Genomic DNA, 57,671 nt, shown 5'->3' with positions numbered 1-57,671 from the left:
GAACTTTTCAAAGCCACGTAAGTAACGTGGCATTGATATAAGTACTGTATAAATACCGACAGGGCGGTATCTGCTCTATCCTTGATTAACTGCGGGGCGAGCGACGGCCGTCACGGTGCTCTGTTTTTGGCTTTTTCGGCCGGTAAGGTTTGCTGTTTGGGTTACTGTCAGCCAATTGCTGCACCGGCTCAAACCCGGCTACCACCTGCCGTGGAATTTGCTGTTTGGTTAAACGCTCAATGCCGGCCAGTTCTTTTGATTCATCAGCACATACTAACGATATTGCCTGACCCGATTTACCAGCACGGCCGGTGCGGCCAATACGGTGCACGTAATCTTCAGCAACATGCGGTAAATCAAAATTGACCACTTGCGGCAGCATATCGATGTCCAGGCCCCGGGCGGCGATATCGGTCGCCACCAGCACGCGGATAGTGCCGGCTTTAAACTCGGCCAGTGCTTTGGTGCGGGCGTTCTGGCTTTTATTACCATGAATAGCCAAAGCGCTGATGCCGGCTTTTTCCAGCTGTAAACTCAGTTTATTGGCACCGTGCTTGGTACGGGTAAATACCAGTACCTGCTGCCAGTTATGTTGTTTGGCCAGCGCAATTAACGCGGCGGCTTTCTGGTTTTTATCTACCGGATAGACCCACTGCTCTATTTTTTCAACGGTGCTGTTAGGTGGTGTTACCGTGACTTCTACAGGGTTGTGCAACAAGCCTTTAGCCAGGGTACGGATTTCGTTGGAAAAGGTAGCCGAGAACAACAAGTTCTGCCGTTTGGCCGGTAACAGTGCCAGAATTTTTTTAATGTCGCGGATAAAGCCCATATCCAGCATGCGGTCGGCTTCATCCAGCACCAATACTTCTAACTGGGTAAAACGCATGGCGTTTTGCTGATATAAGTCCAGTAACCGGCCTGGCGTGGCGATCAGAATGTCCACGCCTTTGCGCAGAGCCATCAGCTGTGGGTTAATGCTAACGCCACCAAATACTACGGCTGAGCGCAGTGGCAGGTATTTACCATACACTTTTACACTTTCGGCAATTTGCGCTGCCAGTTCACGGGTGGGCGTTAAAATAAGCGCCCGTACCTGGTTGGCCTGCACTTTGCGGCCCTGGCTACTGCCCTCGCTTAACATGTGTAATAGCGGCAGGGTGAAGCCTGCGGTTTTGCCGGTGCCGGTCTGGGCCGCGGCCATTAAGTCCTTGCCTGATAATACGGCCGGAATAGCGTGCTGTTGAATGGGTGACGGTGAGGTGTAGCCTTTGTCGCTAATGGCTTTTAGAATATCGTTCGACAGGTTTAAATCGGTAAATTGCATGCGTTATCCCGCAATAAAGGCTGCGAGAAAAATCTGCCGCAGCTGCAGTGGCCCTCGTTTTGAAGGGCGTGCAGCTTACAGGATCTGTGCGCTATTAGCCAATAGTGATGCTGGCAACAGCGAAATCCGGGCTAAAATAGCGTATAAATAAACCCTGCTAAGGCCGATTGCTGGCTTACCACCACCAGCGCGCCCAGTAAGGCCAGCACCAGAACAACCGGTAACAACCATATTTTTTTACGAACCCGCAAAAAAGCCCATAAATCAGTTAAAAATTCCTGCATTAAAATGGATCCTCTAAATCTTTCGCGGTTGGTACCTTATCGGGCGCTAACCAGTAGCTGTCACCAGTGGGTTTATGCTGGTATTGCAACTTACTGAAGAGCCGCAGCACCAGGCCAAGCGGCAATAACATCACATAAAAAACCAGGCCCAGCAGCAACCGTGTGTTTATCCAGGCCATCACTGCGGCAAATGCCATCCACCCGCGGTACGGATAATACAGTCCGGTTGGCCAGCACCACGCCATGATTAGCAGCATGGCCGACAACACCAGCGGCCATAGGGGCAGTGTCGCCACGCTAAAATAACCAAATAACCAGGGCAGCAACAGCGAAAACACTAACGGCAGGGCAATAGCCATTTGCCAGCCAAAAGTACGTAAGCCGCTACGGTCGGTTTTTAGCAGTAACTGCATAATGCATCCTTAGTGGGCAACGGGTTAATCATTTGCAAAACTGCGCAATCTGGCTGCCGCCAATTGTGCCGGATCCTGCTCAGCCTTACTGAGCACACAGTTGCCCAGCACCAGATAATCCATGTCCGTTGCCAGAAAGCCCTTTAACGCTTCAGCCGGACTACACACCGGTGGCTCGCCCCGGACATTAAACGAGGTATTAATCAGTATTGGCGTCCCCGTCAATTCGTGAAAGGTTTGCAGTAAGTGATGAAACCGCGGATTAGCCGATTTGCTCACCGTTTGCACCCTGGCACTGTAATCAATATGCGTTATCGCCGGCAGGCTTGAGCGCTGCTCTGCCAGTTTAGCTAAACCCCGGGTTTCTGGCGGCAGACTGATACATAATTCGGGGTTCACCTTCGCCACCAGCAACATATAGGGGCTTTGTGAACTGAGATCAAAATACTCGCTGGCGTGTTCAGTTAATACGGCCGGGGCAAATGGCCGGAACGATTCACGTTGTTTAATTTTTAAATTAAGAATGCTTTGCATGGCAGCACTTCTGGCGTCGCCCAGAATAGAACGGTTACCCAGAGCCCGGGGACCAAATTCCATCCGCCCCTGAAACCAGCCCACCACCTGGCCGGCAGCCAGTAAACCGGCGGTGGTGTGATATAACATGTTATCGCTTAATTGCTGGTAAGGGATCTGCTGCTTGTCCAGTAAGCTGCATATTTCATCATCACTGTAAGCCGGCCCTAAATAGCTACCCTGCATCTGATCGTGCTGCTCATCTGCCGCTCTGGGTTGCTGAAAATACTGATGCCAGACCAGCATGGCCGCCCCTATGGCACCGCCGGCGTCCCCCGCTGCTGGCTGTACCCAAAGTTCCTTAAACGGGCCTTCCCGCAACAGGCGGCCATTAGCGACACAATTAAGGGCCACGCCGCCAGCCAGACATAACTTACTGGCCCCGGTCAGCTTATGAGCATGGCGGGCAATTTTCAGTACAATTTCTTCGGTAACCTGCTGCACCGAGCAGGCTAAATCCAGATACAACTGGCTGGGCGTCGCATCCGGAGCTAACGGCGGCATGCCAAATAACTGTTCGAACTTGCGGTTTACCATCCTTGAACCCGCCGGATAGCTAAAATAGGCCATATTAAGCGCAAAGCTGCCGTCAGATTTAACGCTAACCAGTTCGCGATAAATGGTCTGAACAAAGCGCGGCTCGCCATACGGCGCCAGCCCCATCAGCTTATATTCACCCGAATTCACTTTAAAACCGCAATAATAGGTAAAAGCAGAATAGAGTAAACCCAGCGAATGTGGGAACTGCAGTTCAAACAAGGGTGTCAGGGTATTATCTTTACCCTGCCATATTGTTGAAGTAGCCCATTCGCCGACGCCATCGAGACAGATTACAGCAGCCTCCTGATAAGGGCTGGGATAAAACGCTGAGGCGGCATGCGCCTGATGATGCTGACTAAACAATAACTGCGGCAACGCCTTTTTTTTATCCAGCCCTGCCAGGGTGCGAAGCTCGCGGCGCAGCACGGTTTTTAAATACAATTTTTCTTTCAGCCATACCGGCATGGCACTAAGAAAAGAGCGAAAACCCCGCGGTACATGGGCCAGATAGGTTTCCAGCAAACGCTCGAACTTTAACAGCGGTTTATCGTAAAACACCACGGTGCTTAAATCAGTCACCGCAATGCCGGCTTCAGTTAAACAATAACTTATGGCATCGACAGGAAACGCCGCGTCGTGTTTTATCCGGCTGAAACGCTCCTGCTGCGCCGCGGCCACAATAACCCCGTCGGCCAGCAAACAGGCGGCGCTGTCATGATAAAAACAGGAAATACCCAGAATATATTGCATAAGCCGGCTACTGCCGCACCATCCATTATAAAACCCTTATCTAAAGTAACCTTAATTGACAACGGGCGGTAGTTCAAATGCGCCAAAACTTGCTGCCCCCGAAAACATCGGGTACCGTCATGGTTATTCTGCCGTTTATACCGAATATCATGCCGACTACTCTTGCTTCAGCAGCCACCGTAACCCGCCGCAGTAACGTGCTGTTTTACAGTATCGCGTTGGCGATCCCACTGCTGCTGATCCTGGCAGCAGAATTACTGCTGCGCCAGAGCAGCCTGTACCAGCGTTATCCGTTAACCGTGCCGGTGGCGACGATGCCAGGTTACCTGCAAGCCAACCCGGCGTTGATTAACCGCTACTTTGCTACGCCGGAGCTGGCGCCGCAGGTTAGCCCCGATACCCAGTATTTTCTCTCTGACAAACCCGCTGGCCTGCAGCGGATCATTTTTATTGGTGGTTCTTCGGCCGCAGGCTTTCCCTACGGCCGCTGGGGCGCGCCGGCGGCCATGTTGCAACAGCGCTTAAAAAGGTTGTACCCGGAGCAGCATATTGAAGTAATCAATCTGGCGATGGCGGCGATAAACTCCTACACCCTGCTCGATATCAGCGACGAAGTCATTGCTCTTAAGCCCGATCTGGTGCTGGTATATGCCGGTCATAATGAGTTTTTAGGGGTATTGGGCGTGGGCTCTGCCTTTGCCGGTGAGTATAGCCACGGCACTAAACTGCTGTATTTAACGCTGCGAAAGCTGGCGTTGTTTCAGGCATTGCAGCGTCTTAGTGCCTGGCTAAGTGCGCCCCCAGCCTTTACGGCAGAGCGAACCATGATGGCGCAAATTGCCCGTCATACTGAAATAGCGAAAGACAGCGCCTTGTTTAATGCCGGCATTAACCAGTTCAGCGCCAATATGCGCCTGCTACTAAGCCAGTATCAGACAGCTGGCATTCCGGTACTGCTCAGTACTATTGCCAGTAACGAAGCCGATCAGCCGCCTTTTGTCTCAGCCAAGCCGGCTCATCCAGATCCGACAATCCAGCAATTGCAGCAGGCCCTGATTACCGAACCCCATATTGCCAGCTGGCACTTTCAGTTGGCGGGGCTGTATCGGCAACAAGGCGATACACAGCAGGCCCTGATCCATTATCAGTTGGCACGCGAGCATGATTTACTGCGCTTTAGGGCGCCACAGGCCATTAACGCCACGCTAGCCAGGCTCAGTAGCGATTTTAAGCTGCCGCTGGTTGATGGGGAGGCCATGCTACGCCAGCAAAGCGCTGATAGCATTATTGGTAAACCATTGATGCTGGAGCATTTGCACCCCAATCAGCTGGGCTATTTCTGGCTGGCTGAAGCGTTTTTACCAGCGGTGCAGCAGCAACTTGGCCTTAACACTACCGACAACATCGTTACCCCGTCCCAGGCGCTGGCCGATATGCCCTTAACAGAAGTAGACCTGGCCCTGGCACAGTTTAAGGTGCGCCAGCTGACCGCTGATTATCCGTTTGTCTCTTCGCGGCAACCGGTCAACTTTGCGCCAAGTAGCAACCCCTTTATTGCGCTGGCACGCGAGCGCAGCAATGGCTTAAGCTGGCTTGAGGCCAGCCAGCGTTTAGTGACCTTGTATCAGCAGCAAGGCCGGATTAGCGATGCCGCCAAAGTTGCGGCGTTATTATCTGATGCGTTGCCTACCGAGAGTCATATGGCTTTTGTGGCAGGACAACTGTATTTCGATAGCCAGCAATTCGCGCTGGCCGGTTATTATCAGCGTAAAGCCGTTACCAGTGCGCCGGACAATATCAACTACCGCTTAATGCTGGCCCGCACTTACTACTACCAGCAACAGCTGGCACGGGCCTTAACTGAAGTTGAACACATATTAAGGCGGGAGCCAGGCCACCCCGTGGCGCAGCGCCAGCAACAGCAATTACGTCAACAACTGACAGCAGGAGACTAAGCCGGATGCGAATTTGGATATTTCGGGCCATTGCCCTGGCATTACCGCTGCTGGTTGTCGTACTGGCAGAACTGGCGTTACGGGCAACCGGCGCTGGTGATAACTGGCCTTTGTTTAAACCAAACCCGGCCAATCCGGCTTATCTGGTAACTGAAACCGATATTGTTAAACGTTATTTTGCCAATAATACTCAGCTGCCAACCGTTAAAATGGAACCGGGGTTTCTGCTGGCAGACCAGCCTGATAACGCCATCAGGCTGGTGGTGCAAGGTGGCTCTACCGCGGCGGGTTATCCTTATGGCGGCGGAGCCTCGCTGGCTACCATGCTGGAGCAGCGGTTAAGTCGCACCTTTCCCGGACAACGGGTCGAGGTGGTGAATACTGCGCTCGCAGCCGTTAACAGTTACACCTTGCTGGATCTGGCTGATGAAATTATTGCCATTAAACCGGATGCCGTACTCATTTATTCCGGCCACAACGAATATCTGGGGTTACTCGGTGTGGGTTCGCACTATCTGGCCAGCCAAAGCCCTGCCGCTACCCGGCTGATTATCAGCTTGCGTAAATTACATAGTTTTCAGTTAATGGAGCAGTTGTATCAGCAGCTGAACCAGCCGCTGCAGGGCGCCGATGAAAGCAGCCGCACTTTTATGGCCCGGGTAGCACGCGAGAAAAATATTGTTTTAGATTCAGCCCAGTACCAGGCCGGGCTTCAGCAGTTTGATGCCAATATCAGCCGGTTGCTGGCTAAGTATCAGCGCGCTGGCATACCGGTGTATATCAGCACGCTGGTCAGTAATGTAGCCGACCAACCACCGTTTAACAGCAAACCGATCCCGGCAATGGCAGCACCACTGCTGCAACAATTGGCAAAGGCCAATACCGAGACGGGTGCAGCAAACAGCACCGATGCCGCTTTGCTTGCCACGCTCACCTTACAGGCAGCTGCCGAGCACTCAGCCGATTTTCACTATCAACTGGGTCAACATTACCAGCGGTGTGGTCAGCCTGAGCAAGCGAAATCACAGTTTCTGCTGGCCAAAGATCACGATTTACTGCGTTTTCGGGCACCCGAAGCCATTAACCAGAAAATTCGCGAGCTGGCAAGCCGCTACAATGCGACTCTGGTTGACAGCGAAGCGGCGTTTATCGCTAACTCGCCAGCGGGCCTGTTAGGAAACAACCTGCTGCTGGAGCATTTGCATCCTAACGTGCAGGGTTATTTTTTGCTGGCAGACAGTTTTTATAAAGCGCTGGGGCGCAATCAGGCACTGGGCAGTTGGCAGAAGCCGGTCCCCCCAGAAATTGCCTGGCAGGAGCGACCCATTACCCCAGCCGAAGAGTACGCGGGCTATTTACGTATTTTACAGCTTAAAGCCGATTATCCGTTTAGCCCGGAGCCGCAACAGGTGCAGTTCCCGCCTGCACAAACGGTGCAGCAGCAGTGGGGACAGGCGTATGTAGAGGGCAACCTGGACTGGTTAAGCCTGCAAAACCGCAATGCGCAGTATTATCACCAACAGGGCGATGGCGATATGTTGCTAAAAATCTTAAAAATAATTGCTGATGCGCTGCCACATGACGCTAATGCCAATTTGCAGGCGGCGCAAATACTGCTAAAAGCCGGTAGGACTGGCGAAGCAAAGGGCTATTTACAGCGTGCGTTATTAACCCCTGCACCGGTTACTGAGCCGCAGCAGGCCACCAGGCAACAGGCAAAGCAGCTGCTCAGCACTTTGGCACACTAAAGCAGGGCACACTAACAATTTAGCAGCAGGGCGCACTGACAGCTTAGTCTGCCCCTAAAGCCAGTTACTGACTGTCATCGCCGGCCTCAGCCTTGTTTGCTGCTGCCATGGCCACGCACTCAAAGCCATAGCCCCGCAGTTTATCGGCAAAGCTCGCAGCCTGCTGCTGACAATAGCCCGCTTCGTTACTGGCTTGCCACAGCACAGCGGTCGTCCCCTCTTTGGTGTATTGCACTTCACAGGGCAGCTCGCCACCCTCTGGGTAGTTCACCTCAATAACCCGTACTGCCTCACCCAGTTGGCAATGCATACTTTGCCCTTGCTCCTGCGCCAGCAACTGCTGGCTACTTAATAACAGTACCGATCCAACAATACTCACTAACACCTGCTTCATTCAGCGTCTCCTTTTACAGTAAAACCTGCATTAGTATAGACCAGCTTTCTTAAGCGGTTGGCGCTACGCAGCGTTTCGTTTTACTAACAGACATAAAAAAAGCTGCAGACCGGCTGCAGCTTTTTATCATTCTTAACGGCTTATTGCTTGGTCACCGTTAGCTCTGGTGTTTCGGTTAACGTGGCATCTAACAAGAAGTTATATACCGCGTTTTCGGCAAAGTTCATATTCAGGTTGTCATTACTGCCCTGAATACGCAGTGGTGTGCCCTCGGTTACTGTGGCACCAGCTGGGCCTGCGCCCATATTTACTGTGGCCCAGTCGCTGGAGGCTACTTTAAACTCGTAGCTGCCTGCCGTAATGCTGATATCCACGCTGTACAGGTTGGCGCCAAGATACTCAAAGGCATCGGCCTCGCCCCAGCCGTTCATACCACCTCGCAGGAACACAGTAGTGGAACCGTACGGTACATACTCGCTTACCGTCAGAGTAGGCGCCGCAGCATTTACCGCGTTTAGGGTAAACACATAAGCAGAAGTACCTGGTATGTCTATCCGCAGGTTGTCATTACTTGGTTCAATAACAATAGGCGTATCAACCACAACCTGGTTACCCGCAGCCCCTGCACCCAGATTTACTGCAGACCAGTCAGCTGATGCAACTTTAAACTCATAGCTACCTGCGTCGATATTCAATGTTGCGCTGTAAATACCCGCACCAGCATAGTTAAAGGCATCATCCTCACCCCAGCCATTCATACCGCCGCGAACAAACACGGTTGTCGCCTGGTATGGCGGAATATCCGGCGCACCTAAGGTAGCATCGGCCGCTAAGCCAGGGCCTTGCTCACCCTGCTGGGCTTTGACAAATACCGCCATGCTATAGGCTGGCACGGTAAAGGTGCCTTCATCAGTACCGGCAGTAAAGCTGGCCATGGTTACCATGCTATCAGCAGACGCTTGTTGCAGCGGATGTAAGTCAAAACCAGCGGCAGTAGGCACGGTATGTGACTGCTCCTGCGCCGTGCCGTTAATCATTACCACTAACGCATCGTGCATCGGGTCCAAATCGGTCAGGCCGCTGCCATCGTCAATCGACATGACAATCACACCCTGGGTCTGGTTGCTGCCAATATTATGAAAGCCCACCCGGTCGATGACATCCTGGCCGGTGGTTAAACGAAATAGCGGGCTGCCACTTCGAATAGCCAGAAACTCAGCAAACACATCAGACGCAAACATAATATCGGTGCTGCTTGCTCTGGCATTCGGGTTCAGGAATAAAGTCGCAATGCTATCCCAGCTATCACGGTTCTTCTCGGCCAGTGGTAAGCCTACTGCCCAGTTGTTGGTTTGCATGGTGAAATCAACATAGTTAAACCAGTCACCTGAGTCATAGCTGTCGCGGTCCATCGATTTTGAACGCAGGAAGTCACCACCCATTTGCAGGAACGGAATACCCTGACTCATTAACGGAATGGCAATAGCCATGTTCTGCGCCCGTACCCGCTCAGTCACCGTTAATGGCTGAGGTAACCGGCTTTGCAGAATATCCCACAGCGTTTCGTTATCGTGCTTAGAGACATAGTTGATAATATCTGCCGGATCTTCAGCGTAGCCTGCTGCCTGGCCGTTCCAGTTAGCACTGGAAGCCGGGCCGGTAATATCACGATAGTTTTTCAGCACATAATCTTTTAGGGTGCCGGCCAGGCTGATGCGGATAATATCCTGCTCGGCCAGGTTGCCATCGTCATTAACACCACTGAAAATAGCGGCACTACGCACACCCTCGCGGATCCGGTCATTAAAGGTACCCACTTCAGTACCGGCCATATCCTGCTGCTTAGCCTGGGTAAATAAGCGGTTATCTGCTACTTCACCAAAGTTCCAGCCCTCACCGTAGAAATAGGCCTTAGCATCAATAGCTCTTACTGCCTCACGGGCCGCTAACAGGTTGTCTTTCGGGTGATGATCCATAATGTCAAAGCGGAAATCATTAAAGCCAAAGTCACGGGCTAAAATAACCAGCGAATCTTTAATAAACTTGTCGAACATTTTGTGTTCGGTCGCGGTATTTTCACAACAGGTAGAGCGTTCAATCGTGCCGCTGACTTCGTTGTAACGGTGGTAGTAGCCCGGTACCAGTTTATCGAATACCGAGTTATCAAACAGGCCTGAACTGCTGGTATGGTTATATACCACGTCCAGCGCCACCCTAAGGCCAATATCGTTTAACGCTTTAACCATGGCACGCACTTCTTTAATACGTACCGCACCTTCCGGATTGGACGCATAACTGCCTTCTACCGCAATAAAGTGATGTGGATCATAGCCCCAGTTAAAGCCGTCAATCCGACGGATAGACTCAACCAGTGCCTGCGCATCATCACTGTAGGGCAGATAACCTTCCAGCAGAGATTGCAGCGTCGCGCTGTCACTTTCCACGCCACAGACCGGCGCATCGGCATTTAACGCACACAGCTGTGCTACGGTATCGGTTAAGTTAATCCGACGGTTTGCACGCTCTTCAATATTGGCCTGATCATTTAATGGCAATACATGAAAGTGGGTTAAGCCGTTATCAACCAGTTTTTTCAGATGACTTACCGGCGCAGAGTCCATTTCGGTAAACGCCAGGTATTTACCCCGGTTGGCCGCTGAGGTGCTGGCATCACGGATACTGAAGTCACGAACATGACCTTCGTAAATGACGCTATCTTCCGGGTTCGCGACCACCGGCACAGTGCGATCGCTCCAACCCTCTGGGGCTAGATCGTCATCGTCCAGATTAACAAACTGGCTGTAACGGCCATTGGTCGATAAGCTAACCGAATAGGGATCGGTACTTTCAATGGTTTCCACCGCCCGGGTTAACGGATGATAGACCGTGACTTCATAGCGGTAGAATTTGCGGTCCAGCGCTGTAGCTGCGCCAGAATAAGACCAGACGCCGGTTTGCGCATCCAGGCTCATCGGGTGGCTGGCGGCCACGGTTTTATCGCTGTTATACACTTTTAAGGTCATGCTGCGAGCTGTCGGGCCCCATACGGCAGCGCTAATATTACCATCCGCATACTGCACGCCTAAGTTGGCATTCAGGGCACTGCTTTCGCCACTGGCGTACAAGGCGTCCAGCACTTTGGCTACTTGCACATAACTGGCGGCAACCAGTTCACCTTCGCTGTTGTAAGCAGCCAGCGCCAACTGGTTTTTCGCCATTGTTTTCGCTTCATCTGCCGTAAAATCAACACTAAACGCAGCAGCGTTGGCCATATGCGGCACCAACGCTTTTTGCGCATCGCTCAGTTCTACCGGCGTTAGTTCAATGCTACTGCCTTCCAGCTCGTCATTATTGTTGACTTCCAGCTCAGCATCCGCTGAATAAAACAGCTTTACCACCGGCGCCGTGTCAGCTGCCGCGGCGTTCCAGATAAAGGTATTGGTATCAAGCCAGTGGCCTGATGCGCCCTGAATACTGACACCCAATGATAAGATCGGGAATTCAAACACACCGTTTACGCCTGAGAATACCCAGTTCATCCGGGCAAAATCGGGGTCATCCTGCGACAATGGCATTTTCATGTCCGGGCCAGGATCTTTGCCGGAATCTTCAGTGCCGATATGAATAATAAAGTTACCACAGGCTTCAGCGGTACCGGCGTAGCCAGGCTTTAAGTCAAGGATCCAGTAAGCGCCGTAATTCGGGTCAACCCCATCGTGAATCAGGCCATTGGACCAGGCAGACGCGACTGATGAAGCGGCATAGGCGTCGCAGGCTTCGTTGTTCCAGGTATGCAGCCGATAACCATCGTAGGCATCATCCTGCGGTCGGTTGTAAAACAACACGGCCTGGTTTTCGCCGGCAAACACTACCGGGTCGGGCGCATTTGGATCGCGACCACTGACGCAGCTTTCATTGCTGGCATCAGGAAAGGTACCGGTCGGGCAGGAAAGCGGTGGTGGGTCGATACAGGCACTGCCACCAGCATTCGGTATTTGCGGTACGTTACAGGTTAGCAGCTCTTGGCCTGGCTCGGTCGAATCACCGCAGCCGGCCAACACACTTAAGGTCACCGCCAGCGCGCTCAGTCTGAGCATTTTTTTTACATTGAAAGGCATTGGATTAAACCTTTTTATATTACGCATTATTCAGTTACTCCAGATTATTCTGTTACTCGTCAGTGCCGGGCAGGCCAGCGCCATGACGTTATGCCGGGTTAAAACGAGTACACGGCGCCGACAAAGTACTGGCGACCAAAAAACTGCAAGGTGCCGGTTTGTGCTTTATCACCAAAATAACTTTTAGTGGGCTCGTCGGTCAGGTTATTTACCTGGAACAACAACTTCAGATTGTCGTTAAACTCGTAACCAAATTGCATATCAACCACTAACTCACTGTCGAAGTTAGTTATTTGTTCATCTATCCCCACCTGGCTCGACACGAAAGGTGAGCGATAACGGGCGTTTACACGCGCTTCCACTCCTTCATGCTCCCAGAATAAGGTGCCGTTAAAAACATTTTTAGATAAGCCTTCAAAGGTAGTGGTAATCGCTTCACCGCCCAGGTCATTGATCAGCTCTATCTCACTTTCGGTGTAGGAGTAACTGCCGCTTACCCCCAGGCCTGACCAAAAATCAGGCAGAAAATCAAAGACATGGGTGTAGGCCAGCTCAAGACCGCGGATATAGCCGCCGCGATCATTGTTAACCGCAGTGGAAAACGCGCCATTGAAGGTGGTCCGTGGTACCCCATCTTCGTTAACAATCACGTCAGGCACATCAAAACCGGCGCCGGCGAAATCAAACTCTTGAATGGTAAAGTCATTGATAAAGTTTTTAATGTCTTTGTAAAACAAGGCTGCAACCACAGCACCGCTGCTAAAATAGTATTCGTAAGACAAATCGAATTGGTTAGCTTCAAAAGGCCGCAGGAACGGACTGTTCGAGCTGGAACCATTAATTTCGCCATCATCGCTGATATCGATTGAGGTATTGGACGCCAGGCGGTTAATTGGCGGCCGTGAAATCACTTTCGCAGCAGCAAAGCGCAGATAGGTCTTGTCTGTCAGATTTAAATTTAAATTGATGCTAGGCAGGTAATGCGTGTACTTTTCACCCAGAATGCTTTGCGCATACTGATTATTCACCAGGCCGGCATCATCGGTAATGTTTTGCGCACCACGCAGCACGTCACCGCCTACGTCTGTCAGGTCAGTGGCCGACTGATCGGTCGTCACCCGCCGCACACCAACATTACCCGTTAAAGGTAAATCGAAAATTTCGGTATCCAGGTTCGCCATTAAGTACGCGGCCAGTACATCTTCATATACATCACCACTTTGCAGTACCGACCAGCTGGTATCGACGTTTGAGGTTGGATCGCGGTTAACTACACCAACATTGCCTGCGCCCCAGGTTTGTACCGGCTGTGGCACCCCTTCCGGAAACCAGGCATTAAGCGCTTTATCCAGATCTATCGCTAAATAGCTGGGGTAGGTGGCAAAATCGCCGCTAAAATCGACCACGTCGACCATATCTGCCGTTAAGCGCAGTGGCGGCTGCGAATTTAAGAAGCCACCATCGCTGCCATATTCAAATACTGAGCGATCGTTGCTGTAAGTCCGCTCGGAATAGCGCACGCCCACTTCTACCGATCTGACGACCGGCAAATCGAGGTCATAACTCAAGTCCAGTTTTACCGCGTTCACTTCGTCACTGTTAACAAACGGATAAATACCGTATTTGCTCACCATTACCCGGTCGATATCAGAGAAGGCATCTGCCTGATTAAAGCCGACACTGGGTAAATTCATGCCGTTCAGTAAATATGAAATTGACACATTGGTATCAAACTGTGGCGTCGCGGCTGAGGCATCTTCTGCTACCAATGCCCACAGCAGGCCGTTTCTGAAATCGCTGCTGGCAGTGGAGTGCGACACATCAAACACCAGCTTGGTGCGATCGTTCACATCCCAGTTCGCGGCAACTCCGAAACTCTTCACTTCGTCGTAATCGCGGTTATCATCATTGACAATTTCTACCCGGGTGAAGCTTTGGGAAGTGCGGTTAAAGGTACCGCCAATCACTGAGCGATTGTTTAACACCGGGTTACCGACAGCGGCAGCGTCACCGCCAAATTTCACCCGAAAGCCGCGGGCAAACGACTCTTTATCAAACTGAGAAATAAACGCATCGGCTTTTAAACTAAAAGCATCATGCGGCTGCCATTCCAGTGACCCCAGGTAGCCGTTGCGGGTTTCTTCACCGCCCAGGTGCTGGATCTCAAAACCTTCACTGATAAACTCGTTTTGCTCATCTCCGGCCACATCTTTCTGGCCGTTATACGCCAGGCCAACAAACTGGGTGGCGACACTGGGCTGGTATAGCCTGGCGTAACCTAATGCCAGACCCAGGGTGTTATCTAAAAACTTGCCCTGGTAAGAAAAACTAAAGCGATGACCGGTATCCTGACCATCTGGCACTTCATCGGCGCGGTCATTGAACATACCGCGCAGGTTAACGTTAAAACTATGGTCTTTTTCATTCAGTAATACGCTGGCGGTTTTCAGCTCAACCGTACCGGCCACGCCGCCTTCAATTAATGACGCTTTGGGTGATTTATACACCGCCGCTGAGTTAATTAACTCGGATGGATATTGGTCAAACTCGATATTGCGTTTGCCGCTGGTAGAAACCTGCTCGCGGCCGTTTAAGGTAGAAAAAACGAAACCGCCTGACATACCCCGAATATTAATTTCTGCTGCCTGACCACCGGTACGCACCGCGGAAATACCAGGCAAGCGGGTAAGGGCATCGGCGATTGACACATCGGGCAAAGCCCCTAAGTCATCGGCCGAAATGGTTTCCGACACCACATCGCCAAAGCGTTTGCTATCAAGCGATCGAAACAGGCTGCTGGCAAAGCCACGTACCTGTATTACCTCAACCTGCTGCTCTTCTGCAGCATTGTCTTCTGCCGGCGGTTGTTGCTGAGCTACCGCCAACGAACTTAGCCCTGCTGCACTGACAGCAAGGCTAAGCAGACTAAGCTTAAACTTATTCATACTTTCGTCCCCGTTTTGTTATTATTGTTAGTTGCGCTTTCCATGCTACTAAGGCCATGCGACCGGGCACGAAATAATGCAGCCATCATTGTTGTAGCTTAGTTATTAACCTATTTGGGGCAACTGGCAATATGAATACGTATTCACAAGCGCTAAAATAGCGCAAGCTTCAGCTGGCAGTAACCAAACTGGTGCAAGGAACTGCCAGACTTTTCATTTTGGTTAACTCAGGCTATGTTTCGTGGCAAATGTCACGTAGCATACGTTAAGAGGTAAGAGATGCCTGCCACCCCTTCTGTAATAAAGGATGCTGTCCGGTGAAAAAATCCGCTAAAAGTTCGGTCATGGTGTACCGACTGGAACGTTTACTGGAGGTATTATATTCCAGTAGCGCCAGTTGCTTTTTTCAGCGCAGCAAAGCGTTTTTTGCCAGCTATCGCCAGCAACAAACGGAACTGAAACAAGCCGAACAACGTTGGCAGCAACTGCAGCAAGATCCCAAAGCGAATCAGACTCAGCGCCAGCAAGCCCGCAAGCAATACAGTGAATTACAGTATCAGGACGAAAAAGGCCGCTTGATGCGCTGGGCAGACTTGCAGCTGCTGGCTGAGCAGTTACTGCAGTTGTCGGAAGGCGACAACAACAGCGAAACCCTGGCCTTTAGTGCCCGCTTACTCGGCTGTCTGCAAATTATGGTGCCAACAGCCAAACGCCAGCGTGAACTGGTGCAGTTTGCTTATAAACCCCTTTACCGGGCGGTGCTGAGCCTGCGTCTGTTAGACCATTTGTTAGCACAGCAATCACTGGACGATCCTGCGCTGGTTAGCCATTATCAGCTACGCAACCGCCAGGCCCCCGATGATTGCCCGTACCGGCAAAACGTACAGTTACCTATTGTGATGGCGGTATTGTTGCAGGACATTGGTTTATTGCATCCCGAGGCACTGGGCATTGTGCAGGGCGAACTGGCTCAATTTGATTCTGGCCGGCCGTTAAGTCTGACAGACCGGGAGAGACTGCTTAAAATCAGTGGCGATGCCAGCATGGCCCTACTGCAACAGGGTTTTGGCATAGCCCCGTACATTGGCAACGACAGAACAGAGCGCGATAACTATTTTGCAGCCCAGCAGCAACGCTTGCAGTGGCTTAGCCAGTTGCTGCAGTTAAACCCGGGCGATAAAACGCTGTTTGGCAGCTTATTAAAGGTGCCGCAAGTGTATACGTCAATCGTATTACCTGGCCGGCAACGCTTTAATTACGCCCTGCTACCGAAGGCGGCGTTACTAATGCGGGAAGGGGCAAGGCGTAATGAATATAGCGGCCTGCTGGTTGATCAGTTACTGAGAATAACCGGCTTATTCCCCCAGGGTTATGGTGTGGTGTTTACGCCATTGGGGCCCGATCAGCAACCGCAGGACCGCTACGAATTTGCTATCGTTAACGGCCTGTACCCGCAAAAGCCAGAGCATCCGAATTGCCGGGTGGTCAGCCGCCAGCAACAGTATCGCAATACTGGTATCGACATCAGCCTGCAAACCGATTACAACCTGTATTTTAAAACTGCCCGTGAACGGCTGGAGGTACTACCCGAGCACCGTTTAAAAGCTCTGCTCAACGCCCTTTATCAGGATGGCGAAGAACGTTACCTGCGTAAACTGCTGCCCCGCTGCTGGCAGCCGGAGCAGTTTTTTCACGAGCCAGCGCACCAGAATTTATGGCAGAACGCCACGTTGAGACAGAACTAGCGCTGGCAAGCCTGGATTGCTTGTCGGCTAGTTGCCGTCAAATGACGTAATATCGAGGGTAACGTCGCAATTCAGTAGTTTAGAGATGGGGCAGTTGAGCTTTGCCTCTACCGCCGCCTTTTCAAAGTCGCTGCCATGCATACCCGGCACTTTGGCATCTAACTTAATCTCCGACTTAGTAATGGTAAAACCATCGCCGTCTTTTACCAGGGTAATTTCAACCTTAGACTCCAGGGTACCTTTGCTAAAGCCCTTATCAGCTAAACCGAACGCCAGCGCCATGGTAAAACATGACGCATGTGCCGCAGCAATTTGCTCCTCCGGGTTGGTACCGGTTTTATTATCAAACCGGGTATTAAAACCATAAGGTTGATCTTTTAACGCCCCTGATTGGGTAGAAACATGCCCTTTGCCGTCTTTGCCTAAGCCTTCATATTTTGCCGTTGCCCAATTAATAATAGCCATATAGTGCTCCTCATTGCTTCATTAGTGCTTATAACCATAGGCAAGAAGCAAACTTTATTCCAGCTTGTCCTGAGTAAGCTGGCACGGCGGCTATATGGTGGGACCGTGCTCTGGTTGTATAAAGTGTTCACGTTGTAAGGTAAAAGTTACCGGACACTCCTTTCAACGCTCACTGACAAAGCATAATTTATTTAACATGCGTTCTATATTTAGTCACAAGAGTGTTCTATCTTTTTAAAGTGGCAATATCGCCCCGCACCACTTAACGATGAAACGGACCCTCATATGAAACGATTATTATGGCTTAGCGCAGTAATGGTGTTAGGCACCATGACCGCCGATGCTCAAGGCAAACCTGCGGCGGCTGAATGGCAAGTGATCCCGGTAGATGCGCAAATGGACATTATCGATGAGCAGGGCATCAGCAAAACGATTCGTCCCAGCTGTGCTTTTGACACCGTGCAAAACCCCATTAACGGCGAACCCCTGGATAACGCGTTTCACTTTTACTTTAAGCAAGGCAAAAGTAAAAACCTGTTAGTTTATTTCAACGGCGGTGGTGCGTGCTGGAACGACGCCACCTGTGTGGGGTCTTTGGCTCTGGCAGGTGTACCCGGAGCGCGCCCGGCCTATAACCCGTCAATACTGGCCGAAAATTCGCCGTTAAATGCGGGCGGTGTTTTTGACGATAGCGAAAAAGATAACCCGTTTAAAGACTGGAGTAAGGTTTTTATTCCTTATTGCACCGGGGATATTCATATTGGGTCGAGTGATATTGTCTATGCCGATGTAGACGGCTCGATCACCGGCTATCCCGGCGCGCCGGTCACCGTTAAACACCGCGGGTTCGACAATTTTATGGCCGTTAGAGCATGGTTGACACAACATTTCGATGATAAAAAGCAGAAAAAAGTGAAAAAGCTATTGGTTACAGGCTCAAGCGCCGGTGGTTATGGCGCAACCTTACATTTCCCTTATTTACAGGCCGCTTTTCCTAAAGCAGATAGCGCGTTGTTTGCCGATGCGTCTTCAGCGGTGGTTACCCAGGGTTTTATTGATAGTGTGTTTGATTTTGACCAAGTGTGGAATGTGGAAGCCAGCCTGCCATTGCTGTTTAGCGAAGGGTTAACCACCTATTCTGCGCTGGGGTTTAATGCTGAAATTTTCACAAGATTAAGCGAAGCCTACCCAACAAGCCGGTTCGCGCAATACACGACCCAACTCGATTGGGTGCAAGTACAGTTTTTAAAAATTATGGACCAAAACGATCTGGGTAATACCAATCCTTTCACGTGGGGGATAAACGAATATGACTATCTGTATTTCGCCGAGTGGAATGCCAGAATGGAAGCCTCGTTAAGCTTTTTATCCGAGACAACAAACAACTATCAGTACTATATTGGTAGCGGAAATATCCACACAATTCTGACAGATGATTTTGCCACCCTAGAGGTACCACATCCGTTTTACCAAGAGCAAAGCGCCGCCAATTTGAAATTTACCAAATGGTTAGAACGTTTTACTAAAAAGGGTAAATTTAAACCACACAGCGTTAAGTATTCAGACTAAGTTTCAAAAGGCCAGCCTGGTTAACGTTTCAGGAACACTTTAAACCCCCAGGCTGGCAATGTCAGCGAGGTATCAGCGGCAAATTCAACATTGCTGTTAATGAAATACTCTCGGTAAATACCATGATGCAGGTGGGCTTTAAAGCTTACCTGCTGTGGTTTATCTGAAAAGTTAAATATCGCGAACACCTTGCTGTTGTCATCCTGGCGTACAAAACTTAGTACTTGTGCAGGCTTGCTGTTGTGTACCGGGATCATCCGGGCACCCCAGGTTGAATTCCATAGCGCAGACTGCGATTTTTTGAGCTGAATCAGCTTTTCATATAGCCCGCCATTGGCATGTTCACGCCAGACAATAGGGTCTTTCTCAAAGAATTCCAGTCGTTTTTCGTTGCCGGCTTCCTGGCCGTTGTATAGCATCGGTATACCTTCACTGACAAAAGACAATACCGTGACTGCCGGCAGTGCTTCACCGAACATTTCAAACTCGGTGCCTTCCCAGGCGTTCTGATCATGGTTGCTGGTACCCAGTAAGCGCATAACCTGCTGTGGAAAGTATTTCTCGTTCCACGAATAGTAGACATATAACTTATTGACGTCGGCGTGGCCGGTGACGGCGGCATGTACTGCCTGATGCCAGGTCCAGCCATAGGTGGCGTCAAAGGCCTTAGCATGAAAATCACGGCCTTCAAACTCCGCCAGCATAAACACCGGCTTTATCTGCTCAAGCTCGGTGCGGACATTTTCCCAAAAATCCAGCGGTACAAAGCCGGCAACATCTGCCCGGAAACCATCAAAGCCAATGTCTTCAACCCAGTACTTCATTGCCGCAGTCATATACTGGCGCAGCGCCGGTTTGCGGTAATCCAGCTCGATAATATCGCTCCAGTCCCACCAGGGCGTTGGCCGGAAATCTCCCTTCCAATCGCGGATATACCAGTCAGGATGCTGCTGCACTAGATTACTGTCCCACGCCGTATGATTGGCCACCCAATCCAGAATAACGTACATACCTTGCTGATGTGCGGCGTTTATAAAGGCCTTAATATCTTGCTTAGTGCCAAACTCCGGGTTGACGCCGTAGTAGTCTTTTATCGAATACGGGCTACCCAGGCTACCTTTGCGGTTTACTTCGCCAATTGGCTGAATGGGCATCAGCCACAGAATATCCACCCCCAGCGCTTTCAGCCTTGGCAGTTGCTGCTGCGCGGCGACGAAGGTGCCTTCAGGGGTAAACTGGCGGGTATTTATCTGATAAATTACCGCATCTTTACTCCACTGCGGGTGACTGAGCTTTACATAGGGCTCGGGTTGGTAGCGTTGGCGTGAACTGTCCGTCATGGTAACCCCCTGGCTGCCGGCAGCGGCGTTATCGGATACGTTAATGTCAGACATATTGCCAGCACAGCCGCTAAGCAGTAATCCAGCAAGGATCCATAAGCCGTTGCAGTATTGTAAGGTATTCATTGCATAATTCCTCTATGGTTAGCTTCGGCTAATCATGGTTTCAATGTAGGTATCATGGTCAGGTAGTTTACCGAGCGGCTCTTGCTTAATCGCCTGAATACTGACCAGCATCTCCCGCAGTTTTTCGGCACTGAAATTATTGGCAATCGGATGATAATCTTTTGGCTCGATGCCCTGGCCTAGCATCACCTGCAACCAGGAGCTTTCCAGAAACAAATCGTTTTGATCCCTGAACAACTGGCCATTATCGGCGAAAATGGCCATTTTCTGACGTAAACTGTCCGGAATGGCTAGCTGCTGCATATCGCGCCAGAACTGGCTGTCGCTGCGCTCGTTAACGTGGTAGTGCAAAATCAGAAAGTCGCGGATTTGGGTATATTCCAACTCGGATTGCCGGTTGTATTCATCAATGGCGCTCTGGCAAATGCCATTGTGTGGGAACAGCTGAATAAGCCGCACCACGGCTGACTGGATCAGGTGAATACTGGTCGACTCCAATGGTTCTAAAAAGCCACTACTTAACCCCACCGCCACTACATTGCGTTGCCACTGCTGACGACGCCGGCCGGTTTTAAAACGCAAAAACTTAGGCTCGGCCAGCGCTTTGCGATCCAAATTTGCCATCAGTAAATCGCTGGCCTGCTCGTCAGTATAATGGGCGCTGCTATACACCAGACCATTGCCATTTCGATGTTGCAACGGAATACGCCACTGCCAGCCGGCACTGTGGGCAATAGCGCGGGTGTATGGCACGGTTTTTTCAAACCGCTCAGACGGAACCGCTACCGCACGATCGCACGGTAAAAAATGGCTCCAGTCATCATAGCCGGCATTCAGTTTGTCCTGAATAAGCAAACCGCGAAAACCAGAGCAATCAATAAATAAATCGCCGCTAAGCTCACGGCCATCTTCCAGCACCAGGCATTTAATATCACCGTTGGTGTGCTGAAATACCTGCTGTACTTTACCTTCATGGCGCACCACGCCCATCTGCTCGCTAAGTTTACGCAGGAAACGGGCATACAGGCCGGCATCGAAATGATAGGCATAGGGTAATTCCAGAATACTGTCTTTGGCATTAATGGGCGCAAACTTGCCGGCCATGGCACACAAGTAGTTTAAGTCGTACTGCCATAAATCGGTTTTATCGCCCTGCTGCCGGGCCCGCAGCCATAAATGATGAAAATGACAAAAGGCCAGGCTTTTACCCGGTGCGCCAAAGGTATGAAAATACCCCTCGCCCGGTACCCGCCAGTTGTCAAATTTAATCGCCAGTTTAATGGTAGCTTTGGTTTCCCGTAAAAACTCGGCTTCGTTAATGCCCATCACATTATTAAACAAGCGAATAGGCGGAATGGTAGCTTCACCCACGCCCACCGTGCCAATATCTTCAGATTCCACCAGCTCAATATCAATAGCGCCAGCCAGTACTTTTTTTAACAATGCAGCAGTCATCCAGCCAGCAGTGCCGCCGCCTAATACCACTACTTTTTTAACAGCGTTGTTCATAATATCCTACTCAAAAAAAACCCGGCCCTTAAACCAGGCCGGGCTTTTACCAGGGAGAACCTGCTCTGCCAGTGGCCCGGCTTGCTACTTACTATAGCAGGCCGGCCTGGCAGAATTATCTGAACTTACGTTTTAAAGCTTTGGTATCAGAACTTATAGTTCAGACCTAACATATAGTTAGTACCGAAGCTCTGGTACTCAGTAACTTGACGTATGTCCGCGCCATTGGTTTTTAAGGTTGGTTCGTCGGTAATGTTCTGCACCTGGAAGGTTAAGCGCAGTCCATCCAGCGCATCAATGTTTGATTCACTGAAGTCATAACCAATCTGGGCATCCCATAGCTCAGCACCAATATCTTCTACCGTGGCCAGTGACAAACTTAAGCCACGGGTTTCACTTAAGAACGCATCACGCTTAGTGCCGGAAATTCGGAACTCAAAGCCTTTGTACTCGTAGTAGGCAGTCAGGGTATAGATTTCTTCTGATAAACCCGGTACCCGGCCACCGTCATCCAGTTTGCCATCCATAAAGGTCGCGCTGGCTACCACACCAAAACCATCTAAGGCTTCGTGGACAATTTCAAACGGTACGCTGGCCTGGAATTCGTAACCACGAACAAAACCCTGTAAACCATCAGTTACCTGAGATAGGCCACCAACAAACAAGGCAGGAGGCTGATTACCCGTCGCGTCTGATGATTGGTGGAAACCCGGGATGTAAACGTCCGAGAAATCGGCAATGACGGTTTCATTACGGTGCCAGTTTTTCAGATCTTTAAAGAAGAAGCTGGCGGCAAAGAAGCCATTGTCGTGGTAATAGTTCTCGTAAGCTAAATCAAACTGGTTTGCTTCCAGTGGTTTCAGCTGAGTATTACCGGCATTACCGCCCCATGGGCTGTTAGCCGGATCATCACTTAAAATATTACCATCATTGAACTGGAAGGTAACCTGAGCGTTGGGTCGAAGGTTATCCATCCGCGGCCGGCTGATCACTTTAGACATGGCAGTACGGACATACTGGCGATCTGCCACTTCAACACTCAGGTTTAAGGTTGGCAGAATATCGGTGTAATCATCGCTGTCACTTACCGGCGTTGCCACGGTAAAGCCCTGCGCATTGCTGGTAGTACTGAAGCCTTCACCACTTTGCTTGGCATTAATCACTTGCACGCCAAAGTTACCTTGCACCATCATACCAGCCACTTCGGTGTTCATATCAAACTTGGCAAATAAGGTGGTTAGCTCTTCATCAATTTTATAAGTATCACCAAACCGGCCGTTTTCTAACAGCGCCGCATCGGTTTCAATATAATAACCGCTGTTGTATAAGCCTAAGCTGTCATAAGCGGTAACGCCTTCAATACCAACAAAGCTTAAATCGGCCACACCCAATGGGTTTGGAATAGCCACGTCACCCGGCCAGCTTGGTGCGGTTAAAAAGGCACCGTTGTTAATTTTGCTCTTCGCGCGTTCCTGATAGGCGATACCGGTTTCAACACCAGTAATAATGCCCCAGTTTACAAAGCCATTAAACTGCAACCGCAGGCTGTCCAGGGTTTCTTCGAAGACTGGCTGGTTTACAAAGCCATCTTGCGCCGTATCAGGTCCAAAACCTGGAACACCCTGGAAACGTGAAATAGGGTTTAACGCGCCGCCCCAAGCTTGTGGCCCGGCTAAACGCATCAGGCTGGCATCGGTATAATCTACTGATGGCAGGGTTGGGTGGTCGCTGTAGACAACGCCAGTAGACGTTAAATTCCATGACCGGGCAGCCAGTGGCCGACCTGCAATGCCTGCACGACCTACACCAGAGTAGCTTTCTACATCGGTAATGGTTTTCTCTACTTTACCGCTGGATACATCCAGCTGGGCAGTCCAGTCATCGCTTAGCTCATATTCCAGGTTTAAGCCAAAGGTCATTAAATCGGCTTCCTGGCTGCGAGCATCGTTGCGCACGACCGAGTGAAAACCGTCATAGTAACCAGAAGTTACCAGGCCGTTCTCAACACCGGTAATGGTGTAATCGCCCGTACCCCATTCAGCGCCACCTTCTTCCAGGCCACGACGCACGTCGTTTTCAGTGAAATCGATATACAGGGCATCAAATTTTAAGGTGAGTTTGTCAGTCGGCATATATTCAACAATGGCCGCGAACGAGTCGCGCTCCAGCATCGCTGAACGGGTAAATGAGTCGTGGCCGCCTGAAACCACTGTGCCTTCCGGCACGGTAACTGTATCGGTAGCGCGGCGTGGATTAACAAAGCTGCCATCCGGGTTGCGGGCCAGGTTTACGGTGGCGAAACCCCAACCACGGAACTGCTCTTCCTGGCGCGGTGTTTCCATTGATGAAACCACCAGCGCTACACCAACGGTATCGTCTAAAAACTTGTCAACAAAGTTTATTGAGAAGCGGTGGCCACTATTGTCAAAATCAGGGTTGCCTGATGATTTACCGTTTTGCTCAAAGTTAGCATTAAAGGTCAGGGTAGATTCGGCAGTTAATGGCCGCACGGTTTGCAAGTCGATAGTGCCACCGATGCCCTGTGCCAGAACAGTCGCGTCCGGGGTTTTATATACCACGGCGGTAGAAACAATTTCTGATGGGTACAAGTCGTACTCTACGCCACGGTTATCGCCCATACCTAACAGTTCACGACCGTTTAATGAGGTACCCACGTAGTTTTCGTTGAAGCCCCGCACCGACAAACCGCTGGTACGGCCATTACGACGTTCACCGGCCAGGCCAGGTAAACGGGCCAGCGACTCAGCAATACTGGTGTCGGGCAGCTTACCAATGTCTTCTGCTGACAACACTTCGACCACTGAGCTTTCGCTCATTTTAATCGCCTGTGCTTTTTGCAGGCTACCGCGATAGCCTGTTACCGCAATAACTTCTATCCCTTCTTCTTTCGCTTGCTCGCTGGCATCAGACGTTTGTTGCGCTACTGCCGCAGAGCTGGCGCCGGCTGCAATCAGCGCGACAGTCAGCAAATTTAGCTTAAAATTTTTCATTACCCTTATCCCCGATGAGATTATTATTGTTCAGCAGCAAAGCCTTCCCGACTGATTACAGGCGGTGAAAACTTACTAACCAACTTTTACTATGGTCATTTATTAAACTTATTCGGGCCTAAGCTCAATATGAATACGTATTCATAAGGAACTTATTGCACAACAGCAGAGCAAAGTGGTCAGCGAGCGCACAAATACGGTGCAAGCCTTGTACATAAAGCCACCAGCGCAAACATGACAAACTCAGTTTGTTGTCAGTTAGGTTAGTAAACAGTCCTTCAGACACGCTTTTCCCGCCGTGCATTTCTGGCTATTTTCGCTGCATACGTATGCAGCATGTTTAACTATGGTCCAACGTTGATTTATGCTTGCACCAATTAATGGCAGCTACGGGCAAAGCCGGGGATTTTGCTTTGCTGCCAACTTGGAGCATTGCAAAATGACGATCGTACACCATGGTTTGATACGGTACCGCCTACGACATGAGCTTAGCAGTGGCCAGCGCTATTGTCAGTTATCGCTGTTAAAACAGCAGATTTGCCGGCAATTGCCGCAAGTTCCCAGGTTAAACGACGCTGCCGGGATACTGAATATCAGTAGCCGGTCATTGCAGCGATTTTTGCAAAGTAACAATACCTGCTTTCGGCAGCTGGTAAACGAGTGCCGGCACCAGTTAGCACAACAGTACCTGCAGGAAAATACACTTAATATTCAACAAATTGCTACCCAGCTCGGTTTTGAAGAACAAAGTAGTTTTCAAAAAGCATTTAAAAGCTGGCAAGGTTGCTCGCCCGGTGTTTATCGGCAGCGTAGCAGCACCACAATAAGCCGTTCTTATCCGGGGAATACCCTGGCCAGCCGACAGGTGATGTATGGAACCAATTAAGCAGCTGGCAGCGTTAGCCGGCCTGCAAGACCGTTATATTCATGCTCAGGGCCATACTGAACATATTGCCCTGGACGATCAGCAAACCATTCTGACGGCAATGGGCTACGATTTAACTACGCCCGAAGCAATAGCGCGCCACATTCGTGAGCTGCAACACAAACCCTGGGCTGAAGTGGTCGCACCGGTTCAGGTGATCACGGCGCAGCCCCCCCTTACCGTGCGGGTACAACAGCCCGTAGCCAGTGCCTGTAGTCGCTGGCAATGGCAATTGGTAACCGAGCAGCAGCAGGAGTACTCCGGCCAGCTGCAGGTTGCCACCAGCGATATTATTGAGCGGCAGCACGTAAACAATACCGAGTATCTGGCATTTAATCTGTTAATAAACGTGGAGTTGCAGCCAGGTTATCATCAGTTAACGCTGACAACAGAGGCCAGCGCGTCCGCACCTGAACAACATTATCAGCAACAACTTATTGTCAGTCCCAGTCGCTGTTTTCAGTTACAGGACCAGGCAGTACTGCATAACACCATGGGCCCGGCCATTCAGCTGTATGCCCTGCGCTCCAGCCGCAACTGGGGTATCGGTGATTTTGTTGACTTAAAAAACCTGGTGGCACCCTTAGCGGAACTGGGCAACGACTTTATTGGCTTGAACCCGCTGCATGCCTTGTATCCTGGCCTGCCCCAGGACTGCAGCCCCTACAGCCCTAATAGCCGGTTGTGGTTAAATACCTTGTATGTGGCACTGGAACATAGTCCCGAATTTGCAGAATGCCAGGCTGCTACAAAGCTTTATGCCAGCCAGCAATTCCAGACCCGTTTACAGCGGTGCCGTGCAGCAGCAGACGTCGACTACCATGCGGTTAGCGGTTTAAAAGCAGAAATTGCCAGTTTGCTTTACCAGCATTTTAAGCAACATCATCTGAGCAGCAATAGCGAACGGGCCCAACAGTTTCAGCAGTTTATAGCACAAAGTGATAGCAGCCTGCTGGATCTGGCGCGCTACCAGGTATTGCAGACCGTGCTGTTTAAACGCGATATGCAGATGGCCTGCTGGCAAAACTTCCCGCCAGAATATCAGCAACCGCACAGCGATACGGTACAGCAATTTGCCGAAGAACACCGCGATGCCATTGACCAGCAACTGTATTTACAATGGTTGGCGCAGCAACAACTGGCTGACGTAAAAAAGCAATGTCAGCAGCAGGGCATGGCCATTGGCCTTTACTGTGACGTGGCCGTAGGCGCTAACAGCAATAGTGCAGAGAGCTGGGGGGCACCGGAAGACTTTCTGATGCAGCTGAGCGTAGGCGCACCACCCGATATTATGGCACCCAAAGGCCAGAACTGGGGCTTGCTGGCGTACAATCCGGATACGCTGCGTCAGAAGGCGTATCAGCCCTTTATTCAGCTGATCCGCGCCAATATGCGCTACGCCGGGGCATTGCGCCTGGACCATGTTATGGCGCTACTGCGGCTATGGTGTTGCCCGCCCGGTGCTGACGCCACGGCAGGTGGCTATATCAGCATGCCAGCCAATGAACTGTTTGCCATTATGGCGCTGGAAAGTCAGCGTAACCATTGTGTGGTCATTGGCGAAGACTTAGGCACAGTACCGGTTGAAATCAGCGCGTTAATGGCAACTTATCAGGTCATGTCTTACCGGGTATTTATGCTGGAGCAAAAGGCCGGCAGTTATCAGCATCGCGAACAAACCTATCCGGCATTGTCACTGGCAACGGTAACCACCCACGATATGCCAACCCTGGTCGGCTACTGGCACGAACACGACTTGGCGCTGCGCCATAAGTTAGATTTATTCCCCAGCGCAGAAATCGCTGCCAATCTGGAGCAATTGCGCAAAGATGAAAAGCAGTTGCTCTGTCAGCAGCTGCAGCTGGAGCAAGGTAATGTGCAGCAGTTAGTGACCAACAGCCACCTGTACCTGGCTGCCACGCCTGCCCGCTTAATGGCCTATCAGCTGGAAGATCTTATGCTGGTGGCTACGCCGGTTAATATACCGGGCACCAGCACAGAATACCAGAACTGGCGGCGAAAACTGCCGCTTGAGTTTGAGCAGGCACTGCAACAAAGCGATGTGCGCCAGCTGATCATAGCGATGGCAGAGCAGCGCCGTTTACGCTAATCGCAAACAGACTTTTAAGTAATAAAAAACAGCAGCTTTTTCGCTGCTGTTTTTTATTACTTACCTTGCGATCACTTTAAATCCATTTTTTACATATATTTTTCATAAAGTCATTTACCTGCCTATTTGTTTCAGTTATAAACACAACCGCGTTTTAGCAGCAACAATTAATTTAATAAAATAGGATGTTTTATGCTGTTCAAAAAAAGTATGTTTGCAATGGCGTTATTAGGTTGTACTGCAGTACAGGCTGACACCGCACCAAGTTACCGCTATGTTCAGGGCTCGGTAGAGCATATTTCTCAATCGGGTGACGAGAATTTCTCAGATACTGGCTTTGGCGTAAAAGGTGCCTGGCAGTTTAATAACAACTGGTTTATTGCCACAGAATGGCAGCGCTACACCGATAGCGAGTCTTATACTGTAGTTTATAGTAATGCACGATTAGAGGTGTCAGACAGCCTTAGCTTAGATCGCTATTACCTTGGTGGCGGATACATTATGCCAATCAGTGATCAAACCAATATTAGCATTGCAGGTTACTTTGGTGGCTACCGATTGGGCGCAAAAAGCACTTTCAGGTTTTTTGAAGATAACCAACTTTCTGAAAGTGAACGTTATTCTGAAAACAGCACCGATAATTCGTTAAAAGCCGAAGTTAAGTTGCGCTCGAATGTTACTACATCAGTGGAACTGTCTGGTAGCGCCTATTATGAATACCTGAATGCCGACCTTGAACATAAATCTCAGTATGGCTTAGGTGCTGGCGCGCAGTATAATTTTACTCCCAGGTTTGCGCTGACAACTGATTTAAGTTTTGGCAAATTTCTGGATGAAAGTACCTCACAGTTCAGCGTGGGTGCGCGGTACCACTTCTAAATTATTAGCAGGTAGCATGCCTGGCTTCACAGCAGCCAACCAGCAATGGGTTGGCTGTTTTATGTTGGTTGCTGTTTAACGCTTATCTGGCTCTATTTAAAGAACTTAATACTAAGCGGATATTCCCATACCTCGTTCTGGTTTGCTTTAACTGCACCAATAATGATGAAAATGATATTAACAATAATCAACGCAAACAGCAGGAAAAAGCCAATAATGACAAACATCAGAAAAATACTGACCACCAGATAAATTAACAGGCTCAGGATCCAGTTAACGATATTTTTGCCATGCGCATCTACCTCGGCAAACTGTTCTTTATTGGTTACCCACATCACAATGGGCAAAATAATACCGGCACCGGGAATAATAATTCCGGCAAATTGCGCTAAATGCATCAGTAAACAATACGCTTTTAAATCGACGCCCCACGGCCGGTTAACGGGTTGATTTTCCATAACGGATCTTTTCCTTTTTTATTATACTGTTCATCTTTTAAGCAGCCAGTGCTGGCCTACAGTCAGGCTTTTACTTGCTGGTTACTACGGGTTAGCCAATAAACGCATACTGCCAGCACGATATACCGCGGCAGCGTGGTTAATGCAGCAGCCATAAGCTGCTGCGACGGTCCTAGCAGCAAATATACTTGAAAACATAGTAGCGGTGCCAGCAATAGCAGATAAAACAGCGTATCTGGTTTTTTCTGGACCAGCCTACTGGCTAATATTACCACTATAAAAGCGGCAGCTAAGGGCAAAGCAATGGTAAACAAATCAATCAGGGTAAGTGCCAGCTGCGGTGAAAATGTCATTAGTGGCTTTAATACTGAACCGGGTATCGCCACTGCAGCACCAATCCCTATTATCGCTATTGAAGCCCAGGCCAATAACACACCTAATATCAGCGGGAATACCCGACGTTTAAAAAAATACACTTATTAAATTCCTCTGTACATTAAAAAAGCCTGGCCAGGCATATGACTGATGCAGGCAGCTATTACTCGACATATACGGCAACAGCTTGTGCTGTTTGATAAAATTTAGTCACGTTATTATTGTAGCTCTGGGTGCCACTGGTCGTTGGAACCCGGTCAGTTTCTACCTCTTCTTCGAGCAGGATTAAAATAATGCCATTCGCGCCAAGTGCCGCCGCTTCGGTTTTCATAGCCGCTAACACTTCTTCTGTTTTATTTTTGTTCGCTGTTGTTGATGACGCACCACTGGTCGCAGTTACTGTCGCTATCTGAGTAAACTGTAATGGAGGTTCGCTATACACCACAACTTCTGCAGGCGAGATTGCTGCGCGGGCCTGACCGGTTAATGTGTGGGAAGAGTTTGAAGCACAACTTGTTAGTAACACGCATAGTGATACAAATACCGATAATTTAAGCATATCGTAGTCTCCGGTGGTGATGTTTCGTAAGTGCAGCCCAGCCATTGATATCATTCACACCTTAATTTATGTAAATGATATTATAGGTTTTGTAAAAGAATATTGAATTTACCCAATAAGCTTAGGTTATACAACTTTTTTGGGGGAAATTTTGGTACGCTTTTACAGAGTTTGATCTTAAAACCATGCCTGAGTGTTTTAACTAAGCATGGCCTTTTGAGGATTGATATTTTCAGGGCGCTTAAATGACATAACCCAGTACATGCAAATAGAGACTAATTTGACTTAAAATCCTGATTTAGCACATCAAGCTCTTTGAGTCTTTTTTCAAGCTTATCCACTCTGGCTAGTGCGGTAATACCAAAAACTAAACCAGTAATTCCCATCGACATACCGATAATTCCAAATATGAATCCCAGACTGTCCATTTTGCGCACTCCGTTACAGTTAACTCATAAGGCAACTATATTTCTAACGACTTACCATTTAAATCCAGCAACAAAATCTGGACCGGATCTTTCATGGTTCAACTAATGCTGCAAGCAGTGGCCGTTGCTGGCAGGCCTTGTTACGGTTTATTGGGTTTAACACGTAACTTCCCAGACACGAACTGTGCCCGCGAAGCTGAATTGACTGGCTTACTTTCAGCCTTACACCAGCTAAGTAGCTCGTCAATATCAACATTTACCCTTTTAACTATTTTACCGGTAGCGCGAATGTCCGTTAGTGCTGCATTTGCATTTTTCTTCCATTCGTCATAACTATCATCTAAATCAGCACGATCATCAGCGATTCTCTTTAACCGCTTCCAGCTGTCAGGTTGGAACCAGGCAATGCCGATTACAATTTGATTGTCTTGCACTGATACCTCCTAGCAGGGGAGCCTTAACACCCTAACCAGCCGTGGCGTCAGCAGTCTGCTGTATTTGATTGTTAAAGGTTTTTTTCTCTGACTCTTCCGTTAATAACCACTTAATTGCATCAGGAAACCTTTTCGACCAATCCAGCTCACAGTGTCGTCCCTGATCATCTTTAACCAATCTGAGGTTAGATACATTGCCGCTATATGCAACTTGTAGCATTGAGAATAATGTCTCAATTCTTGAGTAATCACCATACTCTATTTTACCTATATCAAAGTATATTTTTGATGTTGTTAGCTTTTTGTTTTTAATTGCTTTAAATAATACATTGCTACCGGTTGCATCTTTAATATCTAGCGCAGGAGAAAACGAAGCTACAAATTTAAACACATCACTATGTTCAATAGCGGCGTATAAAGCCATTAAGCCGCCTAATGAACTACCGGCCAACCCTGAATTTTCAGGCTCTGTTCTAAAGTGTTTATCTACATGAGGTTTTAACGTATTTTTAATGAAATCTATTGTTATAGCCCCCTTGCCTTGCACTACTTCTCCGTCTCCGTTCACAAAATTCCAGGGATTGTATTCAATACTCCTATCAGAACCATTCGGAATAGCCACAACAATGATTTCGGTAAAGTTTTCATTATGCTCCAGATTAGATAGCAATTCGTCAACCTTCCACTCGTCACTATACGATGTTGCAGCATCAAATATATTTTGGCCATCCAACATATAGAGAACCGGATATTTTTTGTCTTTAAGGGTTTTGTAAGATTCAGGAAGGTATATGGCAATATCGGCTTTCCTGTCATATTGAGGGACATAAAAGTCTTTTAAATAGCGAACATTTTCAGTGGCACTGGATTGTGCCTCTTGCAAGATTGCATCCGTTTTCCAAGCGGGTATCTCTGAAAATAGTGTTGTTGTATTCTTATCCAGCTTTTTGTAATACGTGCATAAACTCTTTCCTTCAACTGATGCGGGCATATGTTGCCAATCTTGTTCCTTTACAAAGGTAAAAAACAACTCATCATCGGTCACTGCCAAATCAGCTATTAATTTTCCTTCAACTAATTGAAGTTGCGTCGCATTTGCGCCTGAAAGTAACCAATCATTGAAATTACCTACAATATGTACGCTTTCTGATGGTTGATAATTTTGTGGCGGCGTAACGATTAATTTTAATTTATGTGTAGCGCCAATTGATGGGAAAACAAATGAAGCCACAACAACAAAAGCCACTAATAATACTAATTTTATTTTCATTTATCCCTCTTTGAACGTAAAAGTAGATTAACGCTTACGGCAGCAGCGAGGATCGAGTCCGCCGGCAGTGCTTGTTAAAACTGGCAAACCATGTAATGACCCCAGTCAGGGTGACACTCACTGGCAAGACAACAATCGTCATTTTTTCATAGGGAGGCAATCCATGGTTGGTGTGGCAACTTTGTTCTTACCCATAAAAAGTAGACGCTGGATATGCGCAATTGCGCTCAAACTCAGCGGGGCTGACTCACCATAACTCTTTCACTAACGATATCTTCCCTTCAGTAAAACCGAATAAAATGAGCAATGGTTCTTTCTGTCGCCAAGTTCCGTCTTTCTGTATCACTCCGTGGGCGTATTCAACAGCGGCATGATTTTTCCCGAGAATTGTTTTCAAAACTCGCTGTTCATTTTCATTACTATTTTTATAAGCACCGCGCTCCAGGTTTCTAATAAAAGCGTTACGCCATGAGTCTTTGTCAAAACTAGCTTCATATTCCACGTGTATATATTTGACATCAGCATGCATCAAGGACAAAAAATAATCGATATCTTTGATGCTCCCCCCTTTGAGGCTGACTTTGTCCAGGGCTTTAAAATAATGGTTAATTTGGTCCATCTGACAACCGGAGTCACAATCGTTTGCGAGGACTTTATTTGAAAGACACAGCCATATTACTAGTAAAATAAGTGTATAAATCTTCATTACGATACCCTGTTGAACATGCCTGACGCACGCCTAAACGGCGAGCAACTTGTTGCGGGTTGAGCGCCCAACGGGCGCGTTTTTGATGGCGATCATTAGGCATTAACAATGAATTCGTAGTCTGCTTGACCATTTTTACCAGACTTAAAAAAGCCTTTCCCAGATATACCTGATAAGCCACTTTTCCCAGAATTTGGTACGATTTCAAAATTGCTGGTCGCAACTCCGGCTTCAAATTTGCCGTTATGTTGAATAACAAAACTACCCGATTTACCGTTAACTGAACCTGATACCGTTTCAAAGCCAACAAATAAGGCCGAGCCACCTGTTTGATAAGACATAAGATATTGCAGCTGACTTGAACCCTGTATCTCACCACTATAGGTTTGAGTGATCTTGGCATGGCTCTGTTTAGTGCCATCATCATCTTCTAAATAAGGTGATTCATCCCACCCGGTAATCTGAAATGTGCCATTCAATTTAGTTGTCATCACGTTTCCTTTGTTTGATGGATCAACGGTTCAGAGCAAAATCATAACAAAATTCAGCTATGCTCCATCAATGCATGCAGTCTTTCTGCTTAATTCTCTGGTAATCTGGCTTAATCATATTGGTTTCTATTTGTAAAATAGCCTTTTAGATATAGTGCAATACAGCAATTAATCTTGCCAACAGTAATGCTAAATTGACAACCTCGGGTAAAATTTGCAAAGAAAAAATTAAGCCCGTTGTTGCCTGGATGCTGACAATACCACCTTACTTTTTCTAAATATAATTAAGGCGAAGACGATTTCCAAAACAGCGCCAGCAAAAGCCCCGGCAATAAACGGTAAGCCTAATACCGGACACACTACGCCTGCAGCCATCAGTAAGGCGCCAAGTAACCAGTATTCTTTAAGCGCATATAAAGTATGAAAAGCAAAATAACGAGCACCAATAGCAAGTAGCATAATTGGAAAAAATAATTCTATTTTAATTTGAGCTACGTATAACGCGATTAGCAGGCCGCCAAAAAGCACGGGAAGCGTCTCTAAAGCAAGGTGCCTTAATGCATTTTCCGATGATAGCTTGCCTGATGCTGATAACAGCTTTGAGAATACAATAGATAAAGGCATGATAAACATGCCGCCAATGAACAGCGCATACATGGCAGCAACATTAGGCATGGTGATACCCACTACACCTGCGATAAGCCACACTAAACCTGATGCTAAAACACCTGTTGCGCCACCTGCGAATGCAGAATTCATGTCGTTTTGTGATTCTGTAAAGTCCATTGCATGTCCTTTTATATGGCTGTATCACGGCAAAACAGCTGCGTGAATGGCGTTGGCTAACTATATTTATTCATTGAAGTTACACGTTCAACCTTGTTTTACTAGGTGCAGTTGTACATAACTAGTTAAATATAAATAACCTTATATGTAAATAACCAGCGCCACAACAAAAAGGGGCTGCAATTGCAGCCCCTTTGTTATCGGTCGTATAGTAAAAGATAAAGTAACAGGTAAAGCAAAAGCTACCGTTACGGTGCCTTCGCAGGCTCGGCGTTTTTAACAAACTCGTCCAGCCACTGCTGGGTTTCCCACAGCATATGCAGTACGGATTCGCGGGCGCGGTAACCATGCGATTCCAGCGGCAGCATTACCAGGCGGGTAGTACCGCCATGGCCTTTAACGGCTTGATACAAGCGCTCGCTTTGCATCGGGAAGGTGCCGGAGTTGTTATCGTCGGTACCGTGGATCATTAGTAACGGGGTTTTTAGTTTATCGGCATGAAAAAACGGTGACATCGCCAGATACAGATCGGGGTCGTCCCACAGTGTGCGCTGCTCACGCTGAAAACCAAAAGGCGTTAAGCTGCGGTTGTAGGCACCGCTTCTGGCAATACCGGCTTTAAATAAGTTGGTATGGGCGAGTAAATTCGCCGTCATAAAGGCACCATAGGAATGGCCGCCAATGGCTACCCGCTGTGGGTCGGTTACACCGCGGCTTACCCCGGCGCCAATTGCAGCTTCTGCATTTAACACCAGCTGGGCAATAAAGTTATCGTTAGGCTCAGTTTCACCTTCACCGACAATTGGCATAGTAGCATTGTCCAGCACGGCATAACCCTGCGTAGCCAGAAATTGCGGCGTCCAATAGCTTATGCGATTAAAGCGATACGGCGAGTCTGATACCTGGCCCGCAGCGGCAGCATTTCGAAACTCGCGCGGATAAGCCCATATTACCGTTGGCAGTGGGCCATCGCGCTTGGGCTTATAATCTGCAGGTAAAATAAGGTTAGCCGACATGGGAACACCGTCAGCACGCTGGTAGTTAATCAGCTCGCGGCTAATGCCCAGCGTATGCGGCATAGGGTGCGGCGTATCAGTTAACGCCGTTAGCTTGCCACTTTGTAAATCGCGCAGGTAAAAATCAGCAGGCTCGGTAGGTGCTTCACGCTGAGTGAGCAGTTTGTCGCCCGGCAGCAGCGTGATCGGGTATTCATAATACGGTGCTTCTGAACGCCATAGCCGTTCGGTGTCGCCGCTTGCCAGCTCATATTTATCTATAAATGGCCGGTTGCCCTGCTCTGACGCGCCAACCGCGGTCAGGTACATATGGCCATTTTCTAACCTTAGCAGGCGCTGACCATTGTCGGCGGTGGTCATTAATGGCCGGCCCGGATCGGCATAGCGGTCTTCGGTAGAGCGCTGCCACAGCAACTTAGGTGCGCTGCTGCCATCAGGGCTGATTAACCAGACTTTTTCCTGGCGTTCCTGCCACCAGCCTTCGTACACCAGTGCAGTATTTGCGTCGGCAGCCAGTAAGTCGCGAAAACGAAACGCCATATCCAGTAGTTTTACCGGCTCTGCGCTAAAGGGTGCAGCCAGCTGCCATAACTGATCGCGAACCTCGGCTTCGTTAGCCGGATCGCCGCCATCAGCCGCTTGTGCCCAGTGCAATGTTGCCGGCGCATCGGCCCGCCAGCTGACACGGCGCGGTCCAGTCTCTACCGCATCAAATGCAATGGGCAGGTTATCTGCCACCGGTTGTTCTGCTACGGTGTAACTGACCTCGCCACGCGCGTTCCACACTTCGATGTTAGTGGCAAAACGGTAGATGGGTACCGCGTAAGAAAAGGGAGGCACTATCCGGGTTACGAGCAAATGCTGATTATCCGGCGACAGGCTAAAGCGACGAATTAACGCTGGCTTACCAATTTGGGTAACCTTGTTACTCAGGCTTATTTTTACCAGCTGGCTGGTAAAGTAATGGCTGAACAGCGCTTCGTCATGACTATCTTTTAGTAAATCCTGATAGGTGCGCGCCGGTGCCGTGCGGCCCCGGGCTTCGGTTACTACCGGCCCCGCCGGCACTTTAGCGGCAACTGGTGCCGCCGGCCGTTTTGGGTCTACCGCCAGCAGATACATGGCATCACTGCTTGCTGCCCATTCCAGCTGGGCCCCCTGCACGGCGTTTGGCTGTAACTTACCCCACCGTTTGGCCGTGGCGTCTTTGGTGTCAATTCGCCATAAGCTGCTGGCATTCTCTTCTAACTGCACCACCGCGACATAGCGACTGTCTGGCGACCATTCTGCACTGATCACTTTTAAGTTTTCAGGTAAGTCTTTAATCTCACGGCTGTTACCAGTAGCAATATCAATAAGGGTAACGCCGGCAATATAGCGCGGCTGGCTGGGGCCATTATTAGCCGGGTTTATTCGCACGCCGGCCAGCCGATGCTGAGGGGCAGCTAAGTCGGCCAAACTGGGCAGGGCAGGAAACTGCAGGCTAAGCAGGGTGCTTCCGTCCGGGCTTAAGCTGGCACTGGGGGTAGGCGCCGCATCGACTATGGCAGTAATGTCGGCTACCGGCTCACGATAGCCAGTACTGACAGCCGTCGCCAGCAGACCAAAAGAGAGCAGGCTTAGCCATAAACTGGCTACCAGCAGCAATGTTTTTTGCATAGTTTCATCCTTCTATTTGCAAGCGTTTAGGTTTAGCATAGACGCTTTACAGCCGCAGCAGTTAAGCGACCACCTCCCATTTTTGTAAGCTAAGGCTCATTACCCAATATTCAAAAACACTCTAATAATTGGCTGCTGTGTAACCCTTTTTGTACCATAATTGCAGTCTCTGCTAAACTTTAGCTGTAACCATTTGGCTGGAACACATTTGAACGTTATATCAACCCACCTTTTGTTGCTGTTCATGCTTCAGGCTCTGATCTTTACGAGCGACGTTGTTGCTGAACAGAAACCAGCTTTGCATTGGGGTTATGTCCATTTTCCGCCCTATTTTGTTGAAACTGCGCCCGGCTTAGCAGAAGGTGAATTAGCAGCATTATTGCAACGCGTGATGCAAGATCTGCAGCTAGAAATGCGTGCCCAGCAGTACCCCAACCGGCGGATGATCAATTTGCTAAATGAAGGTGGTCTGGATCTGGCGATGGTCATCAGTTCAGTGCTGACCCAACAACACCTTTACCTGCGTTCTGCACAACCTGTCGCGATGATGGAATTAGCGGTTTACTGGCAACCAGGTACACAGCCGGTTCGTCAACTCAGTGATTTAAATAACAGCCGGCTGATTGTAATGAGCGGCTATACATATGGCGGTCTGCGTGAAAAGTTAGAACCTGGCAATGGCTTAATTCGCCAGCTGGTCCAGATAGAGCAGCATCGGTTAGGCATCGAAGCCTTACAACTGGACAGAGGCGAATATTTCTTAAGTTATCGCCATGCTATGCCGCCAGAGAGCGAACACCAGCTGAATTATCATATACTCGATAGCATTGAAATGTTTTTATGGTTACGCCAGGCCCTGCCAAACAGTGGGCTGTTGATGCAACAAATTGACGCCTTACTAGAGCGTTATAACAATGAAGCGCAGGCTGCACCAATGCCTTAGCTGGGCAATTTAAAAAAAAGGGCTGCATAGCAGCCCTGATTGTTTTGTTAACTTACCAGATTTTTACCCGGACATCCTCTTCCCGGTACATGGCATCGCCGGGTTTCACGTCAAATGCCTGATAAAACTCCGGCATATTCGATAGTACCCCTAATACCCGATACATACCCGGTGAATGTGGCCCGGTGATCACTTGCTGACGCAGTGCTTCGTCCCGGAATTTTATCCGCCAAACCTGGGCCCAGCCCATAAAAAACCGCTGCTCTGGCGTAAAACCATCAATCGTTGCCGCGGGCTGACCTTTAGTGGCGTTTTGATACGCTTTATAAGACACGGTTAGGCCGCCTAAATCGGCAATGTTTTCACCCAGGCCTAACGCGCCTTGCAAGCGCAAATCGTCAATGGGATTAAAGTTGCTGTACTGATCAATCATCCGCTGCGCCCGCTCGCGGAACTGGCTTTCATCTTCCGGTACCCACCAGTCGCGCAGGTTACCTTCACCATCGGAGCGCCGCCCCTGATCATCAAAGCCATGGGTAAATTCGTGGCCGATAACTCCGCCAATTGCCCCGTAGTTAACGGCATCATCGGCATCAACATTAAAGAAAGGCGGTTGTAAGATTGCAGCCGGAAACACAATTTCGTTCATGGTAGAACTGTAATAGGCATTTACCGTTTGCGGTGTCATGCCCCACTCATCACGGTTTACCGGTTGTCCCAGCCGGTCTGTCATGCGCTGATATTCGCACTCCGCACTGCGGCGCAGGTTGCCCATCAAATCATCAGCGGCAATGGTCAGGCACTGGTAATCGCGCCAGACATCCGGGTAACCAATTTTGGTATTAAATTTGGCCAGTTTGGCTTGCGCTTCTACTTTGGTTTGCGGGCTCATCCATTCCAGATCGTTAATGGCTTCTTTAAAAGCAAGGCGCAGATTTTCAATCATTTCATCCATACGTGCTTTAGCTTCAGGCTGAAAATGCCGTGCAACATACTCTTTGCCTACCATAAAGCCCAGATTACTTTCTACCGTGCTTACTGCACGCTTTTCCCGGGTGCGCTGCTCTTGTAGGCCACTTAGCGTGCGGCCGTAAAAATCAAAGCTGGCGTTAACAAAAGGCTCGCTCAGGTTGTTGGCATTGGCCCGCAACAAATGAAATTTCAGGTACTGTTGCCACTGAGCCAGCGGCACCTCGGCCTGAATTTTGGCAAAAGCTTCAAAATAGCTCGGTTGGCGCACCACAATATGCTCAATATCATTCAGATTGGCCGCGGCTAAAAATGTGGTCCAGTCGAAACCTGGCGCCAGTGCGGCCAGCTCTGCTTTGGTTAGTTTATTGTAGGTGGCATTGCGGTCGCGGTTTTGGATCCGGCTCCATTGTGCTTTAGCCAGCCTGGTTTCGATGGCCAGAATATTTTCAGCCGCCTGCCCGGCGTTATCCCAACCCGCCAGCTGCCACAGCGTTTCAATAAAGGCACCGTACTGCGCCAGTAACACTTTGCTGCGCTCGTCGTCTTTTATGTAGTAGTCGCGATCAGGCATACCCAGCCCGGCCTGGCTGGCGCCGGTAATATATTGATCAGATTGGCGTTGATCCTGGCCCACATAAACCGCTAACGGCGTACCAAACCGATACCGTTGGTTTTCACCCCAGTACTGGCTTAATTCAGCGCTGTTACTTACGTTTTCTATCCGGCTAATCTCACCCTGCAGCGGTGTTAGCCCCAGTGCATTAATCCGTGCTTCGTCAAGGTAAGAGCGATATAAGTCCGCCATTTTCTGACTATCAGAACCCGGTGCGTGGCTGGTGGCCGCCAGCTCCTGAATAATGGCTAACACTTGTTTTTCGGCGTTTTCTCTAAGCTCATCGAAACTGCCCCAGCGTGCTTTATCTGCCGGAATATCGGTACTGCTTAGCCAGTTACCATTTACGTAGCGGAAAAAATCCTGCTGCGGCGCAACGGTAGAGTCCATGTTAGCCGGGTTAATGCCCGAACTTAAGGCTGGAGCCGCTTGTTCAGCCTGCGGTTGAGTGGTGTCAGTGGCAACCGGCTGGCTGCAGGCGGCCAGACCAAGCGATAAGGCTACGCCTAAAGCCAGGGCAGATACTTTGTTCATATGAGTTCCTTGGATAATAGCTATTATTGTTGTAAATATAATCAGAGTGTAAAACTCTACCCCCGTTGTAAAGCAAGGCAGGTTAACCCGCTGCCAGGCTGCGACAAAAGGTAAAGTCGTCAGCTGAATACGGTTTTACTTGAATTACGTTGGCTTTTTGCGCAGGATCAGCGCAGGCAATTAATCGCAGGACTCGTTATGTCAGCCAACCCCATGTTAAACACCGCATTAGGCTCTTTGGCGGGCATTCCCTCCTTTTTAGCTTATTTTGCCCTGGCCGTCGTGCTGCTACTGGTATTTGTCAGGTTGTACACCTGGGTAACCCCGCACGATGAGTTTGCGCTTATCCGCGCTAATAACCCTGCTGCTGCCATCGCCTTTGCCGGCGCCCTGGTGGGTTTTGCCTGGCCACTTAGCAGCGCTATTACCCACTCCTTGTCATTGCTTGATTGTGCCATTTGGGGCGGCGTGGCATTGGTCGTTCAGGTGCTGACATTTCTGCTAAGCAGCGCTGCCCTTAAACAACTGCCGCAACGTATTACCCAGGGTGAGTTAGCTGCCGGTGTTTTCTCAGCCGGCTGTTCAATTACAGTGGGCATGTTAAATGCCGCCTGTATGAGTTATTAAGGAGTAGCCGATGAAATTACCCCCAAGCAAACGCAGCCATAAAGCTGCCCTGATTTTTATGCTGCCAGCCGCTGGTCTGGTTTTGAACGGCTGTGCTGAAAAAGAAGTAACCGCTCAGGTATTCAGTACCCCTGATGAGTGCGCTGCATTTTATAATCCGCCGGCCCAGTGTCAGGCAGCCTTTGCTGAAGCGGAACAATTACACCCGAAAGTGGCCCCACGCTACGCCAATAAGCAGGAATGTGAAGCCGATTTTGGTGCTGGCCAATGTGAAACCGCGCCGGAGCAACACCAGCAGGGCAGTTTTTTTATGCCAATGATGATGGGCTTTATGGCCGGTCAAATGCTAAACCGTGGTGGCTTAGCCGCGGGCAGTGGCCAGGTCACCAGCCAGCAAACCACTGGCTCAACCGGCCGTAACACCGTGCCAACCCAACCATTGTATAAGTCGCGCGACGACCGCAATACCTTTCGTACTGCAACCAATACTGCCGTAGCAAGCCAGCCCGGCACGACCAATATCCGGCCCTCGGCCGTGCAGCCAAAGCCTGCTGCCTTAGCAAGACGAGGCGGCTTTGGTGCCCAGGCAGCGCAGCGTAGCGCTAATCGCAGCTACGGAGGCTGAATTAAGTGAAACGACACAGTATTGCGCCCCGTCCTGGCTGGCAAGACTTTGCCAGCAGCGTGGGCTTTGAATTTCATACCATCGACAATGAACAATACTGGGACGAAAGCGCCTACTACCAGTTTAGCTTGCAGCAAATTGAGCAGGATTTAGAAGCACCGACCGAAGAACTGCACCAGATGGCCCTGGATTTGGTGCCGGATATTCTGGCCGATGAGCAATTACTAAAGCAACTCGCTATTCCAGAGCGGTTCTGGGATTTTATTGCCACGAGCTGGCGCAGTGGCGAGCCACATTTGTACGGTCGGATGGACTTTAGTTATCAGGGTACTGGCCCGGCTAAACTGCTGGAACTGAACTACGACACCCCCACCTCGTTATTTGAAACCGGGTTTTTCCAGTGGGTCTGGCTGGAAGATCAACTGATGCAGGGCCAGTTGCCGCAGGGAAGCGATCAGTTTAACTCGGTACAGGACAAGCTGGAGCAGGCTTTCGCCCAGCTACCATTGGCTCAGCCGTTTTATTTTAGCAGCGTTACCGAAAGCATCGAAGACAAAGGCACTGTCGACTATCTGATGGACATTGCGCTACAGGCAGGCCTCGATTGCCGCTATATTCAGCTGGAACAACTGGGCGATATGGACGGCCAACTGGTCGATCTCGATGGCTATCCGGTAAATGGCCTGTTCAAGCTGTACCCGTGGGAATTTATGCTGCAGGAAGATTTTGCCAGCACCATTTTAACCAGCAAAACCCAATGGCTGGAACCCAGCTGGAAGCTGTTGTTATCTAACAAAGGAATTTTGCCGCTGCTGTGGAAAAAATATCAGGGCCACCCTAATTTATTGCCCGCTTTTTTTGCCGATAACCGCGAGATAGAACCCGGTTGGGTGAAAAAGCCATTGTTCTCGCGGGAAGGCGCCAATATTGAGCTGGTGACTGCCAGCGGCCAGCGCATAAAAGAAGACGGCCCTTACACCGACAACGGCTATATTCGCCAGGCCCTGGCGCCACTGCCAAAGTTTGGCGACAGCTACACCTTAATTGGCAGCTGGGTGGTCGGCGATAGCGCCGCCGGTATTTGTATTCGCGAAGATAACAGCTTAATCACTAAAGACAGCTCGCGTTTTTTGCCGCATATTATCCTCGGTTAATTGCCATCTGAAAAAAGGGGTCAGAAAAAAAGAAAAAAAGGGTCAGAGTGATTTTCAGGAAACGCAGCCCAAAATAAGAATAGATATGCTAAAAATGTAGATAATAATACAAAATACGCCTAAAATGCTGATTTTACTGCCGCTAAATTTGGCTTTTTGTCAGCTTACTGCCATCTTTATAACCTATACAGTTAATTCTTAAGCAAAAGGAAGTCCCTTACCCGTGCGCACTACTGAACTTGTCTCCGGTTTTCGCCAGTCTGCCCCCTATGTTAACGCTCACCGTGGTAAAACCTTTGTGGTGATGCTGGGCGGCGAAGCCATTACCCAACCTGGTTTTCGTAGCATTATCAATGATGTTGCCCTGCTTAACAGCCTGGGTATAAAAATTGTGCTGGTGTATGGCGCCAGGCCGCAAATTAATCAGGCATTGGGCCAAGCCGGCCTGGAGCCGACCTACCACAACCGGGTACGGGTAACCGATGATGACTCATTTAAGCTGATTAAACAGGTTGCCGGCGCACTGCAGCTGGATATTACCGCCCGCTTGTCGATGAGTTTAAGTAATACCCCTATGCAGGGCGCGCAGATAAACGTGATAAGCGGTAACTTTGTTATTGCCCAGCCGTTGGGCGTTGATGAAGGCATTGACTATTACCACAGTGGCAAAGTGCGGCGGATTGACGTAGCCGGTATCAGACGTCAGCTGGAGCATAATGGCATAGTGTTAATGGGGCCGATAGCGGCTTCAGTTACCGGGGAAAGCTTTAACTTAACTGCCGAAGATATTGCCACGCAGGTGGCTATAAAATTAAAAGCCGACAAAATGATTGGTTTTAGCGAAGTTGGTGGCATAACCGAGCCAGATGGTGACATTATTGCCGAATTAATGCCAAATGAGGCTGAAAATATATTAGAGGAACTGGCTGAAAACAACTCAGCCTGTCCGGGCACCCTGGCTTTTTTGCATGCGGCCATCACCGCCACCCGCGGCGGCGTGCCGCGCTGCCATTTGGTCAGCTACGATGAAGATGGTGCGCTACTGCAGGAATTATTCTCCCGCGATGGTATCGGTACCCAGATTGTTACCGAGTCCGCAGAGAAGCTACGCCGGGCAACTATCCGGGACATTGGCGGTATTTTAGATTTAATCAGGCCGCTGGAGCAACAAGGGCTGCTGGTACGCCGTTCCCGCGAGCAGCTGGAAATGGAAATTGACTACTTTACCCTGATAGAACGCGATGGTCTGGTGATCGGCTGCGCCGCGTTATATCCGTTCATTGATGAAAATGTCGGTGAGTTTGCCTGCCTGGCGGTACACCCCGATTACCGCGACGCCGACCGGGGCTATTTGCTGTTAAAGCATATTATTCAGCAGGCACGGCAGCGACGCTATGACAAAGTATTTGCCCTGACGACCCGCAGCATTCACTGGTTTTTAGAGCAAGGCTTTGAGCTGGTCACGGTAGACGATTTACCCAGCCAGAAAAAGCAATTGTATAATTATCAGCGCCGCTCAAAAATCCTGGCGCTGACCCTGTAAAGCCCTACGGCTTAATCTGCATTGCCACTGACTTACCTAGCGCCCGGGCGGTAGTCCACTTACCGCCCGATACGGTTAGCAGTTGTCCCTGCCAGCTAAGCTGATACTCACGACTGGCGTTGCTGGCATTCGCACTGCCGCCAAGCAATGGCCTTACGCCGGCAAAATTGGCCAGTACATTGGTGTGCGTGGCTTTAGGCTGAAAATAATGGTTATACACGTTTAACAGATAGTCGCGCTCGGCTTCAGAGCAGGTAATAGGATCAGTCAGTTGCTGCCGCACCTCGGTTGTACCCAGCAACGTATTGCCTTGATAGGGCAACACAAATACGATACGTGTTTCGCCGGGCACCTCCAGCATATGACCATAGCGACTGATTGCCGGCAACAGTAAATGACTGCCGCGCACTAAATCCAGCGGCTGCTGAGCTAAACCTGACTGCTTTAACAGCTGCTGACTCCAGGGGCCCGCAACATTAATTACCCGGTCAAATTGTTGCCAGCCGCTGTGCAGCAAAACCCTGCCATCGGTATCAACCTGCAGCACCTCGGCATGTTCGCATATTTGCACCCCGGCTTTGGTACATTGCGCAGCCATCCACAGCCCCAGTTTCTGATCGTCCATCTGGCCATCAAAAAACAGATAAGCGCCTTTTAGTCCATCGGCGTTTAAATGTGCAGAGCAACGTAAGGCCTGCGATGCCGTTAACCAGCGGTGACGACCAATGCCTTTGCGTCCGGCAAAGGTATCATATAGCCATAAGCCTATTTTCAGTTGCCAGCGGGCCCGGCGCGAATCATCATAGATAGGATAAAGAATAGGCAGGCGCCGGGTAAGCTGCGGTGCTTTTTTCAGCCACCAGCGTCGCTCCTGCAGCGCTTCTCTTACCAGGCGGAACTCGCCCTGCTCCAGATAGCGTAGCCCACCGTGCAGTAATTTAGACGATGCACTGCTGGTTGCCGCCATGAGTGTGTCGCGTTCAAACAAGGTTACCTGATGGCCGGCCAGTGCCATTTGCCAGGCACTGGATAAACCATTAATGCCCCCTCCTACAATCGCCAGCTTCATTAGCGTTCCTTTTATCCGGGTAAAGTGAATCAGCAAGCACCTGATTAGTTTAGCAGCACTAAATCATTGCGGTGTATGACCTCTTCACTGGGACAATATCCTAGCACCGGGGCAATCTGGCCACTGTGCAGCCCCAGTATTTTAGTCAGTTCGTACGAATTATACTGACTGATCCCCTTTGCCAGCTCCTGTTGCTCTGGGCCTATGATCAGTACCGCATCACCTTTTTCAAAGCTGCCGGAGCAACTGACAATACCACTGGCCAGCAGCGAGGCACCTTTTTGCTGCAATGCGGCGCAGGCGCCGGCATCAACGTGCACCGCCCCGTGCTGTTTCAAACTATTTAACAGCCAGTGTTTTTTGGCGCTAAGCCGCTCCTGTTGCCGGATAAAGCGGGTACCCGTTGGCTCGCCGTTAAGAAGCCGGGTAAAACTGCTGGCATCCTGACCGTTAATTATCAGGGTATCTATTCCGGCTTTGGTGGCTTTATCCGCCGCTTGAATCTTGGTATGCATACCTCCGGTGCCAATGGCATGATGACTACCACCCGCCATGGCATAAATATCTTTAGTAATTTGTGTCACTTCAGCGATATGGCTCGCGTCTGATACCAACCTGGGGTTAGCCGTATACAAACCATCAATATCAGAGCAGATCAGCAGTGCATCAGCATCCACCACGATGGCCACCAATGCCGCCAGATTATCGTTGTCGCCCACTTTTAATTCAGCGGTGGCCACAGAGTCATTTTCATTGACAATGGGTAACACCTGATTGGCCAGCAGGGTACGCAGTGTATTGTCAATATTCAGGTAACGGCGGCGGTCTTGCAGATCATCATGGGTTAGCAGTATCTGGGCACAGTCAAAGTCAAATAGCTGGCTCCAGCTGGCCATCATCCGGCTTTGGCCAACTGCAGCCATGGCTTGTTTAATATTAATTGGCAGAGGGTGTTGCTTGGCTACAATGGCATTGCGCCCGGCAGCAACACTGCCGGAGGAGACCAGTACCACTTCGATATCAGCCAGACGGCACCGTGCAATAAAATGCGCGATACTTAACAGATAGCGGGTGGAACACCCCTGGGCAGAGGGTGCAATTAACGCACTGCCTACTTTGATAACAATACGACGCCAGGACGCAAAAGCCATAACAACCTCCCGCTTAACTCTGGCAGCAGCTTACGATTTAGGCGTCTACATGTCTATTGTTATTTAATTACGTGCGACCGCAACATTACATTCACCCGCCGTCAGGTGGGTAAAATTGCCATACGCCGCAATAATAAGCTCTTGTTCCGTATGGTGACGCACGCGCCAACTTACCTGACCGCTGCCAAAAGCAGGGTGATCAATCACAAAATTACCCGTTTGCTGGCGGATATTATAATTGAAGGTATCCTGTCGCTGTCCTTGCTGAATATGCTGGGTCATCTGATGCTTAGCAAATATCCAGGTTTTACTCATTGTCTCATCCCGGTAAACGGTGCCGTCCAGTACCTCAGAGGTACCCAACTCACACCAGCTCCCTTCCAGCAAAGGTATTTGCTCACTCGCTTCCTGTTCACCGAACAGCATATCAATCTGGGCCTGATCACCGGAAATACAAGCTGCCCCCTGAAAGACTACGCTGCCATCGGCTGCCGTGCACTTATACACATTGGCATGCGCGACCTGGCCTACCCCTAAAACAAAAAACAAACAAAAACAACGAATTATTATTATCATCACAGTTTATCCTGACTGTTTATTACCCTGGCAGCCATTCTTGCTAGCCAAAAAACTTAGCTACCATACCCAAAAACCAGGCGAAAGGGAATTCCATTTACATAAAATCTACATCGGGTCTTGAATCAATTAGTAATCAGGCCAATACATTTAAGTGAATAATTAAGTTCAGCAGCAATTCAGAGAACAGTGTTAAGCTCAATTCATTAATCTAAGGAGCCCAATATGAAATTTACGTCTTTTGCCGTTACAACCCTGGTTGCCAGCCTGACATTAGCCGGCTGCGCTAATCAGTCTAATGCTACCAAAGGCGCCGCTATTGGCGCTGTTGCGGGTGCTATTGCGGGCAAAGCTACCGGCAACCATAAAGATAAACGCCTGGTCATTGGTGCTGCCGTAGGTGCCCTGGCAGGTGCCGCCGTTGGTAGTTATATGGATAAACAAGAAAAAGCCATGCGGGAAGAGCTTAGCGGCTCAGGGGTAAAAGTTATCCGCGATGGCGACATTTTAAAGTTAGACATTCCAGCTCAGCTTACTTTTGATATTAACCGCTCAGATATCAAATCGAATTTGTATCCGGTGTTTAATGATATTGCAAAAGTACTGCGTGATTACGAAAAAACCATGTTGGTGATTGCCGGCCATACTGATGATACCGGCCCGTATCAGTACAATATGAATTTATCGATGGCCCGTGCTGATGCCGTTAAGAATTATTTAATGGCGCAGAATGTGCAGTCAGTCAGGTTGGAAACTCAGGGTTATGGCCCGAACTATCCGGCCGTGCCGAACACATCGGATGCGAATCGCACACAAAACCGTCGGGTAGAGATCCATATCGAACCTATCGTTGAATAAACGGCAAAGGCTCGGTTCGAGCACAGCATTGAATACGACTTAATAAAAAACAGCGCCATCAGGCGCTGTTTTTTATTGGTCACCTCGATTAAAACCGGTAACTGACTTTGCCGTACACAAATTGGCCACGGGGATTGTGAACCCGCGAGGCATAACCGTACAGGTCGGCATCACCATCACCTATCGCAAATGGCGGATCTTCATCCAGTGCGTTATTCATCCCCAGCACCAGTTGCGTTTTGTCGTTCAGATTATAACGAAGCTGCACATCCAATAGCATTTGCGCACTAATTGAACGGGTTGACGTGCTTTCAACTTCACTTGGCGCCGCATAATCTTCAAACTCACCAATGTAACTCAGGCTGGTAACCACGCCCCAGTCACCGTGGCTCCAGTCAGCCGCTGCCAACCAGCGGTGTTGCGGATAGTTATACTCGCCGGCATAGTCGATACCGTTTTTCTCGAACTTATTGATATACGACCAATCCAGATTAAAGCGAACTTGTCCCATATCCTGTAACGCTAAACGGTAAGAAGTAGACAGATCTAAGCCTGTAGCCTCCTGTGAGCTGACATTGACATAGCTGTTAAATAAGCGGGATAATTCACCCAGAGTTTGCCCTGGCAAAGGATCTAAGCGAACACAAATAGTGCTGCTCTGATTATTACATTCGGCGTTGTACACATTTTCAAAATCGTTTTTATCGATTTTATTATCCTGCGTAATACTCCAGACATCCGCGGTGACATCAAATTCATCATTTATCTGCCAGACAAAGCCAAGATTAAATGTTTCAGATTCTTCTGGCTGCAAGCCTTCAGCACCAACAAAGACGATGGTGTAGTCGGTTGCTGCACAAGCTGGATTGCTGGGGTCAATAGTGGGGCAACGAAAGGTGTCAGTAAAAAATACCGATTCCTGTGACGGCCCCAGACCAATTTGCGCCAGTGAAGGTGCCCGGAAGCCCTGTCCAAATGAGGCCCGCAGGGTAAAGTTGTCCAGCGGGCGCCACTTCATACTTAATTGCGGATTAGTGGTAGAACCAAAGTCGCTGTAGTGGTCATAACGGCCAGCTACCGTAAATTCAAGCTCATCTGATACCGGTACCAGTAACTCAATATACGCCGCATACTGATCGCGCTGTGCCTGAGCCGAAACAGACTCAGTGCCAAAGATTAAACCACGCTGGAATTGGTCATCCGGCTGATCAAAAGCATCTTCTTCACGATACTCCAGCCCCGCCGCCATGGAGACCATCTGATCTCCGAGGGCAAAGGCTTCACCACTGATACTGGCATCGTATGCCGTAATATGTGACTCACCACGGCGCACTAACGATGTAGTAATCGCATCGATTACTTCTGGCGAATTTATAGTGCCGCCAAATGGATTATAGTTACCCAGGTTAATCTGCTCTTGCAGAAAATCAGTGCGTACCCAGCCCTGTTGCTTGCTGCCGGTTTGCATTGACTCGCTTCGTCCTTTCTGGGCAGCGATATCCCAATCCCAGTTATTTAGCTGGCCGCGCAAACCCACCACCAGGCGCAATGAATCAGATTCGATATCCCAGGTCCGTGGTCCGGCATCTACCGTCCGAAAACGGTTAATCGCGATATCTTCGTCAAATGGGTTATCTGGATGAGAAGCAGGAACCGTTAATCCGGCATCGCCATCCAGTGGCGTTGCCGCACCCGCTGCCTGTGAACGGTTGTGCTGTACCGCTAATTCAACATAGCCTTCCAAATCAGAGCTAAGACGCTGACTTCCCTGGAAAATTGCTCCCACCCGCTCTGCCGCAGGAACTACCATACCAAAAGGACCATAATCGAACACACACGTTTGACCGAATGCTCTCTCTGTCGGGCAATCCGGATCGATACGGGTTTCACCATTTACAATAAAATTACCCGGAAAACCACGTGATGAACGGAAATCATTGCCGCCGTAAGGCGCCTGGTTAGCCGTGCCAAAACGGCCCATCTCGGCACCGGTAATAACGGTATTTTTAAAATAATCCAGAATTAATGTGGCATTGGCATCATCTGACTCGGTGCCCCATACCAGGCTTGCTGAGGTTTCATCATACGAAGGCCCGGTGGTGCCACCATGGCTGACACTAAGTTCTGCACCGTCAAAGTCTTTACGTAAAATAATATTGACCACGCCGGCAACCGCATCGGATCCATAAACTGCCGATGCACCATCTTTTAATATTTCAACCCGCTCTATTGCAGCAACGGGAATAGAATTAATATCGACAAAAGAGTTGGCAATATTTTCAGCAAAAGCACTGACCGCAACCCGCCGGCCATTGATCAGCACCAGGGTGGCGTCGGAGCCGAACCCCCTTAAACTGATCGCCGCGCCACCATTTGCGGTGGAATCCTGGTTATTGCCGCGAGTAGAAAAAGTACCTGTACCAGCAACCGGCGTTCTTTCTAACAGTTGCTGTAAGTTTGAAAAGCCCGATTTAGCAATTTCGTCACGGCTGATAACGTCTATTGGTGCTGCGCCTTCCAAGTCATTGCGTTTAATCCGTGAGCCGGTAACTTCAATTCTCTCAACCAGAGGCGCTACTGTTTGCGCAGTGCCCTGTTGGCCGAAACTGGCGGCGCTAAAACCGGTGGAACTTACTGCCAGCGCACAAAGTGAATATTTAAATAACGTATTCATATGCTTCCTTTATTATTTGTGTTGGTACTGCCGCTCAGACAGCCACAAATGTGTAGCATACAATTGCCAATATTCACATTGCCATTACAAATTATTACAAATGATATTTTCAAGCGAATTTCTAACTGGAGTTTATTGCTGGATGAATGGTCTTAAAAAAAAGAGATTAAACGCAAAAGCCCGCTGGTTAGCGGGCTTATAATAATTGAGGTTCTGCTTTACTTACTGATTTTGGGCGTATTGCCGTTCAAGCGACACTGCCTGCGCTTGCAAACCTCTTAAGGTAGCACGCTCTGTACTGATCCGCTCGGCAAAGCGTTGTTCGGTGCGCTCGATTTTCTGAGCGATTGCCGCCACTTCTTCTGCCCGCGGGAAACTGCGCCTTAACTTGTATTGCTCGGCTTTAAGTTCTTCCAGTAAAAGTGTTTTTTCTTGCTCAAGCTTCGCTATCTGAAACTCGACAAACCGGCTTTTACGCTTCACAGCATCAACCTGCTGCTTAAACTCACCGGGTGTACCTGACAAGGCCGTACCAACCGGCCGCATATCTACTGCTTCAGCATCCTTGGCACATGGAAACTGGCTAAATTCAACCACGCCATTCGTTTCACATTTATACACCGTCGCCTGCGCTGAAAACGCCCCTAAAAACAATAACGACAAGTATCTCATATTACTTCACCCTTTTTATGAGCAATAAATGTACAAAATGCTTGCCAATTTAGCAAGCTTTCTTTGAAATTTATTTCAGGCTAGCCGCTGGCCTGAACCTGCCCGGGCGGTTACATAAACGGCGTTAGCTGGCTTGCAAGGCTTTTCTCATAAAGTTTGGCAGGGCACTGGCTGCTTTGTGAATATCAACATTATAATATTCTGTCGTAAACGCTGCCTGCTGTGCATCCGCCTCTCGAAAACCATTGAATGCCGCGCCTTTACGCGCCAGGGTGCAGGTCCACCAACCGGAAGGATATACCATCTGTGGGAAATTGAGAGTTTGCAGCGCGGCAAAACCGGCATCGCTCATCGCCTGACGCATTGCTGATAGCAACGGCATATGGATTAATGGCGATTCACTTTGCTGCACCAAAATACCGCCTGGGCGCAGGGCTTGCAGACAACTGGCGTAAAAGGCCCGGTTAAATAACCCTTCGCCCGGACCAATCGGGTCGGTCGAGTCAACAATAATTACATCTACCGATTCTGCTGCTGCATCACGCATAAACTGAATACCATCAGCAAACTGCAAAATGGCACGGGGGTCATTATTTGATGCGCATAACTCCGGGAAATACTTTTCGGCCATCCGGGTCACTTGCTCATCGATATCAATTTGCGTAACCGTCTCTACCCCCGGGTGTTTTAGTACTTCGCGCAAGGTGCCACAATCGCCACCGCCGATAATCACTACATTCTTCGGGTTGGGGTGGGTAAATAACACAGGATGACTGAGCATTTCGTGATACAAAAAGTTATCACGGCTACTGAGCATGATCACGTCATCAATAACCATCAAATTACCGAAATGGCTGGTTTCATACATCGCAATTTTCTGAAATGGCGACTGTACTTCATCCAGTTTTTTGGTAATGGCCAGGCCAAATACGCTACCACTGTCGGCAAATACTTCAGTTAACCACTTTTTGTCATCAAATACTGACATCTTTTTTCCCCTTGTACGTATAGGCCGCATATTTTGCCTGTATGGGCGGCAACAAACAAATTTTTATCGTTTTTTGCTGCAGTGCAACGGCATAGGCTTTACACTATCTGACAGAGAAATATTTAAGGAATCGTAATGGCTGATTGGGGTATTGAAAAAGCACGTTCAATTTATAACGTTGCCGTATGGAGTGAAGGCTATTTTGATGTTGATCAGAAAGGTAATTTAATTGCCTATCCGGATCAGGATCACAGCAAAGCAGGGATCAGCTTTCCGGAGCTGACTAACCGCTTTAAAGAAGAAGGCCTTACTCTGCCGGTGCTGGTGCGCTTTACCGATATATTGCAGCACCGGGTTGATACCCTGATTACCTCATTTAAGAATGCCAAAGCCGAGAAAGAATATAAGGGCCAGTACACCGCTGTTTATCCGATTAAAGTGAACCAGCAGTTTTCTGTGGTTAAACGCTTAATCAGCCACGAAAGTGGCAAAGTAGGCCTGGAAGCAGGCAGTAAGCCCGAGCTGATGGCCATTTTAGGCGTGACCGAAAAACCGCTGCAGATTGTCTGCAACGGCTATAAAGACAGCGAGTTTTTAAGGCTGGCGACCATTGGCCAGATGATGGGCCACACCGTTTATGTGGTGGTAGAAAAACTGTCTGAGCTAAAAACCCTGCTACGCGAAATTGATAATTTAGGTGCAGCACCCCGTATTGGCATCCGGATCCGTTTAAACTCAGTGGGTAAGGGTAAATGGCAAAATACCGGTGGTGAAAAAGGCAAGTTTGGTTTAACCGCCACTCAGGTATTGCAGGCCATTGAGGTGCTGCGTGCTGCCGGTAAGCTCGATTTATTACAATTAGTGCATTTTCATATCGGTTCGCAAATTGCTAATATTCGCGATATTCATAATGCTATTCGTGAATGCGCCCGGCATTACGCCGAACTGCGCACCCTGGGTGTGCCCATTACCACCGTTGATGTCGGCGGTGGCTTAGGCGTAGATTACGAAGGCTCGAAATCACGCTCCGCCTGTTCGATGAACTACACCATGATGGAATATGCCCGCAACGTGGTTAACGGTTTAAAAGAAGTGTGTGACGAGTACGACCTGCCGCACCCGAACATTATTACCGAGTCCGGCCGGGCAATGACGGCGCACCATGCGGTGCTGGTAACCGATGCGATTGATATTGAACGGGCACCTGGCTTGGTCAATTTGCCGGAGCCCAGTGACGACGCGCCAACGGTTATTTTAGGGTTATGGGAAGCCTACCAGAATGTGACACCGCGCTCGGCCATTGAGGCTTATCATGATGCTATTCATTACTTTACTGATGCCCACGCCCAGTATGTGCACGGTTTACTGACCCTGCAAGATTGGTCATTGCTGGAACAAATTTATTTTGCCACCATTAATAAAGTACGGGCTAACTTAGACTTATCGGCGCGCTCGCATCGGGCTATTCATGACGAACTGAATGAAAAACTGGCCGATAAATTATTCGTTAATTTCTCTTTGTTTCAGTCGATGCCCGATGCCTGGGGTATTGATCAGTTGTTCCCGGTCATGCCGCTGGAGCGCATGCTGGAACCGCTGGACCACCGGGCGATTATTCAGGATATTACCTGCGACTCTGATGGCCAGTTAAAAAGCTATGCCGACGGCAATGGCATCGAGTCCAGCCTGCCGCTGCCGGTATATAAAGAAGATGAACAGTATTTACTGGGCATGTTTATGGTAGGCGCCTATCAGGAAATCCTTGGTGATTTGCATAACCTGTTTGGTGACACCGACTCGGTACATGTGGAACTGACGGACGATGGCGGTTACAAACTGACCAATATTATAAAAGGCGACACGGTTGCAGACGTGCTGCGTTATGTGCAGTTTGACGCCACTAAACTACTGACCTCCTATAGCAATCAATTGGCTAAGCTGGACATGAGTAACGATCAGAAAGAGGCATTGCTGGATGAATTGAAATCCGGTGTTTATGGTTATACCTATTTCGAAGATTAAGTTAGAATAGCAACTGATCGGACAAGTACAGAGCAGCCCAGAGCTGCTCTGTTTGTCTTAGGCTTATTTTATGTTGCCAGCCACGGCAGCACGCTACCCAAACAACTTGAAGATGCAGGTAGGACGGGTATAAATAATCAGGTGCGCTATGTTTTCTTTTCTACCCAAGCCCGTTGTTGGCGTGATATCGGTATTACTGTATTTCTTTAACACCTTATTCTGGTTTGTACCGGTAACGCTGCTGGCCATATTGAAATTGCCCCCTATTACGCGCTGGCAAAGCTGGATGACTTATCTGCTGGATGCCTGTGCTGTGGCATGGATCAGTGTTAACAACTTTACCACCCGTTTATTTACCCGCATTCGCTGGAATGTGCAGGGGCTGGAACAATTGTCCCGCAAAGACTGGTATCTGCTGCTGGCAAACCATCAGTCGTGGGCTGATATTCTGGTGTTACAGAATATTTTTAACCGCAAAATTCCCTTTATAAAATTCTTTCTTAAAAAAGAACTGATTTATGTGCCGCTGCTGGGCATTTGTTGGTGGGCGCTCGATTTTCCGTTTATGAAACGTTACAGCAAGCACTTTTTGCAGAAAAATCCGCAGTTGCAGGGTAAAGACATCGAAACTACCCGCAAAGCCTGTCTTAAATTTCAATTTAAACCTACGACCGTTATGAATTTTGTAGAAGGCACCCGCTTTACCAAAGCTAAGCATGACATGCAGCAATCACCCTTTAGCCATTTGTTAAAACCCAAAGCCGGTGGTGTGGCATTTGTGCTCGGTGCCATGGGTAATCAGCTGCACAAAATGCTCAATGTCACTATTTATTACCCGCAAGGGATCCCCAGTTTCTGGGATTATATTTCGGGTAAGGTTCGTGATATAACAGTCAACATTAACGTGCTACCGATCAGCAGTGATTTGATTGGCGACTACAACGACCCTAACTACCGCGAGCACTTTCAGCAATGGGTAAACCAGCTATGGCAACAGAAAGATCGGGAGTTGGCCGCATTGGCAGAAAAAGGAGTTAGCTGATGTTAAGTTTTTTACCGGGTTGGTTATTGTTACCGATCAGTTTCAGCTGTTTTGCGCTAAACCTGGCGTTCTGGGGTATCGTGGTTACTCCACTGGGTATCCTGAAACTGTTGTTGCCATTTAAAGCTATGCACCGATTGCTGGCGATGGCTGGCCGTGGCTGCTTTCGTGGCTGGACCATGGTAAACACCGGCCTTATTAACCTATTCAATGATGTTGACTGGCAAATCAGTGGCCAGCAGGCACTGGATCGGGAAAGTTGGTATTTGCTGATCAGCAACCATAAAAGTTGGCTGGATATTCCGGTGGTCAGCGGTTTTGCCCATAAGCTTATTCCCGAGCCTAAATTCTTTTTAAAAGATCAGTTAAAGTGGATACCTTTTTTAGGAACTGGCTGCTGGGCGCTGGATATGCCCTATATGAAACGCTACAGTGCAGCCACGCTGGCAAAACAGCCCCACCTGAAAGGCAAAGATATTGAAACGACGCGTAAATCCTGTGCCAAGTTTTTAACCGTGCCAACTACCATTATTAATTTTGTCGAAGGCAGTCGTTGTACCGAGCAAAAACGTCTGGCTAAACGCAGCCCGTTTCAATACTTATTGCCCCCAAAAGCCGGTGGCATTGCTTTTACCCTTGCCAGCATGGGCGAGCAGTTTAATGCGATTTTAGATGTCACGTTAATTTACCCGGATAATCAGCAACATGTAGCACTGGATATGTTAATGGGTCGCCTAAAACGTATCGTTATTCAGGCTGACGTGCTGGCAGTAGACGAGCAGGTTATTGGTGACTACTTTAATGATACTGCTTTTCGGGAGCGCTTCCAGCTCTGGTTAAATCAGCGCTGGCTGATCAAAGATAAGAAAATACAGGCGTTTTATCAGCAGGAAAAACAAAGTAGTGCCGCTGGCGTGTTGCTGTCATCCTAAGTGCCGGCCTTTTATGCGAGAACGCAGCCGGCATTAGTTCTGACGCACAGCCTGTAGTAGCAGGTTGCGCGGGGTTACCTGATAATCACAAAACGCGTTTAACTGCACCTGATAGCCGTGTTGCTGCAGGTATAACGCGCGATCCAGCACCAGCCAACGCTCAAGCGGCCTGCGAAACAGATGCCGCACCAACTCAATCCGTGTTACCAGCGCAGCATGCTCAGCCCCCATTGTTAAATAGTGTTGCCAGTCAGGCGCTGCTGGCAGGGTAAGTTGATGTTGATCTGCGGCCCAACGGGCAAAATCGGCGAAATCACCGCTAAACCAATGCTTACCAACCGACGATAATGGCTGGTAGTTATTGTCACCGGTCAGCGCGGCGCGCAGTGCCTGATAAGCCAGTCGCCACTTTACTTCGGTATGGCGCAACTTTTCAATCCGGACACCGGCCGTTACCTGGCCCTGCACCGCCAGTTTTAAATCGTGATGGCTAAGTGCCAAATCAGCTTGCTGCGCCAAAGCAGATAATGGTTGATATTGCTCATCCGGAATTAAATGATAACAACAGGGCACCAGATGCAACTGCTGGCAACCTTTGCTGACAGCCTGGCGTAGTAGTTCAATATGTAATTGGCCACAGGCATGCAGTGCCACTACCTGTTGCTGTGGTGCCAATACCGCGCTGCCTTGTGGCGTAAGCACATCGGCATGAACAAAGCGTTGTGGGATATTAAACTGACTGGCCAGGGCGCTGCCATCGGCACAAAGCTGCTGTTGCCACTCAACACTGGTTACCGGCCGCTGAAACTGCCAGGCCAGCAGGCGGCCTAAATGGCCTTTGCCAGCGCACCATTCGAGCAGTGGCAAATCGCTTTGCGGTATCTGGCTGGAAAAAGCGGTAATTTGAGCCATTTTGCGCCCGCCAATGCCGTTGGTCAGCCAGAAGGGCACCGGTTTTAATTCGTGCGCTATTAAGGTGCTTTCAGGGGCGTTTAAATGGTATTTCAGTTGAAACAGGTCGCAAAACAGCTCGCCAAGATGCTGTTGCTGCAAGGCCGGGTCCTGATCAATACAGGCTAAATCCCGCTCTGGCAGGGCCAGCAGTTTTTCTGCTAACGCCGGATTATCCCAGGGTAACTGCTGGCAGGCAAAAGGTACCAGCTGCCAGTACTGCCGGTTTTGCTGAAGCACCGCACTGCATGCGGCAAAAGCCTGCTGCAGCGTCCCGGAATTCGTCACTAGTACAGCAAACTGTATAATTTGCGCCGGTAGTGGCTGGCAACGGTATCGCCTTTAGGCAGGGCGGCCAGAATATCCAGAAACAGTTTTTTACTGTCACCGTAGTTCAGGTCCTGCTGTAAAATCCCCAGCAGCAGTGCCAGCGCTTCTTCACTGCGCTGCGCTGCCTGATACTGTACTGCCAACTTTTCCTTAATGCTGCTGTCATCAGGATTCGCCGCCAGCTGCTGCTCCAGAGCGCGAATTTCCGGGGTGTCGGCCGCTTCCATCGCCAGTTCCAGTTTCGCTACCACCGCTTTGTAAATGCTGTCCTGATCAGCCAGTTTCACCTCAGCCAGCAGGGCTTGCGCCTGTGGCAGCTGACCCAGGCTGACCGCAGTATCAGCCAACCATACTTTTAATTCAGTCCGCTCGGGCGCTAAATCCAGTGCTTGTTTAAATAATGGATAGGCCTCAGCCGGATTTTGCTCAGCCAAAAACTGCTGCGCTTTAGCAATAAGGTCATCTTCAGGCTTGGGTAAATAAGGCTGTA

46 protein-coding genes (1 of these 46 cut by a window edge) are annotated in these 57,671 nt (G+C 49.3%); 16 read left to right on the top strand and 30 right to left on the bottom strand.

Annotated elements, in window-relative coordinates; genetic code table 11:
* Window positions 1-85: 85 nt before the first annotated feature.
* From B2X65_RS09645 to B2X65_RS09630, 4 genes are all read right to left on the bottom strand, one after another.
* Complete coding sequence (locus B2X65_RS09645) at window positions 86-1,324, bottom strand: DEAD/DEAH box helicase (protein ID WP_290612283.1); 1,239 nt, start codon at window positions 1,322-1,324, stop codon at window positions 86-88.
* A 131-nt stretch (window positions 1,325-1,455) separates the two neighbouring features.
* Window positions 1,456-1,608 (bottom strand): DUF5989 family protein, encoded by a 153-nt coding sequence (locus B2X65_RS09640; protein ID WP_290612281.1) that lies wholly within the window; start codon window positions 1,606-1,608, stop codon window positions 1,456-1,458.
* Window positions 1,608-2,021, bottom strand: coding sequence for an SxtJ family membrane protein (locus B2X65_RS09635; protein ID WP_290612279.1), 414 nt, complete (start codon window positions 2,019-2,021; stop codon window positions 1,608-1,610). Before B2X65_RS09635 ends, B2X65_RS09640 begins: the two co-directional genes overlap by 1 nt.
* Before the next feature lie 24 nt (window positions 2,022-2,045).
* Window positions 2,046-3,884 (bottom strand): carbamoyltransferase family protein, encoded by a 1,839-nt coding sequence (locus B2X65_RS09630; RefSeq protein ID WP_290612278.1) that lies wholly within the window; start codon window positions 3,882-3,884, stop codon window positions 2,046-2,048.
* A 77-nt stretch (window positions 3,885-3,961) separates the two neighbouring features.
* Here B2X65_RS09630 and B2X65_RS09625 point away from each other — a divergent pair, with 77 nt between their 5' ends.
* Both B2X65_RS09625 and B2X65_RS09620 read left to right on the top strand, forming a co-directional pair.
* Window positions 3,962-5,839, top strand: a complete 1,878-nt coding sequence (locus B2X65_RS09625; RefSeq protein ID WP_290612276.1) for a tetratricopeptide repeat protein — start codon at window positions 3,962-3,964, stop codon at window positions 5,837-5,839.
* 5 nt (window positions 5,840-5,844) lie between these two features.
* Window positions 5,845-7,587: an SGNH/GDSL hydrolase family protein gene (locus B2X65_RS09620; RefSeq protein WP_290612275.1), complete on the top strand. Its 1,743-nt coding sequence runs from the start codon at window positions 5,845-5,847 to the stop codon at window positions 7,585-7,587.
* A gap of 64 nt (window positions 7,588-7,651) precedes the next feature.
* Here B2X65_RS09620 and B2X65_RS09615 read toward each other — a convergent pair whose 3' ends face one another.
* The 3 genes from B2X65_RS09615 to B2X65_RS09605 all read right to left on the bottom strand — a co-directional run bounded on the left by B2X65_RS09615 (window position 7,652) and on the right by B2X65_RS09605 (window position 15,044).
* Entirely contained in the window at window positions 7,652-7,981 is a 330-nt protein-coding gene (locus tag B2X65_RS09615; RefSeq protein WP_290612273.1) for a hypothetical protein, read from the bottom strand.
* Window positions 7,982-8,121: 140 nt separating this feature from the next.
* The gene (locus B2X65_RS09610) at window positions 8,122-12,099 is read right to left on the bottom strand and encodes an alpha-1,6-glucosidase domain-containing protein (RefSeq protein ID WP_290612271.1); all 3,978 of its coding nucleotides are present in this window, start codon (window positions 12,097-12,099) and stop codon (window positions 8,122-8,124) included.
* Window positions 12,100-12,197: 98 nt separating this feature from the next.
* Window positions 12,198-15,044 carry a TonB-dependent receptor gene (locus B2X65_RS09605; protein ID WP_290612269.1) on the bottom strand — a complete coding sequence of 949 codons (2,847 nt, stop codon included), beginning with the start codon at window positions 15,042-15,044 and terminating at the stop codon, window positions 12,198-12,200.
* Window positions 15,045-15,361: 317 nt separating this feature from the next.
* Here B2X65_RS09605 and B2X65_RS09600 point away from each other — a divergent pair, with 317 nt between their 5' ends.
* Window positions 15,362-16,789, top strand: coding sequence for a hypothetical protein (locus B2X65_RS09600; protein ID WP_290612267.1), 1,428 nt, complete (start codon window positions 15,362-15,364; stop codon window positions 16,787-16,789).
* 27 nt (window positions 16,790-16,816) lie between these two features.
* Here B2X65_RS09600 and B2X65_RS09595 read toward each other — a convergent pair whose 3' ends face one another.
* Window positions 16,817-17,254, bottom strand: coding sequence for an OsmC family protein (locus B2X65_RS09595; RefSeq protein ID WP_290612266.1), 438 nt, complete (start codon window positions 17,252-17,254; stop codon window positions 16,817-16,819).
* Between the two features lie 285 nt (window positions 17,255-17,539).
* On the opposite strand from B2X65_RS09595, the gene B2X65_RS09590 reads away from it, so the two are divergent.
* Complete coding sequence (locus tag B2X65_RS09590; protein ID WP_290612264.1) at window positions 17,540-18,823, top strand: pectin acetylesterase-family hydrolase; 1,284 nt, start codon at window positions 17,540-17,542, stop codon at window positions 18,821-18,823.
* 20 nt (window positions 18,824-18,843) lie between these two features.
* Here the strand turns inward: B2X65_RS09590 and B2X65_RS09585 are convergent, their stop codons facing one another.
* From B2X65_RS09585 to B2X65_RS09575, 3 genes are all read right to left on the bottom strand, one after another.
* Window positions 18,844-20,289, bottom strand: coding sequence for an alpha-amylase family glycosyl hydrolase (locus tag B2X65_RS09585; protein WP_290612262.1), 1,446 nt, complete (start codon window positions 20,287-20,289; stop codon window positions 18,844-18,846).
* Between the two features lie 18 nt (window positions 20,290-20,307).
* Entirely contained in the window at window positions 20,308-21,798 is a 1,491-nt protein-coding gene (locus tag B2X65_RS09580) for a tryptophan halogenase family protein (protein WP_290612260.1), read from the bottom strand.
* A 146-nt stretch (window positions 21,799-21,944) separates the two neighbouring features.
* The gene (locus B2X65_RS09575; protein WP_290612259.1) at window positions 21,945-24,809 is read right to left on the bottom strand and encodes a TonB-dependent receptor; all 2,865 of its coding nucleotides are present in this window, start codon (window positions 24,807-24,809) and stop codon (window positions 21,945-21,947) included.
* 439 nt (window positions 24,810-25,248) lie between these two features.
* On the opposite strand from B2X65_RS09575, the gene B2X65_RS09570 reads away from it, so the two are divergent.
* The 3 genes from B2X65_RS09570 to B2X65_RS09560 all read left to right on the top strand — a co-directional run bounded on the left by B2X65_RS09570 (window position 25,249) and on the right by B2X65_RS09560 (window position 28,723).
* Window positions 25,249-25,695, top strand: a complete 447-nt coding sequence (locus B2X65_RS09570; RefSeq protein WP_290612258.1) for a helix-turn-helix transcriptional regulator — start codon at window positions 25,249-25,251, stop codon at window positions 25,693-25,695.
* The gene (gene malQ, locus B2X65_RS09565; RefSeq protein ID WP_290612257.1) at window positions 25,682-27,844 is read left to right on the top strand and encodes a 4-alpha-glucanotransferase; all 2,163 of its coding nucleotides are present in this window, start codon (window positions 25,682-25,684) and stop codon (window positions 27,842-27,844) included. The genes B2X65_RS09570 and malQ overlap by 14 nt, the downstream gene beginning before the upstream one ends.
* 192 nt (window positions 27,845-28,036) lie before the next feature.
* Window positions 28,037-28,723: an outer membrane beta-barrel protein gene (locus tag B2X65_RS09560; RefSeq protein WP_290612255.1), complete on the top strand. Its 687-nt coding sequence runs from the start codon at window positions 28,037-28,039 to the stop codon at window positions 28,721-28,723.
* Between the two features lie 92 nt (window positions 28,724-28,815).
* Here the strand turns inward: B2X65_RS09560 and B2X65_RS09555 are convergent, their stop codons facing one another.
* The 10 genes from B2X65_RS09555 to B2X65_RS09510 all read right to left on the bottom strand — a co-directional run bounded on the left by B2X65_RS09555 (window position 28,816) and on the right by B2X65_RS09510 (window position 36,905).
* The gene (locus B2X65_RS09555) at window positions 28,816-29,181 is read right to left on the bottom strand and encodes a DUF4870 domain-containing protein (protein WP_290612254.1); all 366 of its coding nucleotides are present in this window, start codon (window positions 29,179-29,181) and stop codon (window positions 28,816-28,818) included.
* 62 nt (window positions 29,182-29,243) lie between these two features.
* Window positions 29,244-29,657 carry a hypothetical protein gene (locus tag B2X65_RS09550; protein ID WP_290612252.1) on the bottom strand — a complete coding sequence of 138 codons (414 nt, stop codon included), beginning with the start codon at window positions 29,655-29,657 and terminating at the stop codon, window positions 29,244-29,246.
* Window positions 29,658-29,719: 62 nt separating this feature from the next.
* Window positions 29,720-30,115: a hypothetical protein gene (locus B2X65_RS09545; protein WP_290612250.1), complete on the bottom strand. Its 396-nt coding sequence runs from the start codon at window positions 30,113-30,115 to the stop codon at window positions 29,720-29,722.
* Between the two features lie 275 nt (window positions 30,116-30,390).
* A complete protein-coding gene (locus tag B2X65_RS09540) occupies window positions 30,391-30,543 on the bottom strand; it encodes a hypothetical protein (protein ID WP_290612248.1) in 153 nt (50 codons plus the stop codon).
* Between the two features lie 140 nt (window positions 30,544-30,683).
* A complete protein-coding gene (locus tag B2X65_RS09535; protein ID WP_290612246.1) occupies window positions 30,684-30,977 on the bottom strand; it encodes a hypothetical protein in 294 nt (97 codons plus the stop codon).
* A 31-nt stretch (window positions 30,978-31,008) separates the two neighbouring features.
* A complete protein-coding gene (locus B2X65_RS09530; protein ID WP_290612245.1) occupies window positions 31,009-32,247 on the bottom strand; it encodes an alpha/beta hydrolase in 1,239 nt (412 codons plus the stop codon).
* 247 nt (window positions 32,248-32,494) lie between these two features.
* Window positions 32,495-32,866, bottom strand: a complete 372-nt coding sequence (locus B2X65_RS09525) for a hypothetical protein (protein ID WP_290612243.1) — start codon at window positions 32,864-32,866, stop codon at window positions 32,495-32,497.
* Between the two features lie 182 nt (window positions 32,867-33,048).
* Window positions 33,049-33,444 (bottom strand): DUF3224 domain-containing protein, encoded by a 396-nt coding sequence (locus B2X65_RS09520; RefSeq protein WP_290612241.1) that lies wholly within the window; start codon window positions 33,442-33,444, stop codon window positions 33,049-33,051.
* 228 nt (window positions 33,445-33,672) lie between these two features.
* Complete coding sequence (locus B2X65_RS09515) at window positions 33,673-34,230, bottom strand: DUF7010 family protein (RefSeq protein WP_290612239.1); 558 nt, start codon at window positions 34,228-34,230, stop codon at window positions 33,673-33,675.
* Window positions 34,231-34,478: 248 nt separating this feature from the next.
* Entirely contained in the window at window positions 34,479-36,905 is a 2,427-nt protein-coding gene (locus tag B2X65_RS09510) for an alpha/beta hydrolase family protein (protein WP_290612237.1), read from the bottom strand.
* Window positions 36,906-37,203: 298 nt separating this feature from the next.
* Between B2X65_RS09510 and B2X65_RS09505 the strand changes: the two genes are divergently transcribed.
* Window positions 37,204-37,848, top strand: a complete 645-nt coding sequence (locus B2X65_RS09505) for a hypothetical protein (RefSeq protein ID WP_290612235.1) — start codon at window positions 37,204-37,206, stop codon at window positions 37,846-37,848.
* Window positions 37,849-37,900: 52 nt separating this feature from the next.
* Here B2X65_RS09505 and B2X65_RS09500 read toward each other — a convergent pair whose 3' ends face one another.
* Window positions 37,901-39,967, bottom strand: a complete 2,067-nt coding sequence (locus B2X65_RS09500; RefSeq protein WP_290612233.1) for a M13 family metallopeptidase — start codon at window positions 39,965-39,967, stop codon at window positions 37,901-37,903.
* Window positions 39,968-40,165: 198 nt separating this feature from the next.
* On the opposite strand from B2X65_RS09500, the gene B2X65_RS09495 reads away from it, so the two are divergent.
* The 4 genes from B2X65_RS09495 to argA all read left to right on the top strand — a co-directional run bounded on the left by B2X65_RS09495 (window position 40,166) and on the right by argA (window position 43,916).
* Window positions 40,166-40,594 carry a DUF350 domain-containing protein gene (locus tag B2X65_RS09495; RefSeq protein WP_290612232.1) on the top strand — a complete coding sequence of 143 codons (429 nt, stop codon included), beginning with the start codon at window positions 40,166-40,168 and terminating at the stop codon, window positions 40,592-40,594.
* A 10-nt stretch (window positions 40,595-40,604) separates the two neighbouring features.
* Window positions 40,605-41,219, top strand: a complete 615-nt coding sequence (locus tag B2X65_RS09490; protein WP_290612230.1) for a DUF1190 domain-containing protein — start codon at window positions 40,605-40,607, stop codon at window positions 41,217-41,219.
* A gap of 5 nt (window positions 41,220-41,224) precedes the next feature.
* Complete coding sequence (locus B2X65_RS09485; protein ID WP_290612229.1) at window positions 41,225-42,373, top strand: glutathionylspermidine synthase family protein; 1,149 nt, start codon at window positions 41,225-41,227, stop codon at window positions 42,371-42,373.
* Between the two features lie 223 nt (window positions 42,374-42,596).
* Window positions 42,597-43,916: an amino-acid N-acetyltransferase gene (argA, locus tag B2X65_RS09480; RefSeq protein ID WP_290612227.1), complete on the top strand. Its 1,320-nt coding sequence runs from the start codon at window positions 42,597-42,599 to the stop codon at window positions 43,914-43,916.
* 4 nt (window positions 43,917-43,920) lie between these two features.
* On the opposite strand, the gene B2X65_RS09475 is transcribed toward argA, so the two are convergent.
* From B2X65_RS09475 to B2X65_RS09465, 3 genes are all read right to left on the bottom strand, one after another.
* Complete coding sequence (locus B2X65_RS09475) at window positions 43,921-44,985, bottom strand: glycerol-3-phosphate dehydrogenase/oxidase (RefSeq protein ID WP_290612226.1); 1,065 nt, start codon at window positions 44,983-44,985, stop codon at window positions 43,921-43,923.
* Window positions 44,986-45,029: 44 nt separating this feature from the next.
* Entirely contained in the window at window positions 45,030-46,136 is a 1,107-nt protein-coding gene (gene proB, locus B2X65_RS09470) for a glutamate 5-kinase (RefSeq protein ID WP_290612224.1), read from the bottom strand.
* A 63-nt stretch (window positions 46,137-46,199) separates the two neighbouring features.
* Window positions 46,200-46,712, bottom strand: coding sequence for a DUF4124 domain-containing protein (locus B2X65_RS09465; protein ID WP_290612295.1), 513 nt, complete (start codon window positions 46,710-46,712; stop codon window positions 46,200-46,202).
* A gap of 225 nt (window positions 46,713-46,937) precedes the next feature.
* Between B2X65_RS09465 and B2X65_RS09460 the strand changes: the two genes are divergently transcribed.
* Entirely contained in the window at window positions 46,938-47,570 is a 633-nt protein-coding gene (locus B2X65_RS09460; protein WP_290612222.1) for an OmpA family protein, read from the top strand.
* Window positions 47,571-47,658: 88 nt separating this feature from the next.
* Here B2X65_RS09460 and B2X65_RS09455 read toward each other — a convergent pair whose 3' ends face one another.
* From B2X65_RS09455 to speE, 3 genes are all read right to left on the bottom strand, one after another.
* Complete coding sequence (locus B2X65_RS09455) at window positions 47,659-50,244, bottom strand: TonB-dependent receptor (RefSeq protein WP_290612221.1); 2,586 nt, start codon at window positions 50,242-50,244, stop codon at window positions 47,659-47,661.
* Window positions 50,245-50,466: 222 nt separating this feature from the next.
* Window positions 50,467-50,916, bottom strand: coding sequence for a DUF4124 domain-containing protein (locus B2X65_RS09450; protein WP_290612219.1), 450 nt, complete (start codon window positions 50,914-50,916; stop codon window positions 50,467-50,469).
* Between the two features lie 124 nt (window positions 50,917-51,040).
* On the bottom strand, window positions 51,041-51,904 hold the full coding sequence (speE, locus tag B2X65_RS09445) for a polyamine aminopropyltransferase (RefSeq protein ID WP_290612217.1): 864 nt from the start codon (window positions 51,902-51,904) through the stop codon (window positions 51,041-51,043).
* 135 nt (window positions 51,905-52,039) lie between these two features.
* Here speE and speA point away from each other — a divergent pair, with 135 nt between their 5' ends.
* From speA to B2X65_RS09430, 3 genes are all read left to right on the top strand, one after another.
* Complete coding sequence (gene speA / locus B2X65_RS09440) at window positions 52,040-53,926, top strand: biosynthetic arginine decarboxylase (protein ID WP_290612215.1); 1,887 nt, start codon at window positions 52,040-52,042, stop codon at window positions 53,924-53,926.
* A gap of 148 nt (window positions 53,927-54,074) precedes the next feature.
* The gene (locus B2X65_RS09435; protein ID WP_290612213.1) at window positions 54,075-54,968 is read left to right on the top strand and encodes an acyltransferase; all 894 of its coding nucleotides are present in this window, start codon (window positions 54,075-54,077) and stop codon (window positions 54,966-54,968) included.
* A complete protein-coding gene (locus tag B2X65_RS09430) occupies window positions 54,968-55,900 on the top strand; it encodes an acyltransferase (RefSeq protein ID WP_290612212.1) in 933 nt (310 codons plus the stop codon). The genes B2X65_RS09435 and B2X65_RS09430 overlap by 1 nt, the downstream gene beginning before the upstream one ends.
* Before the next feature lie 33 nt (window positions 55,901-55,933).
* On the opposite strand, the gene B2X65_RS09425 is transcribed toward B2X65_RS09430, so the two are convergent.
* Together B2X65_RS09425 and B2X65_RS09420 are read right to left on the bottom strand one after the other, a co-directional pair.
* Window positions 55,934-57,139: a methyltransferase gene (locus B2X65_RS09425; RefSeq protein ID WP_290612211.1), complete on the bottom strand. Its 1,206-nt coding sequence runs from the start codon at window positions 57,137-57,139 to the stop codon at window positions 55,934-55,936.
* Window positions 57,139-57,671, bottom strand: the 3' portion of a protein-coding gene (locus B2X65_RS09420) for a tetratricopeptide repeat protein (RefSeq protein WP_290612210.1). Its footprint extends 313 nt past the window's final position; only the last 533 of its 846 coding nucleotides appear in the window; its start codon lies off the right edge, out of view; its stop codon occupies window positions 57,139-57,141. The genes B2X65_RS09425 and B2X65_RS09420 overlap by 1 nt, the downstream gene beginning before the upstream one ends.

Source organism: Arsukibacterium sp. UBA3155 (assembly GCA_002364615.1).
In the GTDB taxonomy this organism is placed as follows: Bacteria; Pseudomonadota; Gammaproteobacteria; order Enterobacterales; family Alteromonadaceae; genus Alishewanella.
The sequence above is the reverse complement of the archived record's forward strand: the minus strand, read 5'-3'. Positions and strand labels throughout refer to the sequence as shown.

What these genes read in the sequence shown, in the direction of transcription:
- B2X65_RS09645 (WP_290612283.1), bottom strand. Translation starts at nt 1,324, where the DNA reads ATGCAATTTACCGATTTAAACCTGTCGAACGATATTCTAAAAGCCATT.
- B2X65_RS09640 (WP_290612281.1), bottom strand. Translation starts at nt 1,608, where the DNA reads ATGCAGGAATTTTTAACTGATTTATGGGCTTTTTTGCGGGTTCGTAAA.
- B2X65_RS09635 (WP_290612279.1), bottom strand. Translation starts at nt 2,021, where the DNA reads ATGCAGTTACTGCTAAAAACCGACCGTAGCGGCTTACGTACTTTTGGC.
- B2X65_RS09630 (WP_290612278.1), bottom strand. Translation starts at nt 3,884, where the DNA reads ATGCAATATATTCTGGGTATTTCCTGTTTTTATCATGACAGCGCCGCC.
- B2X65_RS09625 (WP_290612276.1), top strand. Translation starts at nt 3,962, where the DNA reads ATGCGCCAAAACTTGCTGCCCCCGAAAACATCGGGTACCGTCATGGTT.
- B2X65_RS09620 (WP_290612275.1), top strand. Translation starts at nt 5,845, where the DNA reads ATGCGAATTTGGATATTTCGGGCCATTGCCCTGGCATTACCGCTGCTG.
- B2X65_RS09615 (WP_290612273.1), bottom strand. Translation starts at nt 7,981, where the DNA reads ATGAAGCAGGTGTTAGTGAGTATTGTTGGATCGGTACTGTTATTAAGT.
- B2X65_RS09610 (WP_290612271.1), bottom strand. Translation starts at nt 12,099, where the DNA reads ATGCCTTTCAATGTAAAAAAAATGCTCAGACTGAGCGCGCTGGCGGTG.
- B2X65_RS09605 (WP_290612269.1), bottom strand. Translation starts at nt 15,044, where the DNA reads ATGAATAAGTTTAAGCTTAGTCTGCTTAGCCTTGCTGTCAGTGCAGCA.
- B2X65_RS09595 (WP_290612266.1), bottom strand. Translation starts at nt 17,254, where the DNA reads ATGGCTATTATTAATTGGGCAACGGCAAAATATGAAGGCTTAGGCAAA.
- B2X65_RS09590 (WP_290612264.1), top strand. Translation starts at nt 17,540, where the DNA reads ATGAAACGATTATTATGGCTTAGCGCAGTAATGGTGTTAGGCACCATG.
- B2X65_RS09585 (WP_290612262.1), bottom strand. Translation starts at nt 20,289, where the DNA reads ATGAATACCTTACAATACTGCAACGGCTTATGGATCCTTGCTGGATTA.
- B2X65_RS09580 (WP_290612260.1), bottom strand. Translation starts at nt 21,798, where the DNA reads ATGAACAACGCTGTTAAAAAAGTAGTGGTATTAGGCGGCGGCACTGCT.
- B2X65_RS09575 (WP_290612259.1), bottom strand. Translation starts at nt 24,809, where the DNA reads ATGAAAAATTTTAAGCTAAATTTGCTGACTGTCGCGCTGATTGCAGCC.
- B2X65_RS09570 (WP_290612258.1), top strand. Translation starts at nt 25,249, where the DNA reads ATGACGATCGTACACCATGGTTTGATACGGTACCGCCTACGACATGAG.
- malQ (WP_290612257.1), top strand. Translation starts at nt 25,682, where the DNA reads ATGGAACCAATTAAGCAGCTGGCAGCGTTAGCCGGCCTGCAAGACCGT.
- B2X65_RS09560 (WP_290612255.1), top strand. Translation starts at nt 28,037, where the DNA reads ATGCTGTTCAAAAAAAGTATGTTTGCAATGGCGTTATTAGGTTGTACT.
- B2X65_RS09555 (WP_290612254.1), bottom strand. Translation starts at nt 29,181, where the DNA reads ATGGAAAATCAACCCGTTAACCGGCCGTGGGGCGTCGATTTAAAAGCG.
- B2X65_RS09545 (WP_290612250.1), bottom strand. Translation starts at nt 30,115, where the DNA reads ATGCTTAAATTATCGGTATTTGTATCACTATGCGTGTTACTAACAAGT.
- B2X65_RS09540 (WP_290612248.1), bottom strand. Translation starts at nt 30,543, where the DNA reads ATGGACAGTCTGGGATTCATATTTGGAATTATCGGTATGTCGATGGGA.
- B2X65_RS09530 (WP_290612245.1), bottom strand. Translation starts at nt 32,247, where the DNA reads ATGAAAATAAAATTAGTATTATTAGTGGCTTTTGTTGTTGTGGCTTCA.
- B2X65_RS09525 (WP_290612243.1), bottom strand. Translation starts at nt 32,866, where the DNA reads ATGGACCAAATTAACCATTATTTTAAAGCCCTGGACAAAGTCAGCCTC.
- B2X65_RS09520 (WP_290612241.1), bottom strand. Translation starts at nt 33,444, where the DNA reads ATGACAACTAAATTGAATGGCACATTTCAGATTACCGGGTGGGATGAA.
- B2X65_RS09515 (WP_290612239.1), bottom strand. Translation starts at nt 34,230, where the DNA reads ATGGACTTTACAGAATCACAAAACGACATGAATTCTGCATTCGCAGGT.
- B2X65_RS09510 (WP_290612237.1), bottom strand. Translation starts at nt 36,905, where the DNA reads ATGCAAAAAACATTGCTGCTGGTAGCCAGTTTATGGCTAAGCCTGCTC.
- B2X65_RS09500 (WP_290612233.1), bottom strand. Translation starts at nt 39,967, where the DNA reads ATGAACAAAGTATCTGCCCTGGCTTTAGGCGTAGCCTTATCGCTTGGT.
- B2X65_RS09495 (WP_290612232.1), top strand. Translation starts at nt 40,166, where the DNA reads ATGTCAGCCAACCCCATGTTAAACACCGCATTAGGCTCTTTGGCGGGC.
- B2X65_RS09490 (WP_290612230.1), top strand. Translation starts at nt 40,605, where the DNA reads ATGAAATTACCCCCAAGCAAACGCAGCCATAAAGCTGCCCTGATTTTT.
- B2X65_RS09475 (WP_290612226.1), bottom strand. Translation starts at nt 44,985, where the DNA reads ATGAAGCTGGCGATTGTAGGAGGGGGCATTAATGGTTTATCCAGTGCC.
- proB (WP_290612224.1), bottom strand. Translation starts at nt 46,136, where the DNA reads ATGGCTTTTGCGTCCTGGCGTCGTATTGTTATCAAAGTAGGCAGTGCG.
- B2X65_RS09465 (WP_290612295.1), bottom strand. Translation starts at nt 46,712, where the DNA reads ATGATAATAATAATTCGTTGTTTTTGTTTGTTTTTTGTTTTAGGGGTA.
- B2X65_RS09460 (WP_290612222.1), top strand. Translation starts at nt 46,938, where the DNA reads ATGAAATTTACGTCTTTTGCCGTTACAACCCTGGTTGCCAGCCTGACA.
- B2X65_RS09455 (WP_290612221.1), bottom strand. Translation starts at nt 50,244, where the DNA reads ATGAATACGTTATTTAAATATTCACTTTGTGCGCTGGCAGTAAGTTCC.
- B2X65_RS09450 (WP_290612219.1), bottom strand. Translation starts at nt 50,916, where the DNA reads ATGAGATACTTGTCGTTATTGTTTTTAGGGGCGTTTTCAGCGCAGGCG.
- speE (WP_290612217.1), bottom strand. Translation starts at nt 51,904, where the DNA reads ATGTCAGTATTTGATGACAAAAAGTGGTTAACTGAAGTATTTGCCGAC.
- speA (WP_290612215.1), top strand. Translation starts at nt 52,040, where the DNA reads ATGGCTGATTGGGGTATTGAAAAAGCACGTTCAATTTATAACGTTGCC.
- B2X65_RS09435 (WP_290612213.1), top strand. Translation starts at nt 54,075, where the DNA reads ATGTTTTCTTTTCTACCCAAGCCCGTTGTTGGCGTGATATCGGTATTA.
- B2X65_RS09430 (WP_290612212.1), top strand. Translation starts at nt 54,968, where the DNA reads ATGTTAAGTTTTTTACCGGGTTGGTTATTGTTACCGATCAGTTTCAGC.